The 47,704-nt window shown below is 56.5% G+C and carries 39 protein-coding genes, 1 tRNA gene and 2 pseudogenes; 20 read left to right on the top strand and 22 right to left on the bottom strand.

Going from position 1 to position 47,704, the window contains the following annotated elements; all coding sequences use genetic code 11:
- Positions 1-91: 91 nt before the first annotated feature.
- From WFM46_RS09445 to WFM46_RS09435, 3 genes are all read right to left on the bottom strand, one after another.
- Positions 92-517, bottom strand: a complete 426-nt coding sequence (locus tag WFM46_RS09445) for a FosA8 family fosfomycin resistance glutathione transferase (protein ID WP_263951521.1) — start codon at positions 515-517, stop codon at positions 92-94.
- A 185-nt stretch (positions 518-702) separates the two neighbouring features.
- Positions 703-2,127 (bottom strand): aminobutyraldehyde dehydrogenase, encoded by a 1,425-nt coding sequence (gene patD / locus WFM46_RS09440; protein ID WP_336997508.1) that lies wholly within the window; start codon positions 2,125-2,127, stop codon positions 703-705.
- 33 nt (positions 2,128-2,160) lie between these two features.
- Positions 2,161-3,642 (bottom strand): APC family permease, encoded by a 1,482-nt coding sequence (locus WFM46_RS09435; protein WP_336997507.1) that lies wholly within the window; start codon positions 3,640-3,642, stop codon positions 2,161-2,163.
- 347 nt (positions 3,643-3,989) lie between these two features.
- Here WFM46_RS09435 and glaH point away from each other — a divergent pair, with 347 nt between their 5' ends.
- Genes glaH through csiR form a run of 5 tightly spaced genes read left to right on the top strand, consistent with a single transcriptional unit; the run spans position 3,990 to position 9,734 of the window.
- A complete protein-coding gene (glaH, locus tag WFM46_RS09430) occupies positions 3,990-4,967 on the top strand; it encodes a glutarate dioxygenase GlaH (RefSeq protein ID WP_336997506.1) in 978 nt (325 codons plus the stop codon).
- Positions 4,968-4,978: 11 nt separating this feature from the next.
- Positions 4,979-6,247, top strand: coding sequence for an L-2-hydroxyglutarate oxidase (gene lhgO / locus WFM46_RS09425; protein WP_336997505.1), 1,269 nt, complete (start codon positions 4,979-4,981; stop codon positions 6,245-6,247).
- Between the two features lie 23 nt (positions 6,248-6,270).
- Entirely contained in the window at positions 6,271-7,719 is a 1,449-nt protein-coding gene (gene gabD, locus WFM46_RS09420; protein WP_336997504.1) for an NADP-dependent succinate-semialdehyde dehydrogenase, read from the top strand.
- Between the two features lie 17 nt (positions 7,720-7,736).
- A complete protein-coding gene (gene gabT / locus WFM46_RS09415; RefSeq protein WP_336997503.1) occupies positions 7,737-9,020 on the top strand; it encodes a 4-aminobutyrate--2-oxoglutarate transaminase in 1,284 nt (427 codons plus the stop codon).
- Positions 9,021-9,065: 45 nt separating this feature from the next.
- Positions 9,066-9,734 carry a DNA-binding transcriptional regulator CsiR gene (csiR, locus tag WFM46_RS09410; RefSeq protein WP_301564745.1) on the top strand — a complete coding sequence of 223 codons (669 nt, stop codon included), beginning with the start codon at positions 9,066-9,068 and terminating at the stop codon, positions 9,732-9,734.
- A gap of 92 nt (positions 9,735-9,826) precedes the next feature.
- Here csiR and WFM46_RS09405 read toward each other — a convergent pair whose 3' ends face one another.
- Complete coding sequence (locus WFM46_RS09405; RefSeq protein ID WP_336997502.1) at positions 9,827-10,165, bottom strand: helix-turn-helix domain-containing protein; 339 nt, start codon at positions 10,163-10,165, stop codon at positions 9,827-9,829.
- Positions 10,166-10,265: 100 nt separating this feature from the next.
- Positions 10,266-10,598 carry a DUF1493 family protein gene (locus tag WFM46_RS09400; RefSeq protein ID WP_336997501.1) on the bottom strand — a complete coding sequence of 111 codons (333 nt, stop codon included), beginning with the start codon at positions 10,596-10,598 and terminating at the stop codon, positions 10,266-10,268.
- 219 nt (positions 10,599-10,817) lie between these two features.
- Between WFM46_RS09400 and symE the strand changes: the two genes are divergently transcribed.
- Entirely contained in the window at positions 10,818-11,150 is a 333-nt protein-coding gene (symE, locus tag WFM46_RS09395; RefSeq protein ID WP_103178065.1) for an endoribonuclease SymE, read from the top strand.
- A 110-nt stretch (positions 11,151-11,260) separates the two neighbouring features.
- On the opposite strand, the gene WFM46_RS09390 is transcribed toward symE, so the two are convergent.
- Positions 11,261-12,931, bottom strand: coding sequence for a DnaJ-like cysteine-rich domain-containing protein (locus WFM46_RS09390; RefSeq protein WP_336997500.1), 1,671 nt, complete (start codon positions 12,929-12,931; stop codon positions 11,261-11,263).
- A 528-nt stretch (positions 12,932-13,459) separates the two neighbouring features.
- Between WFM46_RS09390 and WFM46_RS09385 the strand changes: the two genes are divergently transcribed.
- Positions 13,460-14,332, top strand: a complete 873-nt coding sequence (locus WFM46_RS09385) for a phosphorothioated DNA-binding restriction endonuclease (protein WP_336997511.1) — start codon at positions 13,460-13,462, stop codon at positions 14,330-14,332.
- Positions 14,333-14,479: 147 nt separating this feature from the next.
- Here WFM46_RS09385 and WFM46_RS09380 read toward each other — a convergent pair.
- Positions 14,480-14,800: pseudogene (locus WFM46_RS09380) on the bottom strand (VOC family protein); the annotation flags it as partial.
- A 351-nt stretch (positions 14,801-15,151) separates the two neighbouring features.
- Between WFM46_RS09380 and WFM46_RS09375 the strand changes: the two are divergent.
- Positions 15,152-16,351 (top strand): type II restriction endonuclease, encoded by a 1,200-nt coding sequence (locus WFM46_RS09375; protein ID WP_336997510.1) that lies wholly within the window; start codon positions 15,152-15,154, stop codon positions 16,349-16,351.
- Positions 16,352-16,401: 50 nt separating this feature from the next.
- On the opposite strand, the gene WFM46_RS09370 is transcribed toward WFM46_RS09375, so the two are convergent.
- From WFM46_RS09370 to rraB, 7 genes are all read right to left on the bottom strand, one after another.
- Positions 16,402-17,826, bottom strand: coding sequence for a DNA cytosine methyltransferase (locus WFM46_RS09370; protein ID WP_336997499.1), 1,425 nt, complete (start codon positions 17,824-17,826; stop codon positions 16,402-16,404).
- A 309-nt stretch (positions 17,827-18,135) separates the two neighbouring features.
- A complete protein-coding gene (locus WFM46_RS09365; RefSeq protein WP_336997498.1) occupies positions 18,136-18,513 on the bottom strand; it encodes a hypothetical protein in 378 nt (125 codons plus the stop codon).
- 68 nt (positions 18,514-18,581) lie between these two features.
- Positions 18,582-19,361, bottom strand: coding sequence for an HNH endonuclease (locus WFM46_RS09360; RefSeq protein ID WP_336997497.1), 780 nt, complete (start codon positions 19,359-19,361; stop codon positions 18,582-18,584).
- Positions 19,362-19,724: 363 nt separating this feature from the next.
- Positions 19,725-19,809 (bottom strand) — tRNA-Leu (locus tag WFM46_RS09355).
- 104 nt (positions 19,810-19,913) lie between these two features.
- On the bottom strand, positions 19,914-20,645 hold the full coding sequence (locus WFM46_RS09350) for a topoisomerase II (RefSeq protein WP_336997496.1): 732 nt from the start codon (positions 20,643-20,645) through the stop codon (positions 19,914-19,916).
- 34 nt (positions 20,646-20,679) lie between these two features.
- Positions 20,680-21,438, bottom strand: a complete 759-nt coding sequence (gene miaE, locus WFM46_RS09345) for a tRNA isopentenyl-2-thiomethyl-A-37 hydroxylase MiaE (RefSeq protein WP_336997495.1) — start codon at positions 21,436-21,438, stop codon at positions 20,680-20,682.
- Positions 21,439-21,483: 45 nt separating this feature from the next.
- Positions 21,484-21,906: a ribonuclease E inhibitor RraB gene (gene rraB / locus WFM46_RS09340; RefSeq protein ID WP_103178050.1), complete on the bottom strand. Its 423-nt coding sequence runs from the start codon at positions 21,904-21,906 to the stop codon at positions 21,484-21,486.
- On the opposite strand from rraB, the gene argL reads away from it, so the two are divergent.
- Both argL and argF read left to right on the top strand, forming a co-directional pair.
- Positions 21,796-22,101 carry a putative translational regulatory protein ArgL gene (argL, locus tag WFM46_RS23825; protein WP_442913452.1) on the top strand — a complete coding sequence of 102 codons (306 nt, stop codon included), beginning with the start codon at positions 21,796-21,798 and terminating at the stop codon, positions 22,099-22,101. The two genes, rraB and argL, sit on opposite strands and share 111 nt — an antisense overlap.
- Positions 22,071-23,075, top strand: coding sequence for an ornithine carbamoyltransferase (gene argF / locus WFM46_RS09335; RefSeq protein ID WP_336997494.1), 1,005 nt, complete (start codon positions 22,071-22,073; stop codon positions 23,073-23,075). Before argL ends, argF begins: the two co-directional genes overlap by 31 nt.
- A gap of 64 nt (positions 23,076-23,139) precedes the next feature.
- On the opposite strand, the gene WFM46_RS09330 is transcribed toward argF, so the two are convergent.
- Positions 23,140-23,499 (bottom strand): hypothetical protein, encoded by a 360-nt coding sequence (locus tag WFM46_RS09330; RefSeq protein ID WP_336997493.1) that lies wholly within the window; start codon positions 23,497-23,499, stop codon positions 23,140-23,142.
- A 253-nt stretch (positions 23,500-23,752) separates the two neighbouring features.
- Here WFM46_RS09330 and WFM46_RS09325 point away from each other — a divergent pair, with 253 nt between their 5' ends.
- On the top strand, positions 23,753-24,511 hold the full coding sequence (locus WFM46_RS09325) for an IclR family transcriptional regulator (protein ID WP_263951542.1): 759 nt from the start codon (positions 23,753-23,755) through the stop codon (positions 24,509-24,511).
- Between the two features lie 4 nt (positions 24,512-24,515).
- On the opposite strand, the gene WFM46_RS09320 is transcribed toward WFM46_RS09325, so the two are convergent.
- The 5 genes from WFM46_RS09320 to WFM46_RS09300 form a co-directional block, all read right to left on the bottom strand.
- Positions 24,516-26,129, bottom strand: a complete 1,614-nt coding sequence (locus tag WFM46_RS09320; protein WP_336997492.1) for a glycoside hydrolase family 43 protein — start codon at positions 26,127-26,129, stop codon at positions 24,516-24,518.
- A 12-nt stretch (positions 26,130-26,141) separates the two neighbouring features.
- Positions 26,142-27,524, bottom strand: coding sequence for a glycoside-pentoside-hexuronide (GPH):cation symporter (locus tag WFM46_RS09315; RefSeq protein WP_336997491.1), 1,383 nt, complete (start codon positions 27,522-27,524; stop codon positions 26,142-26,144).
- A 239-nt stretch (positions 27,525-27,763) separates the two neighbouring features.
- Positions 27,764-29,731, bottom strand: a complete 1,968-nt coding sequence (locus WFM46_RS09310) for a YjhG/YagF family D-xylonate dehydratase (RefSeq protein WP_336997490.1) — start codon at positions 29,729-29,731, stop codon at positions 27,764-27,766.
- A 14-nt stretch (positions 29,732-29,745) separates the two neighbouring features.
- Positions 29,746-30,654: a dihydrodipicolinate synthase family protein gene (locus WFM46_RS09305; protein ID WP_336997489.1), complete on the bottom strand. Its 909-nt coding sequence runs from the start codon at positions 30,652-30,654 to the stop codon at positions 29,746-29,748.
- 188 nt (positions 30,655-30,842) lie between these two features.
- Positions 30,843-31,295: a YhcH/YjgK/YiaL family protein gene (locus tag WFM46_RS09300; RefSeq protein WP_103178042.1), complete on the bottom strand. Its 453-nt coding sequence runs from the start codon at positions 31,293-31,295 to the stop codon at positions 30,843-30,845.
- Positions 31,296-31,471: 176 nt separating this feature from the next.
- On the opposite strand from WFM46_RS09300, the gene WFM46_RS09295 reads away from it, so the two are divergent.
- From WFM46_RS09295 to gbpA, 5 genes are all read left to right on the top strand, one after another.
- Positions 31,472-31,603: a pyrBI operon leader peptide gene (locus WFM46_RS09295; RefSeq protein WP_370463881.1), complete on the top strand. Its 132-nt coding sequence runs from the start codon at positions 31,472-31,474 to the stop codon at positions 31,601-31,603.
- A gap of 34 nt (positions 31,604-31,637) precedes the next feature.
- The gene (gene pyrB, locus WFM46_RS09290; RefSeq protein WP_159340176.1) at positions 31,638-32,570 is read left to right on the top strand and encodes an aspartate carbamoyltransferase; all 933 of its coding nucleotides are present in this window, start codon (positions 31,638-31,640) and stop codon (positions 32,568-32,570) included.
- A 12-nt stretch (positions 32,571-32,582) separates the two neighbouring features.
- Positions 32,583-33,044 (top strand): aspartate carbamoyltransferase regulatory subunit, encoded by a 462-nt coding sequence (pyrI, locus tag WFM46_RS09285; protein WP_039030593.1) that lies wholly within the window; start codon positions 32,583-32,585, stop codon positions 33,042-33,044.
- 68 nt (positions 33,045-33,112) lie between these two features.
- Positions 33,113-33,499, top strand: a complete 387-nt coding sequence (gene ridA, locus WFM46_RS09280; protein ID WP_336997488.1) for a 2-iminobutanoate/2-iminopropanoate deaminase — start codon at positions 33,113-33,115, stop codon at positions 33,497-33,499.
- A 184-nt stretch (positions 33,500-33,683) separates the two neighbouring features.
- On the top strand, positions 33,684-35,132 hold the full coding sequence (gene gbpA / locus WFM46_RS09275; protein ID WP_159340177.1) for an N-acetylglucosamine-binding protein GbpA: 1,449 nt from the start codon (positions 33,684-33,686) through the stop codon (positions 35,130-35,132).
- Positions 35,133-35,274: 142 nt separating this feature from the next.
- On the opposite strand, the gene WFM46_RS09270 is transcribed toward gbpA, so the two are convergent.
- Both WFM46_RS09270 and mgtA read right to left on the bottom strand, forming a co-directional pair.
- Positions 35,275-37,659: a beta-N-acetylhexosaminidase gene (locus WFM46_RS09270; RefSeq protein ID WP_336997487.1), complete on the bottom strand. Its 2,385-nt coding sequence runs from the start codon at positions 37,657-37,659 to the stop codon at positions 35,275-35,277.
- Between the two features lie 155 nt (positions 37,660-37,814).
- A pseudogene (gene mgtA, locus WFM46_RS09265) lies at positions 37,815-40,517 on the bottom strand (magnesium-translocating P-type ATPase).
- A 388-nt stretch (positions 40,518-40,905) separates the two neighbouring features.
- On the opposite strand from mgtA, the gene treR reads away from it, so the two are divergent.
- The 4 genes from treR (at position 40,906) to nrdD (ending at position 47,614) form a co-directional block, all read left to right on the top strand.
- Entirely contained in the window at positions 40,906-41,853 is a 948-nt protein-coding gene (gene treR / locus WFM46_RS09260; protein WP_156653794.1) for a trehalose operon repressor TreR, read from the top strand.
- A gap of 129 nt (positions 41,854-41,982) precedes the next feature.
- Positions 41,983-43,401: a PTS trehalose transporter subunit IIBC gene (gene treB, locus WFM46_RS09255; RefSeq protein WP_336997509.1), complete on the top strand. Its 1,419-nt coding sequence runs from the start codon at positions 41,983-41,985 to the stop codon at positions 43,399-43,401.
- 48 nt (positions 43,402-43,449) lie between these two features.
- Positions 43,450-45,105 carry an alpha,alpha-phosphotrehalase gene (gene treC / locus WFM46_RS09250; RefSeq protein WP_336997486.1) on the top strand — a complete coding sequence of 552 codons (1,656 nt, stop codon included), beginning with the start codon at positions 43,450-43,452 and terminating at the stop codon, positions 45,103-45,105.
- A gap of 370 nt (positions 45,106-45,475) precedes the next feature.
- Positions 45,476-47,614 carry an anaerobic ribonucleoside-triphosphate reductase gene (gene nrdD / locus WFM46_RS09245; RefSeq protein WP_336997485.1) on the top strand — a complete coding sequence of 713 codons (2,139 nt, stop codon included), beginning with the start codon at positions 45,476-45,478 and terminating at the stop codon, positions 47,612-47,614.
- Positions 47,615-47,704: the final 90 nt, after the last annotated feature.

Raw genomic sequence — 47,704 nt, 5'->3', positions numbered from 1 at the left:
GTCGCTGTAAGTGTTTAAATGCCGGGTGGCGCTTCGCTTACCCGGCCTACATGGTTTGTAGGCCCGTGCAAGCGCAGCGCCGCCGGGCAGATTACGTTTCGTCTGAGGTAAAAACCATCCCCGCGTAAGGCTTCTCCCGACATGCCGCCAGCCGCGCAGCTAAATCCCCCACGTGCAGTTCCAGCTTGTGCCCGTCCGGGTCGAGAAAATAGAACGATGCCCCTTCGCTTTTGTTCTCTTTCCAGACGGTGACGCCTGCGTCTTTAAGCTTTTGCGTGAAGGTGCCGAATTGTTCTGGTGCGACAGAGAACGCGTAGTGGGTGTAGTCGCTCTCCTGCGGCGGAATAAATTTGCGCGAGTCGTCATAGGACAGACAGAGCCAGAGATCGCCGCAGGTGAGATAGGCCCCGGTGTGCCATTCGGCATGCAGGCGCAGGCCAAGGAGATCGCGCCAGAAGGTGATGCTGGCAGGCAGATTGCTGACGGCGAGGGTCAGGTGGTTGAGGGCGTTGAGCATGGGGTTCACTCCTTGATAGAGGTTAACCTCACTTCTTTAGCATGTTTATCGACGTATAAATAGAAGCGATCCTTGCACGCTTTTTTGGGCTGGCACCACACCGTATTTACGCCGGGTGGCGCTGCGCTTACCCGGCCTACGGTGTTGTAGGCCCGTGCAAGCGGAGCGCCGCCGGGCAATGCCGGTTAGTGCTTCACCATTACGTGCCGCACCACGGTGTAGTCCTCCAGCCCGTACATCGACATATCCTTGCCGTAGCCGGAGAGCTTCTGCCCGCCGTGCGGCATCTCGCTGACCAGCATAAAGTGGGTGTTCACCCAGGTGCAGCCATATTGCAGGCGGGCGCTCATGCGGTGCGCGCGACCCACGTCCTGGGTCCAGACCGATGAGGCCAGGCCATACCGGGAGTCATTGGCCCACTCCAGCACCTGCTCTTCGTCGTCAAACATGCTCACGCTCACCACCGGGCCGAAGACCTCGCGCTGGACGATCTCATCCTCCTGTTTCGCCCCGGCCAGCAGGGTGGGCTGATAGTAATACCCGCTGCCGCCTGCCACATTGCCGCCGGTGACCACGTGAATGTGCGGCAGGGCTTTGGCGCGTTCCACCGCTTCGCTGACGCGGGCCAGATGGGCGGCGGAGCTGACCGGACCCAGCTCGGTGGTCTCATCGTCCGGGGCGCCCATTTTCAGGCTGGCGACGGCGACGCCCAGTTTTTCCACCAGCGTGTTATAGACCTCTTTTTGCGCATAGATACGGCAGGCGGCGGTGCAGTCCTGCCCGGCGTTGTAGAACCCGAAGGTGCGTACCCCCTCCACCACCGCATCGATATCGGCGTCGTTAAAGACGATCACTGGCGCTTTGCCGCCCAGCTCCATATGGGTGCGCTTAATGGACGGCGCGGTATGGGAAATAATGTGCTCCCCGGTGGCGATGGAGCCGGTCAGGGAGACCATGCGCACCTTGTCGTGGCCGGTCAGCGGGTCGCCCACGGTTTTCCCCCGGCCAAACAGGACGTTAATCACCCCGGCCGGGAAGATATCTTTCGCCAGCTCGGCCAGCTTCAGGGCCGTCAGCGGAGTGATCTCCGACGGCTTAAGCACCACGCAGTTGCCCGCCGCCAGCGCCGGGCCCAGCTTCCACGCCGCCATCATCAGGGGGTAGTTCCAGGGGGCAATGGAGGCGACAACGCCCACCGGGTCACGGCGGATCATCGAGGTGTGCCCCTCCATATACTCCCCGGCGGCCAGGCCGTTCAGGCAGCGGGTGGCACCTGCAAAGAAGCGGAACACGTCGACAATGGCCGGGATCTCGTCATTCAGCACGCAGTGCAGCGGCTTGCCGCAGTTCTGCGACTCCAGACGAGCAAAGGTGTCGGCATTCTGCTCAATCACATCCGCCAGCTTCAGCAAACATTCAGCGCGCGCTTTTGGCGTGGTCTGGCCCCAGGTACGGAAGGCGCGATCGGCCGCCTGCACGGCGGCATCTACCTGCTCCGGGCTGGCCTCGGCCATCTCCAGCAGCACCTCGCCGGTGGCCGGGTTGTACACGGGTTGCATCTCACCTGAACCCGCAACCAGTTCGCCATTAATCAGTAAGTTGTGTTGCATAGCCGACTCCATTGTTTTTATGGTCTGAGTGAATTACAGAGATTGTCCCGCGTTAAGGCGTTTTGCATGCTCGATCGCGTCGTTTTCCGGCGCGTTTGAGCGGCCAAACGGTCGGGCCAGCGCCATGTACACCAGCCCCGAAATCACCACCACCGACAGCCCCACCAGCACCGTCCAGCGGTCGATAAAACTTGCACTCTCGGCAGGCTGGGCCAGCAACCAGATACCGCACAGGCCGTAGGCCAGCGCCAGGATATTGACCAGCATTCCCCAGCCGCCGACGCTCCACTCCCCGGCGGGTTTCCAGCCTTTCAGCCGCTGGCGCAGCGCCGCCAGCACCACCATCTGGAACGAAATGTAGATACCGATAACCGCAAAGGCGGTGATGCGCGCCAGGTTATCCGGCTGGAAGTAAACCCACACGCAGATGAGCACCGGCAGCAGGCAGCTGACGATCATGGCGTTGTCCGGGACGCTGTTTTTCGACAGCTTTGCCATCCAGGCGCTACCCGGTAGCATCTGGTCGCGGGAGAAGGAGAAGATCAGGCGGCTCAACGCGGCCTGTAGCGACAGGATGCACGACGGCATGGCGATCACCGCGATGATGATAAATACCGTGGCGCCGGTTTCCCCCAGGGCTTCGTTGAGGATCGCCGGGATCGGATCGGCGATCTGGCCGTTGACGATGTTCATCAGATTCGGCGAGGCGAGCAGGTAGCCGAGGATCGAGATCAGCGCCGAGATGGCACCAAAGACGATGCTCAGGATCATCGCCACCGGGATCTTCTTGCTCGGGTTTTTCACCTCTTCCGCCACGTTGCCGCAGGCTTCAAAGCCGAAGAACATAAACAGGCCGATCAGCGCCGCCGCCATAAACGCCGGCTGGTAGCTGCCATCTTTGGCGATCACGCCCATCGAGTCGAAGACCACCGAGAAGGGCTGCGCGCGATGGAATATCAGCAGGTAGATCCCGAGCGCAATCACGCTGACGATCTCGCACCAGAAGCCGATTCGGGCCACCCGGGCGAGGTTTTTGGTGCCCGACATGTTCACCGCCATCATCATCAGGAGCAGCACCACCGAGGTGATCAGCATGTTGCCGGCGGAGATCGCAAAGCCGAACAGTGACCCGACGAAGGTGGCGGTATATTCCGCTACCGAGGTGATGGTCACCACCAGTGCCCAGAGGTAGATCCAGGCGGCGATCCAGGCATATTTTTTGCCCCACAGGCGTCTGGCCCACGGGTACAGCCCGCCGGTAATGGGATACTGCGATGCCACCTCGCCAAATACCAGCGCCACCAGCAGCTGTCCGCAGGCGACAATCGGGATCCACCAGATGGCCGGTGGCCCCGCCAGCGTCACCGCCAGGGCAAAGAGGGAGTAGACCGCCGTCAGCGGCGAGAGGTAGGTGAATCCGAGCGAAAAGTTAGAGATAAGGCCGATGGAGCGGTGAAATTGCTGTGTATTATCGCTTTGAATTGCTTCACTTTTCTTGCCAGAAGTCTGTTCCATACGTTTTTCTCTGTGTAGTGATTAGGCCGCAGGTAACACGAATCAAGGTATAGAAGAGCGCCTGAAAGCCGTACAGCACCACTCTCGCGATTTGTTAAGATTTGTATGGATATGTCACATTTTTGTTATGGTTAACCCGCATTTTCCGTGAGGCGCATCACGCCTGCGCGGAGAGATCGCGACCTGAGCGCGCTTTTTTCCGACTATTTCGCCTGTTTTCCCTGTCTGCATCACAGAATTCAAACAATCCCCCCTGAATAAATCCATTTTGCCAAAACGTAGATATTTTTAATTTATGGCTACGAAACATCCCGTTCCCTGAATACTTTCTGAGAGGATTGATTCTGATGAATGCACTGACCGCCGTACAACAGCCCGACGAGGCGTTAGCCCGGACCATCACCGGTTTTCGCATTGCGCCCTCTGCGCAGTCTCCGCGCCTGCTGGAGCTGATGTTCTCCGCGGAGGTCACGCAGCAGTTCCTGCGGGAGGTGGAGCAGTGGCCCATCCAGGCGCTGGAGTACAAATCCTTCCTGCGCTTTCGGGTGGCGAAGATCCTCGATGACCTGTGCGGCAACCAGCTTCAGCCCCTGCTGCTGAACACTATCCTCAGCCGCAGCGAAGGCGCCCTGCTGATTGACGCCGTCGGGGTGGATAACGTCGCCCAGGCGGACGAGATGGTGAAGATCGCCACCGCCGTGGCGCACCTGATCGGCCGCTCCAATTACGACGCCATGAGCGGCCAGTACTACGCCCGCTTTACGGTGAAAAACGTCGATAACTCAGACAGCTACCTGCGTCAGCCCCACCGCGTGCTGGAGCTGCACAACGACGGCACCTTCGTGGATGAAGTGACCGACTACGTGCTGATGATGAAGATCGACGAGCAGAACATGCAGGGCGGCAACTCCCTGCTGCTGCACCTCGACGACTGGGAAGCGCTGGATAAATTCTTCAGCCATCCGCTGGCCCGTCGCCCGCTGCGCTGGACGGCGCCGCCGAGCAAAAACGTCTCTCAGGATGTCTTCCACCCGGTGTTCGATGTTGACCAGCAGGGCCGTCCGGTGATGCGCTATATCGACCAGTTCGTACAGCCGAAGGACTTTGAAGAGGGTGTCTGGCTGAGTGAACTTTCAGACGCGCTGGAGAGCAGCAGGCACATCATCTCCATTCCGGTCCCGGTGGGTAAGTTCCTGCTGATTAACAATATGTTCTGGCTACATGGCCGGGATCGCTTCACCCCACATCCGGATCTGCGTCGGGAGCTGATGCGTCAGCGCGGGTATATCAGCTATGCCACCACTCACTATCAGACTCATCAGTAGGGATGGCGCGGATGTATGATTTTGTCATTACCGGCGGCGGCATTATCGGCATGTCGACCGCCATGCAGCTGATTGCGCTCTATCCGGATGCCCGCATCGCCCTGCTGGAGAAGGAGGCCGGCCCGGCCTGCCACCAGACCGGGCGCAACAGCGGGGTGATCCACGCCGGGGTCTATTACACCCCCGGCAGCCTGAAGGCGCAGTTCTGCCTGGCGGGGAACCGGGCCACCAAAGCCTTCTGCGATGAGAACGCTATTCGCTATGACACCTGCGGCAAGATGCTGGTCGCCACCTCCCCGCTGGAGATGGAACGGATGCAGGCCCTGTGGGATCGCACCGCCGCCAACGGGATCGAGCGCGAGTGGCTGAGCGGTGCCGAACTGCGCGAGCGCGAACCCAATATCACCGGGCTGGGCGGGATTTTTGTCCCCTCCAGCGGGATCGTCAGCTATCGCGAGGTGGCAGCGGCGATGGCAAAACGCTTCCAGCAACAAGGCGGGGAGGTGATTTTCAACGCCGAGGTCAGCGCCCTGAAGGAGCACGCCAGCGGCGTTGTCATTCATACCCGCGACGGGCGCGAGTTTGAAGCCCTTAACCTGATTGCCTGCGCCGGGCTGATGGCCGATCGGCTGGTGAAAATGCTCGGCATCGACCCCGGCTTTATTATCTGTCCGTTCCGCGGGGAGTATTTCCGCCTGGCGCCGGAGCACAATCAGATCGTGAACCACCTAATCTACCCGATCCCCGATCCGGCCATGCCGTTCCTGGGCGTGCATCTCACCCGGATGATCGACGGCAGCGTCACGGTGGGGCCCAACGCGGTGCTCGCCTTTAAGCGCGAGGGCTATCGCAAGAGCGATCTCTCCCTCACCGATATGCTGGAAATTTTGGGTTCAACGGGCATCCGCCGGGTGCTGCAAAACAACCTTCTCTCGGGTTTAAGCGAGATGAAAAACTCCCTGTGCAGAAGCGGCTACCTGCGCCAGGTGCAAAAATATTGCCCGAGCCTGACCCTGAAGGATCTGCATCCCTGGCCTGCGGGTGTGAGGGCGCAGGCAGTTTCGCCAGAAGGGAAGCTGATCGACGACTTTTTATTTGTCACCACGCCGCGCACCATCCATACCTGTAATGCGCCCTCACCGGCGGCGACCTCGGCGATCCCTATTGGCGCGCATATTGTCAGCAAGGTCCAGACCCTGCTCGCCAGCCAGCACAACCCCGGCCGCGCGCTGCGGGCAGCCTGCAGCGTGGAACCACTACACGCCGCGTATACCCGTTAATCATTCTGAGACAGGAAGCCATCATGCAACTCAACGATCCCAGCTTATTCCGTCAGCAGGCATATATAGAAGGAGAGTGGTGCGACGCCCACAGCGCTGAGACCCTCGCCGTGACCAACCCGGCGAACGGCCAGACTCTGGGCAGCGTGCCGAAAATGGGTGCCGGTGAGACTCGCGAGGCGATTGAGGCGGCGAACCGCGCCCTACCCGCCTGGCGCGCGCTCACCGCCAAAGAGCGCGCCAACATTCTGCGCCGCTGGTTCGATTTGATGATGGCGAACCAGGACGATCTGGCCCAGCTGATGACGCTCGAACAGGGCAAACCGCTGGCGGAAGCCAAAGGCGAGATTAGCTATGCCGCCTCCTTTATAGAGTGGTTCGCCGAAGAGGGTAAACGCGTCTACGGCGACACCATTCCGGGCCATCAGGCGGACAAGCGGTTGATTGTGATTAAGCAGCCGATTGGCGTCACCGCTGCCATCACCCCGTGGAACTTCCCGGCGGCGATGATCACCCGCAAGGCGGGCCCGGCGCTGGCGGCAGGCTGCACCATGGTCCTCAAACCCGCCAGCCAGACCCCCTACTCCGCCCTGGCGCTGGCCGAACTGGCGAGCCGCGCGGGCATTCCGGCGGGTGTGTTTAACGTCGTCACCGGTTCGGCATCCGACATCGGCAACGAGCTGACCGGCAACCCGCTGGTGCGCAAGCTCTCCTTTACCGGCTCGACCGAGATTGGCCGCCAGTTGATGGCCCAGTGCGCGAAGGACATCAAAAAGGTCTCGCTGGAGCTGGGCGGCAACGCCCCCTTTATTGTCTTTGACGATGCCGACCTGGATAAGGCCGTGGAAGGGGCGCTGGCCTCCAAGTTCCGCAACGCCGGGCAGACCTGCGTCTGCGCCAACCGCCTGTACGTGCAGGAGGGCGTGTACGATCGCTTTGCCGAAAAACTCCAGCAGGCGGTGGAAAAAATGCAGATTGGCGACGGCCTGACCCAGGGCGTCACCATCGGGCCGCTGATTGACGGCAAGGCGGTGGAGAAGGTCGAAGAACACATTGCCGACGCGGTGGAGAAAGGCGCGCGGATTATCACCGGCGGATCGCAGCATAAACTCGGCGGCAACTTCTTCCAGCCGACTATTCTTGTAGATGTGTCCGGTGATGCGAAAGTCGCCAGAGAGGAGACCTTCGGCCCGCTGGCCCCGCTGTTCCGCTTTAAGGATGAGGCGGACGTGATCCATATGGCTAACGACACCGAGTTCGGCCTCGCCGCCTACTTCTATGCCCGCGATTTAAGCCGCGTGTTCCGCGTCGGCGAGGCGCTGGAGTATGGCATCGTCGGGATCAACACCGGCATTATCTCTAACGAAGTGGCCCCGTTCGGCGGCATTAAAGCCTCTGGCCTGGGTCGGGAAGGTTCCAAATACGGCATCGAAGATTACTTAGAAATCAAATATATGTGCATCGGCCTTTAATCTTTCAGGAGATTTCAATGAGCAGCAATAAAGCGTTAATGCAGCGTCGTAGCAATGCCATCCCCCGCGGCGTGGGCCAGATCCACCCGATCTTTGCCGCCCGCGCCGAGAACTGCCGGGTGTGGGACGTCGAAGGCCGTGAGTATCTTGATTTTGCCGGGGGGATTGCGGTGCTGAACACCGGGCATCTGCACCCGGAGGTGGTGAGCGCCGTGGAAGAACAGCTGAAAAAGCTGTCGCACACCTGCTTCCAGGTGCTGGCCTATGAACCCTATCTGGAGCTTTGCGAAACCCTGAACCAGAAAGTGCCGGGGGATTTCCCGAAAAAAACCCTGCTGGTGACCACCGGCTCCGAAGCGGTGGAGAACGCGGTGAAAATTGCCCGCGCGGCCACGAAGCGCAACGGCACCATCGCCTTTACCGGGGCCTACCATGGCCGCACCCACTACACCCTGTCGCTGACCGGGAAAGTGAACCCTTACTCGGCGGGCATGGGGCTGATGCCGGGCCACGTCTATCGCGCCCTCTATCCCTGCGCCCTGCACGGCGTGAGCGATGATGACGCCATCGCCAGCATCCATCGCATCTTCAAGAACGATGCCGCGCCGGAAGATATCGCCGCCATCGTGATCGAACCCGTCCAGGGTGAAGGCGGCTTCTATGCCGCCTCCCCTGCCTTTATGCAGCGCCTGCGCACCTTGTGCGACGAGCACGGCATCATGCTGATTGCCGATGAAGTGCAGAGCGGTGCAGGCCGCACCGGCACCTTCTTCGCCATGGAGCAGATGGGCGTGGCGGCGGATATCACCACCTTCGCCAAATCCATTGCCGGCGGCTTCCCGCTGGCGGGCGTTACCGGCCGCGCCGAGGTGATGGACGCCATCGCCCCGGGCGGGCTGGGCGGCACCTACGCCGGAAGCCCCATCGCCTGCGCCGCCGCGCTGGCGGTGATGAAGGTGTTCGAGCAGGAAGGTCTGCTGGGCAAAGCCAATAAGCTGGGCAACACCCTGCGTGAAGGGCTGCTGGCTATCGCTGAAAAACACCGGGAGATCGGCGACGTTCGCGGCCTGGGGGCGATGATCGCCATCGAGCTGTTTGAAGAGGGCGACCACCATAAACCGGACGCTGCCCTGACGGCGCAGATTGTGGCCCGGGCGCGGGACAAGGGGTTGATCCTGCTCTCCTGCGGCCCGTACCATAACGTGCTGCGCATCCTGGTGCCGCTGACCGTGGAAGAGGCGCAGCTTCAGCAGGGGCTGGCGATTATCGCTGAGTGTTTTGACGAGGCGAAGCAGGGTTAATTTTTATGCCCGGTGCGAGCCGGGCAGTCTTCAAGGAGCAGGACCATGACCATCATTTCCCAGGCGACGGCTATCGACGGCTACCGCTGGCTGAAGAACGACATTATCCGCGGCGTCTATCAGCCAGATGAGAAGCTGCGCATGAGCCTGCTGACCTCCCGGTATGAGCTGGGCGTCGGCCCGCTGCGCGAAGCGCTGTCGCAGCTGGTTGCCGAGGGGCTGGTGACGGTCATTAACCAGAAGGGCTACCGGGTGGCACCCATGTCCGAACAGGAGCTGCTCGATATCTTTGATGCCCGCGCCAATATGGAGGCGATGCTGGTCCGCCTCGCCATTGCGCGCGGCGGCGAAGAGTGGGAAGCGGAATTGCTCGCCCGGGCACACCTGCTGAACAAGCTGGAATCTCGCGACGCCAGCGAGACGATGCTGGATGAGTGGGATCAGCGCCATCAGGCGTTTCATACTGCGATTGTGGCGGGGTGTGGATCGCGGTATTTGATGCAGATGCGGGAGCGGCTGTTTGATTTGGCGGCGCGGTACCGGTATGTGTGGCTGCGCAAGACGGTTTTGTCTGTTGCGATGTTAGAAGAGAAGCATGTGGAGCATCAGAAGTTAATGGATGCGGTGCTGGCGCGGGATGCGGATAAGGCGGGGGAACTGATGTATCAGCATTTGTTGACGCCGATTCCGATTATTAGGGGGGCGATGGGCTGAAGATTTTGCTGTCGACTCTAAATCCAGATTTTCCCTTTTTGCCCACCAATCACCAGGCAACCACATCCACACGTTTGCCTGATCATGTTTGTTTAGAAGTCATCATTTATCACCTTTCTGGAACGATGCACTAAACGTGGCATCAGCGATAAGGTTTTCTCTGCGTTTGCCGTATGTAATGCCATCGATGCCGGGTCAGGGGTAAAAAGGGGAACGCCTAAAATGGTCGCCAGTTCGAATACCGCACCAATTGCACATCCCATATCCCCTTCTTCAGCGCGATAAACCAGTCCCCGTGATACCCCGGCACGTTCGGCCAGCTCTTCAACGGTGAGCTGACGTTCAATACGCGCCGTACGAAGCATTAACCCCAGCAGTCGTGCAGCGTCGCGGCTATGGCGGGAATAAGTTCGGGTAGAGGGTTTTGCCATCACAGGCCTCTTTGTTCCATTAACAGGTCATTTAAGGTCATTATAATCCGTTTATGGAACAATAAAACTCCTTCGCTTTAGCGATACCTATGGGTTGTGATTAGTCGAACAACCATTTCCCAGCCCTGGCTGATTCGATCAACATGCTAATCGTAAAATCGGGAACAGGAACAGGGGCAGTTTTCTTAAATGGATTCCAGGAAAAAAACTCGTCGGGATAATAGATCTTTATATTAAAGCTCCCTCTATCAACGTTAAATTCTCTAAAAAATTCCTCCATGAGTTCTTCTGCTTCGTCGACATCCAGCAACATATCCGTATCGAGGTCTGTACTGGCATTGAGTAATTCCTGGTTTTTCTCGTTATTGATGAGGTACACGCCGTTATAACGTCTGGCAAGCGCATAGATACGTTGTTCGATATTCCCGGTCATAACTTATCATTTCCTTATGCGTAAAATTATAAATCACAGCGAATTTATATATTTAATGGATACTCGAAAGCAGCCGAATAACGCCTATTACGTTTTATATTAATCTGGACTTATTTTTATTTACTGGTTAGATTTACAGGTGTTATTTAACGCAATACGGGCATGCGCCAACATGCCCGTATCGCTCATCACAATCACTATTGAAAGAGAATAGTAACCATGACTGATATCGATTGTATTGCAGAATCACTGCAACCAGAAGTCTTTGCCGCTGACGACCGGGTATTTACCGTAAGTTATGCGACGCGGTATGGAGATTATACCCGCATCCCGGCGTTTATCATGAAAGGCCTGTGGCTCAATGAAGCCGGGTTCAGCACCGGAACGAAGGTGGACGTGAAGGTGATGAAGGGCTGCATGATCCTGACCTCCCGGCAGGGAGAGCCGGAGATAGAGACGCTGATGCGTGAGGTGAGCCAACTGTCGGATCAGAAGCAACAGCAGGTGATGGACTTTGTTGGGGTGATCTCCGGGAAGCTTCGAAAGGCTTAAGACAGCGAATGAATGAGAAAGGCGCCGGTGGGCGCCTTTTTTATTGGTTACGAAAGGCTGTCAGGTAAAACGACAGGCTCCCTGAAAACATACCGGGAGCCCTGAATGTATTATTTTAAGAACTGAGCAACCCAGCGAAGTAATTCAATTAAGGAGTACTGCCCAAAGAGTTCTCCCTCATTTGTCACCCAGATCGGGAAAAACAGCAGCAGGCAAACAGTAAGCAGGCTGGTGAGAAGAAGACTCACAAACCAACCGCTACGTAAAATCTTCTGATTAACCGCCCACTTAGCCAGATGCTGGCCCATTCGCCAGCGGACCCAGCCCCTACGCCATAAATACCCCAGGAAAGAGATAACAATGGCAGCGATGGCAATAAACAGGCCACAGTAACGCGCCAGTACCTCCAGGGATGCGAGTAAATTAAGCTGATTATCCCAGCGCAGGAACGGCGTAAGATAGACCCGTCCTGTCGCAATGTCGCTGAACCAGATATCGCCATAAGCGGTATAAAGCGGCATAAACAGATAGATAATGACAGCGCTGAAGATTGCCCATTTCACCACCGACCAGTTTTGCACAGCCTTCGTAATGGCTTGCAGGCTGGTCAGGGCTTCATCAATATAGGTCGTAGTAACCCCACGATTCATCGCTTCGCGGAGCATATCCCCGGATTTACCCTTGCGGTTCGCATCCAGCATCTCCTGATGGGCTTCCGATTCCATAAAGGTGGCCACCGTTTTACGGCTACACGCCGCAACAAGCGGATTCAGCAATTTCCCTCTGATGGTTCGATAGACAAGCTCGTTAAGATCGTTTTTCAGCATCAACTCAACGACATGTCCCGCATCCAGTATCTGCGGACGACGACCGTAAACGATCCAGTTAACAGGCTGCGCAGCAAGCTGAGCCTGGCGTAGCTGGCTCGTAAACCGGGCAAAGGGTACGCTGGCGTTGTAGATAAAATTAACGTTACGCAACCCCTCATCAACACTGGAATTTGCCAGCTCAACGGCACCATAACTCGCCAGTTCCGGGATGCCCGCTTTGTAGAGGCCATCTTTAATGAACCTCGGCACATCCTCACGATGGTAGATCAGCTGGTATTGGGGCACGGCGACGCTGGAAAGCCGGGTAATGCGGGTTGTTTCGCCTGTTCCTTCACAGGGTGAACAGCGCTGGTTTCCCGAGCCGCTACAGTGGTTGCAGTTCACCCTGCCGCCTGTACAGGTCGAGCACATCCGGTAATGGCTCTCCGTGCGGTACTGATTGGTATAGTGATCGAAATGGCTGCGCTGTTCCAGTACCTGCCCGCTTCCGCCACAGGTTGTGCAGCTCACGCGTCCAGTACCATAGCACCAGGAGCAGTTGACCTGTCCGCGTCCATTACAGTTAGTGCAGTTCTCAGTTAAACAGAGGCGCGTGGGATGGGAATAGATTTCTTGCTCTTTTTCAAGTGCCCCGTAAGGCTGGGAAAGCACCAGCGCCTGAGCTTCACGCAGTGTTTCTGCACGGGACAAGACCGCGCTGGTTTCAGCCTGAAGCGCCTCGGCGTACTGGAAAGTACTGGTAAAAACGCGGGTGCCGCTCCCGGCGCTGACTCTTCCTACCTGCATGTGATCTGTCGTCTCAATGCGAAAATGGAGACTTAAGTTAATCTGGTAGTCGAAATCAATTTTTTCGACCAGTTCCAGGTCAAGATTATCTGGCTGTAGCCTCGTCGAGCGTTCCACGAAGTTTTGAATGGTGGTAGAGCACGTATCCAGCCACGCGTCTTTCATCTTTATTACCTGAATTGAGAGTTGTTATCGGCAGAATGATATGGCTTTGCCTACGTCAGGCAACTACTAATAAACGGAGTTGGGGGATTAAATGTGGGGTGTTTTGCTTATATAGAGTGCGTAGTAATGAGCCTGAGGTAATGACTTGATTAGCGTTAATAGTTAATTTTTTATTTAGTGTGGTGTTTGGGTAGGATAAAAAAGCCTCCTGCTTTTAAAAGGATTAATTGAATCCTGATACCTTCGGCTATCTCATGATGCGGTTAAAAAGTTTGCTAATTTTGTATAAGGCCTACTGATCATCCTGCATTTACCGAGAGCTAAGTGACGCGTTATGGGGATTTCACCTCCATCCTGACGTTCCTCATGAAAGATCAGTGGTTGAATGGAACCGGCTTCAGTACCGGACTAAAGATTTATGTGAGGGCGTCGATGGACATATTTTTTGTTACTTGTGAGAAGCTGGTAGGTTGATCGGGTGGGGTTTTGCGAGCATCATCGCAATTATTTACCTTCTTCCGTAACGCGATGGCTTCCAGCAAAACTCTCGAACAGGCAATTGCCGATATCACTATCTGGCGCAAAGGCGATCAGCGTGCGCCGCATAAACCGTTATTACTGCTTTATGTGCTGGCGAACTATCAGCAGGGGCATGTTCGTCTGTTTGATTACGGTACAGAAATCCGCGATCAGCTGCATAGCCTGCTGGAACGTTTTGGTCCGCAACGCGCGCAGTACCGCCCCGATATGCCGTTCTGGCGGCTTAAAGGCGATGGATTCTGGGAGCTACAGAATGACGAGTTTTGTTCGACGACGGGCAGCAGCAGGCAGCCACCCGCTGGAGAACTGGTGAAGCATAACGTCGCAGGTGGGTTTGATGAACAACACTATGCGCTTCTGAGCAAAAACAAAAACCTTATTGGCTCACTGGCGCAGCAGATTCTTGAAGCCCATTTTCCGGAAAGCATCCAGGAAGAGATCGCTGACGAGATGGGTTTTGATGTCACGCGGATCCGCAAGGTTCGCGATCCTAAGTTCCGTCAGCAAGTGCTCCGTGCTTATAACTACCAATGCGCTATATGTGGATTCAATATGCGGCACGATCATTCTTCCGTTGCGCTTGAAGCTGCGCATATCAAATGGAAGCAGCATGGTGGGCCGTGTGAAATCTCGAACGGGCTGGCGCTGTGTGCGATTCACCATAAGGCGTTTGATAAGGGGTCGATTGGGTTGGATGAGGAAATGCGGGTGTTGGTGTCGAAAAGCGTAAATGGGAATGGAATCGTTGGGAAACTGTTCTGGGATTTTGCTGGGAAGCAGATTGCACTGCCGATAATGAAGGGGGATTTTCCACGGGAGGGGTTTGTGGAATGGCATAGGCGAGAAGTGTATAGGGGATGAATGCGAAGGCCAGACTCGCCTTTTCGTTTAATGTATTGAAAATTAATGGGTTATGAGGTTTTGCTTTGGGGGTTAGCCTCCAGAATGGGACGTGAAATTGAATAATGCTTTGAAGATCATAAATTTGCGTGATTGTTTTCCAGATCCGAAACGCATTCCAGAGTAAGGCTTCTCACGGCATTGCGCCAGTCGAGATGATAAATCTCCCACATGTAGCTCCAGCTTGTGCTCATCCGGATCAAGAAACTATAAAGATTGCCCTTCACTTTTATTGTCTTTCCAGACCGTCACTCCCGCCTGTTTCAGCTTATACGAGAACGGTTCAAAATCTTCTGGCGCGATGCTGAATGCATAGTGGGTATAGTCACTTTCCTGCGGAGCCACGTAGTTACGGAATACCTCGTAAGAAAGACAGATCCAAAGGTCACCACAGGTAAGATAAGCACCAGTATCCCACTCAGCATGAAGCAATCAGGGAGCTTATCACGGCTGAGCGGACGGCAAGTCATACTGCACAATATCATTCTGGCTGGGCCTCGTAGGAAATATTCCGCTGCAGTCGTAGCGGAGGCACCCGGCGTAACGGATAACACTGCGCGTAATGACCTGCGTACCCTGGCATGTGAGAATCTATTAACCGAGATATCAGAAAACGACCAGAAAACGGTTTATAAGGTTTTTCAGAAACTGAGCTGAACCTGGGAGAACAAGGAAAATAACGACATCACTTAAAACGGCATCGTGAGTATTCACAAAGGCAGAGCTGTGGCAGGATAACTCCCTATAAATCAGCGATATTTTTACAGTGAGGAAGTGATGATGTCGGGGCTACATTCATGGTTGTTAGATAAGTCAACCAGTGACACCTATATGTTCATCAAGCGCTTGTCAGCCAACGATACCGGCGCGACGGGCGGACATCAGGTTGGCATTTACATACCTTCTGGCATTGTTGAACGTCTTTTCCCTTCAATTAATCATACAAGGAATCTTAACCCGTCTGTGATGCTGAAGGCGCATACCTCCTCGCACAGCTGCCCGGACAGCGAGGCCAGGGCCATTTATTACAATGGTCGTTTCTTTGGTAAAACCCGAAATGAAAAGCGTATCACCCGATGGGGGGGAGGAAAGAATCCTCTGCAAGACCCGGAGAATACGGGAGCTCTGGCGTTATTGGCGTTTGATCACCATCAGGGATTTGATAGCCAATTTGTTGATATTTGGGTGTGTCATGACGCAGAAGAAGAAGATATCGTTGAGTCATCGCTCGGAGAAATTGTTCCTGGATCGTTGGTCTATGGCCCCGCAAATGAGATTCTGGGCGGTCTGGCTTTAAAAGAACCAGTTTCCAATGGGTATCGTCTTCCGGAGGAATGGAGAAAAGATTTCCCTTCAGGTAAGGAAATTATCCAGTATGCAGCAGCTCACTATTCCCCAAATATCTTAGGTCCGGATAAGCAACTGATTGAACGTCGTCGTGTTGAGTACGAAATTTTCCTACTGGTGGAGGAAATGCATGTGCTGGGCATAGTTCAGTCTGGGTTTAGTTCCGTTAATGAATTTATTGCACTGGCGAATTCCGTGAGCAACAGACGAAAATCAAGAGCCGGTAAATCGCTTGAGCTGCATCTAGAACAAATTTTTAATGAACATGGACTGAAAACTTTTGAGACTCAGGCCGTTACAGAAGGTAATAAGAAGCCAGATTTTTTATTCCCTTCTGCGCAGGCTTATCACGATGAGACGTTCCCTGAGCAGAAGCTTCGCATGTTGGCCGTAAAAACGACCTGTAAAGATCGCTGGCGGCAGATATTAAATGAAGCTGATAGAATTCACGACATTTACCTCTTTACCCTTCAGGAAGGTGTTTCCGTTGCTCAATTTCAGGAGATGCAGCAGGAAAGGGTCAGGTTGGTTGTACCCAGCAGCCTTCATGATAAGTACCCGAAAGCTATCCGGGAATATCTTATTTCGTTAGACACTTTTATCGTTGAAACTAAATCATTATATGTCGATTAAATAATTTAATAATGTTATCCCCCGGATAAATTCCAGGGGATATTTTTATATTATTTTTTGGTCGACTTGTTTGCTGCGACTTCCATAATATAAGGTTGAAGCAGTTTCGCCACGGCTTCAAAAACGGGAACGACCACTGAGTTACCAAATTGGCGATAGGCTTGGGTATCGGAAACAGGGATCCGGAATGGCTTGCCACCGGGTTGCTCAAAACCCATTAGTCTGGCGCATTCATGAGGAGTCAGTCTTCTTGGTCTTTGTTCCTGATTATCTGGATTAGAGAAATCGATTTCGCCGAGTTCTTTATCCCATCCTCTGTCGATGAGAATTTCAGATCCATCTTTATGGTAACGAGCGGATAATGTTCTCGCGACGCTATTTTCATTATTCGGATCAACCAGACCAAAACCGAACCCATTACCTTTGGCAGCATGCTTTTTAGCATAGTTATAGAGATATTCCCATAACTTAGGGCTTAGGATATACTTACTGTCAACCGCAGGGTCCAGAAGCTGACCAAATGTAGGTCTTTTCTCAGGGTAGAATTTATGAATATTCTTTAAAGTGAATCCCTGATGGATATTAAGGTCACGGCGGAATCCGACCAGAACAATACGCTCACGATGTTGTGGCAGGAAATTTTTACCATCAATAATTTTAGGATCATCTTTCCCTGTGATATTGGCGTCAGCGACTTCATAGCCTAATTCATCAAGAGTATCCATGATGACTTTAAACGTTTTGCCTTTGTCATGGCTCTTAAGGTTTTTCACGTTTTCCAGCACAAAAATCGCTGGTTGCTTAGCCTTAATTATACGGGCAACATCGAAAAACAGAGTGCCCTGCGCTTCACATTCAAATCCATGTGCGCGTCCGAGAGAGTTTTTCTTACTAACACCCGCCAGACTGAATGGCTGGCAGGGAAAACCGGCCAGCAAGACGTCATGATCCGGGATGTGTTGATCGATATGGGCGTAGGCTTTCTCTTCTGATATGCCTTCTTCTCCGCTTAGCGTGACTTCGCGGATATCCAGATTGAATGTGTGTGCGTCTTCATCGTTGTACCAGTTTGCTTTGTAGGTACGTACCGCTTCTTTATTCCATTCGCTTGTAAAAACGCATTGCCCGCCGATGGCCTCGAATCCTTTACGGATTCCACCAATACCGGCAAACAGGTCAATAAAGCGGAATTCATAGTTAGGATGATGAGCAGGTTGCTCCGGCAGCATTTTCCGTAACAGCGCTTCTTCAGCCATGGTGAGCGATTTTGGCTCACACTTGCCATTTACCCAGCGGTTAAGCGTTTCGCGGCTCCAATCATTTTTACCTATTTTTCTTAGCAGCTCTGCAACATACTTCTGGTCGTAAATTTCAAGTACTCGATCAATCAACTTCCTGTCGCGCTCTTGTTGTTGTTTTTCTTCAGCTTCTGCTTTTTCGAGCAGTTCCTGTGCAAATAAATCGAATTCAGACATAACGCCTCCTTGGGGTTTATGGGTGAAAATATATCACTCATTTGACCCAGATGAAACGATATATTCTGGATATTTGATCAGTATGTGGATTCAACGGGGCGTACTAGTTATGAAAGCTAGCCAATAGTGTTGCCAACTGTTGTGGGGGCCGTACATACAAGCTTTATAACCGAAGCAGCAGAGGATTACCGGTTGAACAGCACGCTCCAGAAGCCCGTAAGCCCTAATGGCAGCGTTCAATGCAATATTGGAAGCTGTAAGTTCAGAAAATAGCGCTGTCGAAGATGGTTCTGTATGTAGGCTCTCCAGCTATTGTTTTGACCGATGCCTGCGAATAAAAGCATTCAAAATGTCGCCTTCACCATGCATGACAGAAAAAGAATATTCACATTCTTTCTTTATCAAGATTCCACATAATTCCTTGTGCAAATCTACATTAACTCCCTTTCCTTTCTGCGCTTTCTTCACACCGAGCTCACATGAACTGATTAATTCAACGTTACAGGGTTTCTTCAAACAATTCACACCATCAATTAAGCCCTGGAGAATGCATCTATTTGCGGTCGTATCACTGTAGGAGAAAGTTAGATATTTTATTTTCCCTTCACATTCCAGCACAACTTCCGCCGAACCTTCACGTGTTACAGCATCACAACTTCCTGTTGAATATATTTTTACCATCTTCATTTTGTACTTTTCCCCTTACCAAACGGTTCACGATATCCTATATCAAAGGTATTCTCGTCAAAACTTAATTATCTCAGTAAATTCTCCCGATGCCACTCCAGATAACAATACGATTCAACTGAAAACGCCTTTATTTTCTCCGGCAACAAAAGCTGCTCTTTAACACTAACATCCAGTTCATCACTAATTAATAAACGCCCATCGTTCTCAAACGAAATCCATCCCTGATCGAATAGAATATCAATGTGCGCAGCCAGTATAATTCCATTATAAGGATCAAGACGTTCATTCCCGTTCTCGCAGGCAGCCCATGGTTTTATATGGCTGGCGCGGAGTAACGGCGCAAAAATCGTTCCTGTAACAGGGCATGACGGATACAACATGAGACAATTTTTCCGAAAGGTACCCTGCCCTAGCCGTGCCGCAATCAACAGCTCGCGTACAGTATCTTCAATACTTTTATCCTGCTGAATAGCCAGACAATCACGTTGTGCCTGCTCATCTCCATCAGAAGATATTAACGAAAGAACGCGCTGCTCAATCGCACTGTCTGAAAGCACACTCAATACCTGATGCACACGCTGCGCTGAATGAGAAAGCGCAGCAGGAGCTCCCTGCTCGTCACGCCAGCCGACACGTACTTCACTAAGCCAGGAATCATAACGATCACGACTATTTTTCAGACTATTGTGAAACTCGCTGGCGGTTTTGCCCACTCCAAAACGAGGATAAAACAAGGCAAAAGCCTCTTTCCATTTCTGAACACCCAATCCCACGGGTGGTTGAGATTTACCGTACTTCGACAAATACCACGCCACTTCAAGCAAATCGTATTCAGAGCTATTCAATGTTACGTCCTGTTATTCCAGCGTAAATCATCACCAGATTATGTCTGAAAAGAGCGTTAACTAAACTGATCCGGTTAGTTGTTTTAGAAAAAATTTTTACATAGAACGAAGCCTTTATTATTTTTTAGGCTTCTGCCTCAACCTATGCCGAACTAAGTTTCACAACACTCAGAGCCATGCTAAGCATCCTTTCAAAGGTTCTATGCAAGTAAGAACATAATCGAACTGGGATATACCCTTAAATGTATCCACATCAATAAGTCGGTTGAATTAAGTTGAGTGAAAAAGCGAGGAAGGCCTTGCGGATACTGGATTTCAGACACAAAAAAAGCCGCCCTTAAGCGACTTCATTTTTGCATCTTATGGTGCCGAAGGCCGGACTCGAACCGGCACGTATTTCTACGGTTGATTTTGAATCAACTGCGTCTACCGATTTCGCCACTTCGGCACTGAAGGGGATGCGGAAACGTTGTGGATTATACCTGTCGCGCGCCGCCATGCAAGCGGCGACGCGCTAAACCGCGTTAAGTGCCCAAAAAACCAGCGCCTCCGTCAATCCAGTTCCGTCACCGCCATCCGAATCACCCTTGCCGCCTTCTGCTCCGGCAGCTTCAGCACCTTGCCCCACATCGCCTGCACCATCTCGCAGGTGAGCTTCTCTTTACCCACCGCGTTCTCCGGCATCACCAGCAGCTGGATATCCTTGCCGTACTGAACAGTAAGTTCCTGCATAATCGGGCGCACATCCTCCACCGCGGCGGCGTGTTCTTCCGGAGTAACGGTGTGGCGATCGTTACTCCAGCCCGCGCGCATCATCTCGGCGTCAGCCTGCATGCGGCGCTGCATCAGGTCTCTATCCAGCACCCTCATCGGGTTAACGCCTCCCTTCACGCCCGGGAAGAGGAAACGAAAACAGGCGTCGTCACTCACCTTCTGAATGGCGGCCGTCTGCTCCATGTTGATCTTCATATACGCCACCGCATTCGCGTCGGGGGCGTATTGCAGGCGCGACATCTGCAGGCTAAGGATCTGCGGCTGGACCACGTCGATAATGTCCTGCTCAGAATCGCCCGCCTTTTGCATAGTGAGGATCTGCTCGCGAATACGTGTCACAAATCGGGGGTCCTGCTCTTTCAGCACCTGCCAGGCGGGCATGGCGTTAAGGGTGGTATCAAGCCGGTGATCGGGGGTGTTTTGCAGGCGTTGCTTGTCGTAATAAACCCAGAAGGCTACTGCTGCGGAGATAACTGCCACTACGACTATAGGTGTCCACGCTCTTCTCATCGTTACGCATCCTTAATCCTTTAGCTATGCCGGTTTACACCGGCACGCCGCTATGGAAGCGAAACTCGTTATCCGGTGTTGAGATAAGTGTGGCTTCAATTTCACCAAAAAGCTGTATCCGGGAAGAGATATCCTCGTCGCTGACCTGTTGGGCAAGGGTCAGATAGTCCTGATAATGCCGCGCCTCAGAGCGCAGCAGCGACAGGTAAAACTTCTGCAACTCCTCGTCGAGGAAGGGTGCCAGCGCGGCGAAGCGTTCGCAGGAGCGGGCTTCGATATAGGCGCCGCAGATGAGCTTGTCGATGAGCGTCAGCGGCTCGTGGGTACGCACGGCTTTCAGCATCCCTTTGGCGTAGCGGCTTGCGGTAATTTTGACGTAGGGAATATTGCGGGTCAGCATCGCCTCGCGCACCTGCCAGAAGTGGTGCAGCTCCTCTTTAATCAGCAGCACCATGCTGTCGATGAGCGCCTGGCCCCAGGGGTCGTCGGTTTTGGGCATCACGCTTTTGCCAATCTGCTTGTGCAGGGCGACAAAGTCCGGTTCCGGGCCTTCGCGGAAGGTAAAGGCTTCATAGGGCTTGAGCCAGTCGAGCAGCGCGTCGGCCCCGCTCTCGTCGGCGACGTATTTACGCACTAATAACAGCGCGGTCTGGGCGGCCTTGAGCTCGCACACCATATGGTCGGTGAGCAGCAGCGGCAGGTTCGCCGGGTCGCGGGCTTTATCAATCCATGCTTGCGGGGTCGGGCACTGGAGGAAGTGTAAAACAGGGGCGAGTATCTGCGGGTAATCCATGTTCTGCCTTAGGATAGCGGCAGCCGAAGCTGCCGCAAATAACACTTAGTGGCGCACACCGTCGTCATCTTCGTCGATGAAATCTTCGTCGTCTTCGTCACCCTCTTCGCCGTTCGGATCTTCGAAGTAGGTGCCCCAGCCGTCATATTCCACTTCAAACTTCTCGGCCAGGTTCATCAGCTGTTCTACCTGGGCGTCGATCAGCTCTGCCTTCAGCGCGCCTTCGCTCAGGATATCGCAGCAGATGACGGTGTCGCCCTCTTCCACTTCCAGCTCTTCCGGCTCGGTCACTTCATAACCCAGACGGAACGCTTCCACCGCCAGTTTCTCCAGCGCTTCGAAATCATCCGCAGAGAAATGGTGCTCGATGGTGTAGAGCGCATCCGGATCGCTGCCATCTTCCAGCAGTTCTTCAATAATCAGTCGCGTCTCTTCGCGCTGTTCTTCCAGCAGTTCTGGGTTTGCCATGGCTCGTTCCTCTTTAAAGTGCGGCAGATACTTCTATTTTCACACACGGATGTGTTTGCCTCCACCTTTGTAAGAAAGATTTGTGCAACGGGGTTGCATGTGCATATTGATACAGATAAAGTGAATTTTAATTCAATAAGTGGCCTTTGCCATGTGAGGATAAAATGTCTGAACTGTATAAAAAACATTTTCTGAAATTGCTCGATTTTACCCCTGCACAGCTCACCTCCCTGCTTGCCCTGTCAGCACAGCTGAAGTCCGATAAGAAAAAAGGGACTGAAGTACAGAAACTTACTGGCAAAAACATCGCGCTCATCTTCGAAAAAGACTCAACCCGTACCCGATGCTCTTTCGAAGTTGCCGCATTTGACCAGGGCGCACGCGTCACTTATCTCGGGCCGAGCGGCAGCCAGATTGGGCATAAAGAGTCAATTAAAGATACCGCGCGGGTGCTGGGCCGGATGTACGACGGCATTCAGTATCGCGGCCACGGCCAGGAAGTTGTCGAAACCCTCGCGGAATTTGCCGGGGTGCCGGTGTGGAACGGGCTGACCAACGAGTTCCATCCCACCCAGCTGCTGGCGGACCTGCTCACCATGCAGGAGCATCTGCCGGGCAAGGCGTTCAACGAGATGGTGCTGGTCTATACCGGCGATGCGCGTAACAACATGGGTAACTCGATGCTGGAAGCGGCCGCGCTCACCGGGCTGGATCTGCGTCTGGTGGCCCCCAAAGCCTGCTGGCCGGAAGAGAGCCTGGTGGCGGAGTGCAGCGCGCTGGCAGAAAAGCACGGCGGCAAGATTACCCTCACCGAAGATCTCGCGGCGGGCGTGAAGGGCGCGGACTTTATCTACACCGACGTGTGGGTGTCGATGGGCGAAGCCAAAGAGAAGTGGGCCGAGCGTATCGCCCTGCTGCGTGGCTATCAGGTGAATGCGCAGATGATGGCGCTGACGGGTAACCCGAATGTGAAGTTCCTGCACTGTCTGCCGGCGTTCCACGACGACCAGACCACGCTGGGTCAGCAGATGGCAAAAGAGTTCGATCTGCACGGCGGGATGGAAGTGACGGACGAGGTATTTGAATCGGCGGCAAGTATTGTATTTGACCAGGCAGAGAACCGGATGCACACCATTAAAGCGGTGATGGTCGCGACCCTGGGTGAATAACGGTTGCTTTTAAATAACGGGAGGGTTTTGGCCCTCCTGCTTTTCAAATTATCCGTTCAGGAAATTAATTTGCTGTTATCCGCACCTTACCGTAAGGGCACTTTTTAAAAATACATTTTACCGGGGCATCGCACTGTTTACTCTCCGGATCGCGATGGCCGGGGCATCTGGACATATTGTGCATCACGCGCCACAGGGTGTGGCTGTATTTATCAATTTGCAGAATATGAATATCGCATAGCTCGTCATTCACGAATAGACGGTTATATAATACTTTTATTTGATCGCCAGGTTTAAAAAGCCGCTCTCCGTTATACCAGAGAATATATTTATGATTATGCTGCGTAAGAATTTTCGAAAATAATGTTCCTGTGGCCGGACTGGCAATCGTACCCAAAGTGATCCATGTTTTAGATGCGGTCATCAAAATACCTTTAACGAACTATGCGAAAAGCGGAAAGCCATACGATCAATAAGTGTAAAAGAACAATTAAAATGCGATAATAGGTACAGCCTATTCTTTCAAAGATGGTCAATAAGCCTCAATATTCCCTTCAGTCAAATTTAACCGCCACGAATAGTGAAAGGAATAGCGCTCCCGCCTCCCCGGTCGATTGATTTTTCAGCGTAAACAGGGTACTTTTTTGCCTTAATTCCAGCACGGACATGCCGATCTTATGCCTATTATTCAATCTGTTGAACGTGCCTTACAGATCCTCGATCTGTTTAACGAACAGGCGACGGAACTTAAAATCACCGACATCAGTAAACAGATGGGCCTGAGCAAGAGCACGCTCCACTCGCTTCTCAAAACCCTGCAACTGCACGGCTATATCGATCAGAACCCGGAGAACGGTAAATATCGCCCCGGCATGAAGCTGGTTGAGCGCGGTCACTTCGTGGTGAGCACCATGGATATCCGCCAGAAAGCGAAGCACTTCCTGACGGCGCTGTCGGAGCGTACCGGGCAGACCACCCATCTGGGCATTCTGGACGGGCGCGAAGGGGTCTATATCGAGAAGATCGAAGGCAAGCTGGCGGCCATCGCCTACTCGCGCATTGGCCGTCGCCTGCCGGTGCATGCTACCGCCATCGGCAAAGTGCTGATCGCCTGGCTGAGCGAGGCCGAGCTGAATACCCTGCTGGAAGGCTATCACTACACCACCTTTACCCCGGCGACCCTGGCCTCCCGCGAGGCGCTGCTGGCCGCGCTGGCGCAGACCCGCGAGCAGGGTTATGCCCTGGACAGCGAAGAGAACGAACAGGGGGTGCGCTGCGTGTCGGTCCCGGTGCGTAACCACGAATCCCGGGTCATTGCCGCCCTGAGCCTCTCCACCTTAACCTCCCGGGTGAACGACGAGGAGCTGGCCCGCTTCCGCGAGCAGTTGCAGGAGGCCGGGCGCCAGCTCTCACGCGCGCTGGGCTACCCGGCCTGAGCCGTTATACCGGCGCGTAAGTGAAGTAGTCGAAGTCGGCGTGGCAGCCGTCACCGCTGATGTCCTCGCAGTGCAGCCCCACAAACGCGCCGGTAAAGAAGCCGCGCCCGCCGATATAGTCATCTGACAGCTTCCACGCCTCGTACGTCACCGGCACGGTGTGCCACTGCTCCCCGTCAAACGAATAGCTGTAGCGGTAGACCAGACGATCGACATCCACCCGCAGCCAGATGCCCTGCGCCTCATCCGGCACCGGGATGGGCTGCTCGTGCAGCGGCCAGGACGGCACATTGTGGTCGAGCTGGATCACCTTGAGGGTTCTGCCCTGCCCCTCCTCGTAGTCCACAAAACAGTAGCTCCAGTTTTTGCTGTTGTAGTAGCAGGTCAAGCCCGCGCTCTGCTGGAAGTGACGCGGGGCAAACTCCATCCGCGTTTCCGCGCGGAAGGTGAAGTGCTGCCAGCGGCGCGCCACGGTTGACTGGGTGAAGGTTGAGTTAAGTGAGTCGTTGCCATACAGCCGCAGGAAGCCTTTACGGGCCCGCAGGGAGCCGAGGGAGTCGTCGAACGGAATGCGCAGGGTCTGCAACTCCGGGTCGAGGCGCTCGCCGTCGAAGTCGTCACGCCACCTGGTCTGCGCCACGGCGGGGCTCTCGGTCATCTGCGGGCCTGGCACCGTCAGTTGGGCATGCTTGCCGCCCTCCACGTATGGCCAGCCGTCGCGCCATTCAATGCGCGCGATCCCCGTCTCACGCCCAAGGGAGCAGTATCCCCGCCCGCCGGAGCCCAGCAGCGGAATGCCCGGCAGGCGCTGCGGGCGGCTGGTGAGATAGGCCATGTACCACTCCCCGGTGTGGGTCTGGAGCAGCGAGCCGTGGCCGCTTTTTTGCAGCGGGTTCTCCGGCAGGTGCCAGCTGGTCATCATCGTCACCTCCGGGTGCAGCTCGTAGGGCCCGTCGATGGTTTTTGCACGCAGCACCACGACGGCGTGCTCGTAGCTTGTGCCACCTTCAGCGACCACCAGATAGTACCAGCCCTCCTTACGGTAGATATGCGCCCCTTCGGTGTAGCAGAGCGGTGTGCCGGTGAAGAGGGTTTTGCGCTCCGGCGACAGCGTGCAGGTCTGCGGATCATACTCCTGCATCACGATGGTATTATGCGGGTTGCTGTGGTGGCGCGGCCCCCACGGGCGGTAGAGGTAGTATTTTCGGCCATCGTCATCGTGGAACAGGGAGGGATCGAACCCGCCATTGCCCATCGGGATCGGCTCGCTCCACGGCCCCTCGATGGAGGGGGCGGTGACCAGGAAGTTGCGCCCGTTTTTCCACGGGGAGTCGACAATCTTCACATCGGTATAGAGCAGCCAGAACTGCCCGTCGGCGTAGCTCAGGCACGGCGCCCAGATGCCGCCGGAGTCCGGGTTGCCCTTCATGTCCAGCATCGACACGCGATCCAGCGGGGTGCTTACCAGCCGCCAGTTCTTCAGATCCCGGGAGTGGTAAATGCGCACGCCCGGGAACCACTCGAAGGTAGAGGTGGCGATGTAGTAATCCTCGCCCTGGCGACACATCGACGGGTCGGGGTTAAAGCCGGTCAGAATCGGGTTGGTAATGGTGTACATAGAGCCTCCTCCTTAATGAGATGCTGCCGTTGCCGCGGCGGGAATGGCTTCGCCCTGCGCCGCGCGATGCTTGAGTAACTGCTGGCTGATGGCCTCCACCCGCGCATCGGTGAGTTTGTAAAACGACAGCATGATGAACATGCTCACGTAGAGCGCCACCGGCACCACGCAGAACAGAATTTTGATGGTGGTGAGCACCTCTACCGGCTGTACGCTGCTGCTGGCGGAGTAGTTCACGTATGCCAGGATCCAGCCCACCACCGCGCCGCCAATCGCCAGGCCGATCTTCAGGCTGAACAGGTAGGTGGAGAACACCAGCCCGTCCAGACGGCGGCCGCTGCGGCTCTCCTCGTAATCCACCACGTCGGAGGCCATCAGCCACTGCAGCGGCGTGGTGGTGTTAAAGACAAACAGGAACACGATATTGAGGGCAAAGATCAGGGCGATATGCTCGGCCGGGGTGATGAAGATCAGCAGGCTGATGAGGGAGTAAGCGACGATGATCCACTTGAAGGCCTTCACCCGGTCGAAACGGCCCAGCAGACGGGAAGAACAGAGCGAGCCAAACATGGTGGCGAGGCTGCCGTAGAGCAGGAACTGGGTCGCCAGCTCCGGATGATCCATCACATATTTCACAAAGTAGAGGGTGGCCCCGCCACGCACCACGTTGGAGCAGGTGGCCATCATTTTGAAGACGCACATGATCCGCCACTGGCTGTTGCCCAGCAGCAGCTTGAGATCTTTCGCCACCGACGTTCCCGACTGCACCTCAAAGGTGTAGCGCTCTTTGGTGGTGAAGAAGCAGACCAACAGCAGCACCACGCCGCAAAGCCCCAGCACGCACATCGCGCCGAAGTAACCCAGCTGCTCGTTGCCTTTCCCGATGATCCCCACCAGCGGCAGGGCAATGCCGCTGATCGCCAGCGATCCCGCCGCAGCGAGGAAGAAACGCCAGGACTGCATGGCATGGCGCTCCTTCGGATCGGCGGTGATCACCCCCGGCATGGCGCAATAGGGCACGTTGACGAAGGTGTAGACCAGGGTCAACAGGATGTAGGTGACGCAGGCGTAAATCACTTTGCCGTTGGCCGAGAAATCCGGGGTGTAGAAGGTGAGCATGCAGACGAGGCCAAACGGGATCGCGCCCCACAGCAGGAACGGGCGGAACTGGCCGTAACGGGTGCGGGTGCGGTCCACCAGCAACCCCATCAGCGGGTCGGTTACCGCGTCCAGCACGCGGGAGACGAGAAACAGCGTACCCATAATCCCGGCGGATAAACCAAACACATCGGTGTAGAAATAGGCGAGCAGGAACATGGTCGCCTGCCAGACAAAGCCGCAGGCGGTGTCACCCAGCCCGTAGCCAATTTTATCTTTCATGGTTAATGGCATCATCAGAAATACACCCTTATTTAGTGTGCTGAATTCACAACAACGTGTTAATAGAGTATAATAAGCTGATTAATTTATCAGCAATGGCCATATCTTATTTCTGAATTACGTTATTTTGCTTTTGTGACACTGCTCGATATATATCAAATGACTGTTTTAAAAGCGTAAAAATAAATAAATTACAGGCATGAAAAAGCCGTCCACAGAATATTTTCCGTAGACGACAAGAGCGATAAATATAATTAAAGACCGAGCGCTTTTTTACCGGCGTTAATAACCTCGATAATTTTATCCGTATCGTAAATACACCCTTTCCAGGTGCCGCCGCTCACCGACTGTAATGCCGCCCACAGGCGCGTATCGTCGGGTAAAAATTCATGGGCATGCAGGTCCGGATGCGGCTGGCGACGTGCCAGTTCAATGGCCCCCTCTTCCGGGGTGAGCGGCGCCAGTGGCGTGCCGATAAAGTTCACGCTGCCGGTCAGGGTAAGGCGGTCCACCACAATCTCAATGATGTCGTTATCGCGCAGTTTGCCAATCGGCCCACCGGCCAGCGCTTCAGGCGCCACATGCCCAAAACAGGCCCCGGTGGAGACGCCCGAGAAGCGGGCATCGGTGATCAGCGAGACCGTTTTACCCCAGGAAACATGCTTCAGCGCCGAGGTGAGCTGGTAGGTCTCCTCCATGCCGGTGCCGGACGGCCCGCCGCCGATCACCACCATGATGTCGCCCTGGGCGATCTCGCCGTTTTTGATTGCCTTGATCGCCCGGGCTTCCGAGACAAACACCCGCGCCCGGCCGGTATGACGGTAAACGCCATCCTCACCTACCACCGACGGGTCGATGGCCGTGGCCTTGATCACCGATCCCTCCGGCGCGATGTTGCCCACCGGGAAGGCCACCGTGGAGGTCAGTCCGCGGGCTTTCGCGCGCGCCGGCGGCAGGATCACATCATCAGGATCGACGCCGTCCTGCTCGCGCAGGCACTGGCGGAAGCGTTCCCGCCGCTCAGAGCTCTGCCACCAGTCGAGGTTTTCCCCGACGGTCTGGCCGGTGACGGTCATGGCATCCAGATGCAGCAGACCGAGCTCGCGCAGATGGAGCATCACTTCCGGCACGCCGCCCGCGAGGAACGCCCGCACCGTTGGGTGGTAATCCGGCCCGTTCGGCAATACGCTCACCAGCCGCGGCACCTTGCGGTTGATGCGCGTCCAGTGCTCCACGTCCGGAATAGTGCAGCCCGCCGCGTGGGCAATGGCGGGGATATGCAGCAGCAGGTTGGTGGAGCCGCCGAACGCGGCATGGATCACCATCGCGTTTTCAATCGCTTTATCGGTGAGGATATCGCGGGTGGTGATGCCGCGATTATCCAGTTCGATCACCGCCCGCGCGGACTGGCGGGAGATCTCCAGCCACACGTCCTGCCCTGACGGGGCCAGCGCCGAATGAGGCAGCGCCAGGCCTAAGGCTTCGGCCACCACCTGGGAGGTGCCCGCCGTGCCGAGAAACTGACAGCCGCCGCCCGGTGTGGCGCAGGCGCGGCAGCCCAGCTCGGCAGCCTCCTGCAACGAGAGTTCATGGTTGGCGTAACGCGCCCCGATGGTCTGCACCTTGCCGGCATCCTCGCCGAAGGTTGGCGGCAGCGTGGCCCCGCCCGGCACCAGAATCGTCGGCAGAGTATGCATCGCGGCCAGGGCGATCATGGTGGCAGGCAGCCCTTTGTCGCAGGTGGCGACGCCAATCACCGCCCGGCGCGTGGGCAGGGAGCGGATCAGACGGCGAAACACGATGGCTGCATCGTTGCGGTACGGCAGGGAGTCAAACATCCCGTGCGTGCCCTGGGAGCGGCCATCGCAGGGATCGCTGACAAAGGCGGCAAAGGGTATCCCGCCGTTGCGGGTGATCTCTTTTGCCGCCGCCTGCATCTGCAGGCCAATCTCCCAGTGACCGGTGTGGTAACCCAGCGCCACCGGGCGGCCATCGCCCGCGCGGATCCCGCCCTGGGTGCCGATAATCAGCACCTCTTTGCCGGTGAGTTTATTGGCATCCCAGCCCATCCCGGCGTTCTGCGTCATGCCAAACAGATTGCCGCTGGGGGATTCCATCAGCATCTGCGGGGTCAGGGGCAGCGCCCCCTGCGGCCCCGCCGCGTGGGTGATCACCGAATAGAAGGCGTCATCCTGCGGGGTAAAAATGGTTTCTATCGACATCGTGACCTTCCGGTTCAGCAGAGCTTGAGCTGTTGCAGCAGCGTTTTCAGCTGCGCCTTGCGCGCCTCATCCAGCGGCCCGGCAGGCGGCAGCACGTGGGTGGAGACCGGGCGCACGCACAGGGAGATCGCCTCTTTGATCACGTTCACAAACGGCGTATCCAGCTGATACATCTGCGGGATTTGCAGCAGAGTCTGATGATACTGCGCCGCCCGGGCCAGGTCCCCGTCGCGGAAGGCCTGCAACAGGTTGACTGACACCTGCGGGGCAAAGTTACCGCTGGCGGAGATCGCCCCGTCGCCCCCCAGCAGCAGGGTGTTGAAGAGGTGATCGTCGTAACCGCACAGCACCACAAAGTGCGGGTGCGCCGCTTTGACGGTGAGGACCATGCTGCGCAGATGGGCCACCGAGTCGATGGTGTCTTTAATGCCCACGATATTTGCCCGGGAGTCCACCAGGGTTTTGACCAACTGCGGGGTCAGATCCTGCCCGGTCAGGGCCGGGAAGTTATAGAGGATCACCGGCAGGGTAACGCTGTCGGCCACCTGCTCAAAGTAGCGGATCAGGTTCGCTTCCGACACTTTCCAGTAATAGGGATTGATCACCACGATGCCGTCGGCCCCGGCCTGCTGGGCATGCTGGCTCAGCTCGATGGTTTCCCGGGCGTTGGTGCCCCCGGTACCGATCAGCACCGGCACACGACCGTTCACGTGGGCGATGGCGAATTCGGCGATCGCTTTGCGCTCTGCGGTGTTGAGCTGGGAAAACTCCCCGCCGCTGCCTAAAAAGAACAGGCCATCGACCCCGGCATCGATCATGTGGTCGATAAGCGCGGCGCTGCCCTGCTCATCCAGCCTGCCGTCGGCGGTGAAGATAGTGGAGACAGGGGGAATAATGCCTGAGAACTGCACGGTCTGCTGCATGAAAACTCCTTTCTGACTCATTTTGTTCTACATTATAGAACAGCGTTCGTTTATTTAACTTTTATACTAGAACGCGAAGAAAGCGAAGGACAATCAGGTAACACGAGGGTATGTCTGTTTTTTAAGCTTGATCACAGAACGGAATGAAAGGATGAAACTCCCTCTCCCGACGGGAGAGGGGAAAGGCGTCAGGCCACCAGCATCTTCACAACCACTTTGCGCACCTGCGCCGGGTTGCCCACCGCGCACAGCGGCTTGTGGACTTCGCCGGGATAGAAGACCACGAAATCGCCTTCGCTCAGCACTACGGTTTTCTCCTGCTCGCCTTCCGGCAGGAAAGCGATATCTTTATCCGCCAGCCAGTCGGTCTCAGGCGTGCCGTTTGGCAGGGTGCTGAAGGTCATCCCTTCCTGGCCTTTCAGAACGATCTGGATGTCCAGATAACGGGCGTGGTACTCGGCGCGACGCTCGGCGAAGGGCTGGGTCATATCTTCGGAAACCAGATAGAACAGGTTGTTACCGTCGATATCATGTTTACCGGTCGGGGTGGCATCGGACACATGGGTTTTAACGTGTTCGATTGCCTGGCGCAGCTCTTGCGGCAGCCAGGTCTGGAGGTTATGGATGTTGCCAACGATCATGATGTAATCCTCAATATAAAACAACGTTTCATTTTAAACTTTTATACGAGAATTTTAGCTGCCATACCACCACTTTTTGCCCGGGATTTGCACTTGCGCATAACCATGCACGCCCAACCGTTTTCGCTGCGTAAAGTGTGCATTATTCGCTTGATCCGCGGGTCAGGCTGCGTATAATGCCCCACAATTTGCCAGGAGGAAGCATGCTCAAACATGTTCGACAGAGTGCCCCAGCGCGTCTTAAAGCAGACGCTGGCCTGCTGTTTTTCTTCCCGTTGCGATCCCTATTCCAGAAGCCCCTCATTTGAGGGGCTTTTTTTTGCCCGGCGTCAGGAGATAAAAATGAATCCGCTTTATCAAAAACACATCATTTCCATCAACGACCTCAGCCGTGAAGAGCTGGAGCTGGTTCTGGCAACCGCGGCAAAACTGAAAGCCAATCCACAACCGGAGCTGCTGAAGCACAAGGTGATCGCCAGCTGCTTCTTCGAAGCCTCCACCCGTACCCGCCTGTCGTTTGAGACCTCTATCCACCGCCTGGGCGCCAGCGTGGTGGGCTTCTCCGACAGCAGCAACACCTCGCTCGGCAAAAAAGGCGAAACCCTGGCGGACACTATCTCGGTCATCAGCACCTACGTTGACGCCATCGTCATGCGCCATCCTCAGGAGGGTGCGGCCCGCCTGGCGACCGAGTTTTCCGGCGGTGTTCCGGTGCTAAACGCCGGTGACGGCGCCAACCAGCATCCAACCCAGACCCTGCTGGATCTGTTCACCATTCAGGAGACCCAGGGTCGCCTGGAGAAGCTGAACATCGCCATGGTCGGCGACCTGAAATATGGCCGTACCGTCCACTCCCTGACCCAGGCGCTGGCGAAGTTCAACGGCAACCGCTTCTACTTTATCGCTCCGGACGCGCTGGCGATGCCGCAGTACATCCTCGATATGCTCGATGAGAAAAAGATTCAGTGGAGCCTGCACGCCAGCATCGAAGAGGTGATGGGCGACGTGGATATTCTCTATATGACCCGCGTGCAGAAAGAGCGTCTGGATCCGTCGGAGTACGCCAACGTGAAGGCGCAGTTTGTGCTGCGCGCCAGCGACCTCGAAGGCGCTCGCAGCAACATGAAGGTGCTGCACCCGCTGCCGCGCATCGATGAGATCACCACCGATGTGGATAAGACGCCGCACGCCTGGTACTTCCAGCAGGCCGGAAACGGCATCTTCGCCCGTCAGGCGTTACTGGCACTGGTTCTGAATCGCGATTTAGCTCTGTAAGGGGAAATGACAATGACACACGATAACAAACTCCAGGTCGAAGCCATCAAGCGCGGCACCGTAATTGACCACATCCCTGCGCAGGTGGGCTTTAAGCTGCTGACCCTGTTCAAACTGACCGAAACCGACCAGCGCATCACCATCGGCCTGAACCTGCCCTCCGGCGAGATGGGCCGCAAAGACCTGATTAAAATCGAGAACACCTTCCTGACCGACGAGCAGGTAAACCAGCTCTCCCTCTATGCCCCGGAAGCGACCGTTAACCGCATTGACGACTACGAAGTGGTGGGCAAATCCCGCCCCAGCCTGCCGGAGCGCATTGAAAGCGTGCTGGTCTGCCCGAACAGCAACTGCATCAGCCATGCTGAGCCGGTAAACTCCAGTTTTGCAGTGAAAAAACGCGCGGATGATATCGCACTTAAATGCAAATATTGTGAAAAAGAGTTTTCGCATAATGTGGTGCTGGCCAACTAATTGAGGTGGCAATGCATGTCTGGCTTTCTATAATGGCCGGGACTATTTGTATTTATTCAGGAGAAATCATGACCAAAGAACTCGCGACGGAAAATGCACCTGCAGCTATTGGCCCTTACGTTCAGGGCGTTGATCTTGGCAGCATGATCATTACCTCCGGCCAGATCCCGGTGAACCCAAAAACCGGTGATGTGCCAGAAGATGTCTCCGTTCAGGCGCGCCAGTCGCTGGAAAACGTCAAAGCGATCGTTGAATCCGCTGGCCTGAAAGTGGGCGATATCGTTAAGACAACGGTATTCGTAAAAGATCTCAACGACTTCGCCACCGTCAACGCCACCTACGAAGCTTTCTTCACCGAGCATAACGCCAGCTTCCCGGCGCGCTCATGCGTGGAAGTGGCACGTCTGCCAAAAGATGTGAAAATCGAAATCGAAGCGATTGCCGTGCGCCGCTAATAGTTGATTTTGATATGCAAAAGGCAGCCTGGGCTGCCTTTTTTATTTTCTTAATACACAGCCGGAAATAGACTTCAAGTATTTTCACCATTATTTTTCATCGCCGATTGAAATGATTAATTTTTTATTCCTGGGGAAACTAACCCTGCCCCGAAATTATTGATCCCTTTTAATGGAATAAAAAATGAAACTGTCTAAAATTGCGTTGGCACTTGCCACACTCACGGTTGCTTCATCGGCTTTAGCGCATGGATATGTTGAATCTCCGGCCAGCCGCGCTTATATGTGTAAGCTTGGTAAAAATATTGATTGTGGTTCCGTACAATGGGAACCACAGAGTGTTGAACGCACCTCCGGCTTCCCGACTGGCGCTCTGCCACCGGATGGACAGCTGGCCAGCGCCGGTATTGCTCAATATTCTCAGCTCGATCGCCAGAGCCTGAACGCCTGGACTAAGACCCCAATTACCGCCGGTAAAAATACCTTCACCTGGTATCATACTGCTCCGCATAAAACCACCAACTGGCGTTGGTATATTACCAAACAAGACTGGAATCCAAATAAACCGCTGACCCGCGATCAATTTGAATCCACCCCATTCTGTACCGTAAATGGTAATGGCCAGGCTCCGGCTCAGCGTCAGGAAATGACCTGTAATGTGCCACAGCGTACCGGCTACCAGGTTATTTACGCGGTATGGGAAATTGCCGATACCACTAACAGCTTCTACCAGGCTATCGACGTTGATTTCGGTAACGGCGGCAATGTGACCCCTGACGAAACCCCGGCTCAGGTCTCCGAGTGGACGAAAACCCTGAGCGGCCAGATCGCCGGTAATAACGTCAATGCAGGCGATAAAGTGATTGCCCGCTTCTTCGATGCCAATGGCGAAGTGGTCTCCATGCGCACCCAGCTGACCATCTCTTCTGCTTCCCAGGGTCAGGCAAGCCAGTGGTCTTATGACCTGGCGCAGGCAATCAACGCCGCGCACAGCGATGTTCGCGTCGGTGTTAAAGATGAGAGCGGCGTGGTGAACCCGGTTCACGGCGCGAACAACGTCTATGTGAAAGATGGCAGCACCCTGAAATCTGTCGCGATCTCCTATGAAGAGCAGCAGGCTCAGGTGAGTGAAGACATCGCCGTCACCAACGTGCGGTTCTCCAAAATCAAGAACGGCGCAGCAACCGTGACCTTCCACGTGAATACCCAGGGCGATGTGAGCCTGGAAGCGCGTGCGATGAACCACGCAGGGGCGGAAAAAGGTTACCTGAAGCAGGATATGAATAACGCCAACCAGGACGTGACCATGAACCTGACTGACGTGACGCCTGGCCACCACATGCTGAAATACTTCGCCACCAACAAAGATGGCGTACTGTTCGCGCAGGACGTGATCGACATGATGCTGGAGAACGAGGAGTCATCCGGTACGACGGGTAAATATGACTACACCTTCCCGCAGAACATCGCCTCCTACAAAGCGGGCACCGTAGTACTGCAGCCGAAAGATGGCAAAACGTACCAGTGTAAGAAAGCGCCTTACAGCGGCTACTGCGTGCAGTACGCTCCGACGGCTAACCAGTTCGAACCGGGTGTAGGTTCCCACTGGCAGATGGCGTGGACCCTGAAGTAATAGGCTCTCCTGATGCCCGGTGAACAGGTCTGTGCGATCTGTTTGCCGGGTGGCGGCTTCGCCTTACCCGGCCTGCGTGACCGCAGAATGGTGCGGGTTCTGTAGGCCCGGTAAGCGTAGCGCCACCGGGCATTTTCACCGACTACTGATTGCGCGTCGCGCGCAGCAGTTTCTCCAGCGGATAGACCGCTGCAATCACCACTTCATCCTCTATCTGCGCCGCCTTATCCAGCTCGCCCTGAATCGACGCAATCTCCGTATCATCCAGCGTCCCCTGGCGCGCCACCAGATCCGTTAAGCGCAGCCCAATCGCCGCCAGCTTGTCCACCGACTGGATCACCGGCTTCAGCGCCTTCAGCTGATAGCTGTTCTCGGCCAGCGCCAGCGCATCCGGGGTGTTGGTCTGCCAGCGGGTAAAGAGATGGCGCAGCGACTCCGCGCTTTCGCTATCCTCAGCATCGCTCACCAGCCGCTCAACCCAGCGGTTCATCTGCCGCACCTGGTTGCTCTCCGGCGCCAGCGCGTCGGCCAGGCGGTTTAACGGTTCAAACAGATCGTAGTTCCCGGCCTGGAACTTAAGATGGTTACGGGTGTAATAGTGCGCAGGCTCCAGCGCCTGGGCGAGGATCGTCAGCGGCAGGGTGTCGGTGGTGTTCCCCAGACGCGTGAACTGCACCTGCTGGCGGGCATGCTGCTGCAACCCTACCGACACCGTCGACCAGCTATCCATCGCCTGCAGGCGGGTATACATGTTGTCGATATCGTTCACCTCCTGCGCCGACCACAGGCGCTCCGCCACCGCGAAGGCCCGCGGCCACAGCTTGATATCTAGCACTGGCGCCGCCACGTTTTCTGCCCACAACGCCGCCTCGCCGCCCAGCAGATTCGCCTGCTGGCTGGCATCCGGCACCGCCGGAGCGATCCCCTCCGGCACCGCATCCAGCCGCTGGCCTGTCACCGGATAACGGCTGTTGCCCAGCAGGAAATAGCCGTCAATCTTGTCGTCAGAGACGTTCACTACCGGGCGGGTCTCCCCCATCCAGGTATCGACGGTGAAGGTTACCTGATTGTCGCTGCGCCAGACGATATCCTGCACCGCACGCCGGGATTTGCCACTGAAATCGATAAACCCGCGCCAGCCCGCCTCGCCTTTTATCAGGGTAAAGCTGCCCTCCAGCGGCTTGCCCTTCAGGCGCGGGAGGGTGAAGGACCAGCTCTGGGCGCTGTCGCTGTCGGTGATGACATCCACCTTGTTCAGCCCCTGGGGTACGATCTCATTGCGGTAGTGATAGGCGGTGTACTGGGGCTGATCGAGATAGAAGCCGGTGGAGAGAATTCCCCTGTAGCCCTGCTTCGCCACCTCCCCCAGTGCGTCCTGCCCCTGCCAGGACTGGATCAGAATGCTTTTGGGCAGATCCGGGTGGAAGATCTCATCCCAGCCCACCATCTGGCGCTGGTTTTTCTCGAGGATCGTCTCCAGCTTGCGGTTGAAATAGGCCTGCAATGCGTGGCTGTCGGCCAGCTTGTTGTCGCGCATAAACTGCTGGATGGCAGGGTTGTTTTTCCACTGGGTGTCATCCACCTCATCGCCGCCGATATGCAGATAGGGATCCGGGAAGATCGCCGCCAGTTCAGCGATCATCGCGCCGGCGAAGGCGTAAGTGGCCTCTTTGGTCGGATCCATCACCGGCTTGAGCACACCCCACTGGCGCTCCATCTCATAGGGCCCCGGGGCGCTCATCAGCTCCGGATAGGCCACCGCAATGGCCGACGCGTGGCCGGGCATGTCAATCTCCGGCACCACGCGAACACCACGCGCGGCGGCGTAGCGCACCACGTCACGCATTTGATCCTGGGTGTAGAAGAGTCCGTCACTGGCGAGTTCGGTCAGTTTCGGGTAGCGCTTCGAGGCAAACCGCCAGCCCTGATCGTCGGTTAAGTGCCAGTGCAGCACGTTGAGTTTTGCTGCCGCCATGCCGTCGATCTGGCGTTTGATATCCTCCAGCGGAATAAAGTGGCGGGCCGAATCGAGCAGCAGGCCGCGCCACGGGAAACGCGGGGCATCTTCAATGATGACCCACGGTACAGAGGTGTTTTCCGGGCCGTTCTGCACCAGCTGAAGCAGGGTCTCCATGGCACGCAGCGCGCCGAAGCGGGTGTTGGCGGTAATGTTCACTCCGCTGGCGTCGACGGTGAGTTTGTAGCTTTCGTCGCTGTCCGGTTTCGGCAGTGGCGCCACCTTGCGGGCGATGGCGATGGTCACCGTAGGCTTCTCTGGTTTTTCTGCCTGCGGCTGAAGCGTCCAGCCGGTTTGCAGCGCCACCCGCTGGCGCAGACGTGCCACCGCGTCGCCGAGATCGTCCCCGGAGACGCTCACCTGGAAGTTATTGTTAATGACCAGCGTGCCCTGGGTGGCGGGGCGTTCGACCTTTGCAGGCCAGGGCATCAGGGGGAGATCGCCTGCGGGGGCCGCAAACGCAGAAAAGCCGAGCATAAGCCCGGCGGTTAAGAGGCTGTACCGTAACATGAATGTTCCTTATTTGACGGGCCGAAAAAGGCAAAACATTCTGTTAACATGCGCTCAATTTGTCGTCAAGCGCGGCGGATGACGACGATCACAGGTTGTTGAATTTGGGAAGAAAGCCATTTGCCGGGCGGCGGCTTCGCCTTACCCGGCAAAAATCACTGCCACCCGTACCGGCGGCTATAGAACCCTTTCACCAGCTGCGTCAGGGTCATATACCCGGCGAGGATCGCCACCAGCCATGGGAAGTAGCTGAGCGGCAGCGCCTGCAGTTGCAGATAGCCCGCAAGCCCCGAGAACGGCAGCGCGATACCGAGCACCATCACCAGCCCCGTCATCACGATCAGCGGCCAGGCGGCGCGGCTCTGGAGGAACGGGATACGCCGGGTGCGGATCATATGCACAATCAGCGTTTGCGACAGCAGCCCCACCACGAACCAGCCGGACTGGAACAGGGTCTGCTGTTCCGGGGTGTTAGCGTGGAACACAAACCACATCAGGCAGAAGGTCAGAATGTCGAAGATGGAGCTGATCGGGCCGAAAAAGAGCATAAAACGGCCCAGTTCTGCCGGCTCCCAGCGCTGCGGCTTCTGGATCTGATCCTCGTCAACATTATCAAACGGGATCGCCACCTGGGAGATGTCGTACATCAGGTTCTGGATCAGCAGATGCAGCGGCAGCATCGGCAGGAACGGCAGAAACGCGCTCGCCACCAGCACGCTGAAGACGTTGCCAAAGTTGGAGCTGGCGGTCATTTTGATGTACTTGAGCATGTTGGCGAAGGTGCGGCGGCCTTCGATCACTCCCTCCTCCAGCACCATCAGGCTCTTCTCCAGCAGGATGATATCGGCCGCCTCCCGGGCGATGTCCACCGCCCCGTCGACCGAGATGCCGATATCCGCGGCACGCAGCGCGGGCGCATCGTTAATGCCGTCGCCCATAAAGCCCACCACATGCCCCTCGCGCTTCAGCAGGGTGACAATGCGCTCTTTGTGCATTGGGGTCAGGCGGGCAAAGAGCGTAGTGCGTTGGGCCAGCAGAGCCAGCGCGTCGTCACTAAGGTGTTCGATATCGCCGCCCGTCACCACCTCACCCGCATCCAGCCCGACGTCGCGGCACACTTTCGCCGCCACCAGCTCGCTGTCGCCGGTGAGAATTTTCACCGTGATGCCGCTCTCTTTCAGCGCCTTTAACGCCGGTGCGGTGGTCTCTTTCGGCGGATCGAGGAAGGCGATGTACCCTTCGAGGATCAAATCAGATTCATCGATACGCTGATAGTCCCCCTCCCGCGCGGGCAGTAGCTTGCTGGCGACCGCCACCACGCGCAGCCCCTGGCGGTTCAGGTTGTCGGTGACGCGTTTGATGCGTCGCAGCATGGTCTCATCCAGCGGGACAATCTCGCCGTGATACCGCACCTGGGTAGTCACATTGAGGATCTCCTGCAATGCCCCTTTGCAGATCAGCTGATGCACGCCCTGCTCTTCACTCACCACCACCGACATCCGGCGGCGCTCGAAATCAAAGGGGATCTCATCCACCTTCTGCCAGCGGGATGAAAGGGCGCGGGCGGCGGCTTCATCCACCCCTTCCAGCACCGCGACGTCGAGCAGGTTTTTCAGCCCGGTCTGGTAGTGGCTGTTCAGCCAGGCGGTTTCCAGCACCCGCTCGCAGATCTTGCCTGCGATGTCGGTGTGGTGCTCCAGCACGATCTTGTCCTGGGTCAGGGTGCCGGTTTTGTCGGTGCAGAGGATATCCATGGCGCCAAAGTTCTGGATGGCGTCGAGGTGTTTGACGATTACCTTCTGCTTCGAGAGTTTTACCGCCCCGCGCGCCAGGGTCGAGGTGACGATCATCGGCAGCATCTCCGGGGTGAGGCCTACCGCCACCGAGAGGGCAAACAGCGCCGCCTCCCACCAGTCGCCTTTGGTGTAGCCGTTAATCAGCAGCACGATGGGGGTCATCGCCAGCATAAAGCGGATCAGCAGCATGCTGACGCGGCCAATCCCCTGCTGGAAGGCGTTGGGTTCGCTCTCCTGCTCGCTGACGCGCCCGGCCAGCTGCCCAAACCAGGTGTTGCCCCCGGTGGCAATCACCATCGCCTGCGCCGTGCCGCTCACCACCGTGGTGCCCATAAAACAGAGGGTGTCGCACTCCAGCGGGTTGCTCTGCTGCGGGTCGCGGCTGTGGGCCACCTTCTCCACGGGCAGGGATTCGCCGGTCAACGATGCCTAGGCCACGAACAGGTCGCGGGCCTGGATAATGCGTAAATCTGCCGGGATCATATCCCCGGCCGCCAGCTTCACCAGATCCCCCGGCACCAGCTGGTCAATGGGGATCTCCTGCCAGCCGCTTTCCCCTTTGTCGTTCAGGGTGCGCAGGACGGTGGCGGTATTGCTGACCATCGCCTTCAGGGCATCCGCCGCGCGGGTGGAGCGGGCCTCCTGAATAAAGTTCAGCAGCGTGGAGATGCCCACCATCAGGGCGATCACCCCGGCGGCAAACAGGTCTTCGGTGGCATAGGAGATCGCTCCCAGCACCGTCAGCAGCAGGTTAAAAGGGTTGCGGTAGCAGGCCCACAGGTGTATCCACCAGCGGGCCGGCTGTTGCGCCGGGAGGGTATTTTCGCCGTGAAGGGCGCGGGTAGCCTGAACCTCGGCGGCAGTGAGCCCTTCCGGGTGGCTGCCAAAGGTCCGCCACAGGGCGGGCTCATCCATGGCGGCAACCTGCAGGCAGTGGGCGGCAAGGGTGGCGGGAATCGCGGCATCGCTTTTGCCGGTTGCCATAGGGGGGCGCTGCACCAGACGGCGCGGCAGGTGACGACTCAGCCGGGTAAACAGCTGCTGTGCGAAATTTTTGAACATAACAAGTCCCCCGCACCCGCAAAAAACGGGCGCAGTTTTGCCTTCAGACGTGACAGAGCCACGCCTGAGCGGCGATATCAGTTATGCAGGGACGCGGGAATACGCCACTGCCCTACGCATCCGGTAAGGCAGTGAAGAGGCTTACCGGAGAGAGAGGGTTCTCCCTGTCGGGAGAGGGGTGGGATCGGGATCCATACAGCCTCCGGTAAGAAAAAAAGGTAAGTCGGTGCGCACTATAGCGTTTTAGCCATACCGCGTACGGCAATTCGGGCGGTATGATAACGCACGGGTATTAAACCAAACGTAAACCAGACATTGCCCATTGCACAACCCGGGACCCGGCTTAGGATTAGTGATTATTTCATTGATGCATAACAGGATATAAAGCATGCAGAACCGCCTCACCATTAAAGATATTGCGCGTCTGAGCGGCGTGGGTAAATCCACCGTCTCACGGGTGCTGAACAACGAAAGTGGTGTCAGCCAGCGCACGCGCGAACGGGTCGAGGCGGTTATGAACCAGCACGGTTTTTCCCCTTCCCGCTCGGCGCGCGCCATGCGTGGGCAGAGCGATAAAGTGGTGGCGATCATCCTCACCCGTCTCGATTCGCTTTCAGAGAACCTGGCCGTACAGACCATGCTGCCTGCCTTCTATGAGCAGGGCTACGATCCGATCATGATGGAGAGCAAGTTCTCGCCGCAAATGGTGGAAGAGCACCTCGGCATGCTGAAACGCCGCAACATTGACGGGGTGGTGCTGTTTGGCTTTACCGGCATCAGCGAAGAGATGCTTATCCCCTGGAAGCCGTCGCTGGTGCTGATGGCGCGGGATGCCCGCGGGTTTGCCTCCGTATGCTATGACGACGAAGGGGCGATCCTTACCCTGATGCAGCGCCTGTATGAGAGCGGCCATCGCCATATCAGCTATCTTGGCGTGCCGCACAGCGACGTTACCACCGGTCAGCGCCGTCATGCTGCCTACCTCGCGTTTTGTAAACAGCACGCGCTCCCCGCCGTGGCCGCACTCCCCGGCCTTGGCATGAAGCAGGGTTATGAAAAGGTGGCCGACGTGCTGACCCCACAGACTACCGCCCTGCTCTGTGCCACGGATACTCTGGCTCTTGGCGCAAGTAAGTACTTACAAGAACAGCGAATCGATAGCCTGCAACTGGCGAGCGTGGGCAATACGCCGCTGATGAAGTTCCTCCACCCGGAGATCATCACTGTCGATCCCGGCTACGCCGACTCTGGTCGCCAGGCTGCCATGCAGCTGATTGAGCAGATCAACGGCCGCAGCAAACCGCGTCAGATCGTTATTCCCGCCACCCTCTCCTGAGCCTCAAAAAAGGCTTTATTGTGATCCTTGCCCGGTTTCGGGAACGTTCCCATTTTCGTTGTGAATACGAAAGAGTAGGCTTGCCGCCAGTTATCTCCTTCCCCTGAACCCGTATCATGAGGATTCATGATGAGCAAAGTAAAACAAACGGATATCGACCAGCTGATCGTGCTGGTTGGCGGACGTGACAATATCGCCATAGTCAGCCACTGCATTACCCGCCTGCGTTTTGTGTTAAACGATCCGGCCAAAGCCAACCCGAAAGCGATCGAAGAGCTGTCGATGGTGAAAGGCTGCTTCACCAACGCCGGGCAGTTCCAGGTGGTGATCGGCACCGAGGTGGGCGACTACTACAAGGCGCTGCTGGCGACCACCGGTCATTCATCGGCGGATAAAGAGCAGGCCAAGAAAGCGGCACGCCAGAATATGAAGTGGCATGAACAGCTCATTTCACATTTTGCGGAGATTTTCTTCCCGCTGCTGCCAGCGCTGATCAGCGGCGGCTTGATCCTCGGCTTCCGTAACGTGATTGGCGATGTGCCGATGAGCGGCGGCAAAACCCTGGCGCAGATCTACCCGGCGTTGCAGAGCATCTATGACTTCCTGTGGCTGATTGGCGAGGCGATCTTCTTCTACCTGCCGGTGGGGATCTGCTGGTCGGCGGTGCGCAAAATGGGCGGTACGCCAATCCTCGGCATCGTACTGGGCGTAACGCTGGTCTCTCCGCAGTTAATGAACGCTTACTTACTTGGGCAGCAGGTCCCGGAGGTGTGGAACTTCGGCCTGTTCACCATCGCCAAAGTGGGCTACCAGGCGCAGGTGATCCCGGCCCTGCTCGCCGGCCTGGCGCTGGGGATGATTGAAACCCGTCTTAAGCGCATGGTGCCGGACTACCTCTACCTGGTGGTGGTGCCGGTCTGCTCCCTGATCCTCGCGGTGTTCCTCGCCCACGCCTTTATCGGTCCGTTTGGCCGCATGATTGGCGACGGCGTAGCCTTCGCGGTGCGTCACCTGATGACCGGCAGCTTCGCCCCGATTGGCGCCGCGCTGTTCGGCTTCCTCTATGCCCCGCTGGTGATCACCGGCGTGCATCAGACCACCCTGGCGATTGATATGCAGATGATCCAGAGCCTCGGCGGCACCCCGGTGTGGCCGCTGATTGCCCTGTCGAACATTGCTCAGGCCTCGGCAGTCACCGGCATCATCATCGTCAGCCGTAAGCATAACGAACGTGAGATCTCGGTGCCGGCAGCCATCTCCGCCTATCTCGGCGTCACCGAACCGGCGATGTACGGCATCAACCTGAAATACCGCTTCCCGATGCTCTGCGCGATGATCGGCTCCGGGCTGGCGGGCCTGCTGTGCGGCCTGAACGGCGTGATGGCCAACGGCATCGGCGTCGGTGGTCTGCCAGGCATCCTCTCCATCCAGACCGCCTTCTGGCAGGTCTTCGCGCTGGCGATGGCCGTGGCGATCGTCGTGCCGATGGCGCTCACGACCGTTGTCTATCAGCGCAAGTATCGTCAGGGCACGTTGCAGGCGGTTTAATCTTCTTCGGGGCGCAGTTGCGCCCCTTCGCATTTGCAGGAACGCATTATGAATACCCTTCCTCACTGGTGGCAAAACGGCGTCATCTATCAGATCTACCCGAAGAGCTTCCAGGACACCACCGGGCGCGGCACCGGCGATCTGCGCGGCGTGACGTCGCGTCTCGACTACCTCAAAACCCTCGGCGTTGACGCCCTCTGGCTGACGCCGTTCTACATCTCCCCCCAGGTAGATAACGGCTACGACGTGGCAAACTACCTCAGCATCGATCCGGCCTACGGCACGCTGGATGATTTCGACGCGCTGGTGGCCCAGGCTCATGCGCGTGGGATACGCATCGTGCTGGATATGGTGTTTAACCATACCTCTACCCAGCATGCGTGGTTCCGCGAGTCGCTCAATAAAGCCAGCCCGTACCGGGAGTTCTATATCTGGCGCGACGGCACCCCGGAGCAGACGCCCAACAACTGGCGCTCCAAGTTTGGCGGCAACGCCTGGCGCTGGCACGCCGAAAGCGAGCAGTACTATCTGCACCTCTTTGCCCCGGAGCAGGCCGATCTCAACTGGGAGAACCCGCAGGTGCGCGCCGAGTTGAAAAAGGTGTGCGAGTTCTGGGCCGATCGCGGCGTGGACGGCCTGCGTCTCGACGTGATTAACCTGGTGTCGAAAGAGCAGGACTTCCCCGACGATGCGATCGGTGATGGCCGCCGCTTCTACACCGATGGGCCGCGCATACACGCGTTTTTGCAGGAGATGAGCCGGGAGGTCTTTACCCCGCGCAACCTGATGACGGTGGGCGAGATGTCCTCCACCAGCCTGGCGCACTGCCAGCAGTACGCGGCGCTTGATGGGCGTGAGCTGTCGATGACCTTTAACTTCCACCACCTGAAGGTGGATTATCCCAACGGCGAAAAGTGGACGCTGGCGAAGCCCGATTTCGTGGCGCTGAAGGCTTTGTTCAGCCACTGGCAGCAGGGGATGCACAACCGGGCATGGAACGCGCTGTTCTGGTGTAACCACGATCAGCCGCGCATCGTCTCGCGCTTTGGCGATGAGGGAGAGTACCGCGTCCCGGCGGCGAAGATGCTGGCGATGGTGCTGCACGGCATGCAGGGTACCCCTTACATCTATCAGGGTGAAGAGATCGGCATGACCAACCCGCACTTCAGCCGCATCACCGACTACCGGGACGTGGAGAGCCACAACATGTTCGCCGGGCTGCGCGCGCAAGGGCGAGACGCCGATGAACTGCTGACGATCCTCGCGAGTAAATCCCGCGACAACAGCCGCACGCCGATGCAGTGGGACGCCTCCCCCAACGCCGGCTTCACCACCGGTGAGCCGTGGATTGCCCTGGGCGATAACGCAGAGACGATCAACGTTGCCGCGGCGCTGGCCGATCCCGACTCGGTGTTTTACACCTACCAGGCGCTGATTACGCTGCGTAAAACCCTGCCGGTGCTGACCTGGGGGGATTATCAGGATCTGCTTGCGGATCACCCGTCGCTGTGGTGCTACCGCCGTCAGTGGCAGGGCCAGACGCTGATGGTGGTGGCTAACCTGAGCCGCGCCTGCCAGCCGTGGCAACCGCAGGCGCTGGACGGCAACTGGCAGGTGGTGATGAGCAACTATGCCGAGGTCTCGCCGCAGCCAGGCGCCATGACCCTGCGACCCTTTGAAGCGGTCTGGTGGCTACAGGCATAACCTTCTGCGCCGGGCACCGCACGGTTGCCCGGCGCACGCTTTATGGCTGGAAAATCAGCCCGGTTTTGGCTTGAAAAATTTACAAATCCTCTATCGCGCGTCATCTGTACACTTCGTTTTTTACCTTGTCCTGAATCAAATAAATCGCAAACTTGTTTGATGCAAATCACTACATATAGAACTTAGAATGCTCGCCGACCCAAGATGTTGTATCCATGGTCTATTATTGCCACAAGACCACGAAAACCACACAACATAAAATTGTGGATAAAAAGGGTCGAAATCAGGAGAAATCGCGCACGCGTCGAGAGTTACGCTCCCGCGCCTTTTTCCTGCCTCTGTGGATAACCTGTTCTTAAATGGAGTGATCATGACACCGCATGTGATGAAACGAGATGGCTGTAACGTGCCTTTCAAATCAGAGCGCATTCAGGAAGCGATTCTGCGTGCAGCTAAAGCAGCGGGAGTCGATGACGCAGATTACTGCGCCACCGTCGCAGAGGTGGTCAGCAACCAGATGATGGGCCGCAGCAAGGTCGACATTAACGAGATCCAGACCGCGGTGGAAAACCAGCTGATGTCCGGCCCCTACAAGCAGCTGGCGCGCGCCTACATTGAATACCGTCACGACCGGGATATTGAACGTGAAAAACGCGGCCGCCTGAACCAGGAGATCCGCGGCCTGGTGGAACAGACCAACTCCGCGCTGCTCAACGAAAATGCCAACAAAGACAGCAAAGTGATCCCCACCCAGCGCGACCTGCTGGCCGGTATTGTGGCTAAACACTATGCCCGTCAGCACCTGCTGCCACGCGACGTGGTGCAGGCCCATGAGCGCGGGGATATTCACTATCACGATCTCGACTATTCGCCGTTCTTCCCGATGTTCAACTGCATGCTGATCGACCTGAAGGGCATGCTGACCCACGGCTTCAAGATGGGCAACGCCGAGATCGAACCGCCAAAATCGATCTCCACCGCCACCGCAGTGACGGCGCAGATTATCGCCCAGGTCGCCAGCCACATTTATGGCGGCACCACCATCAACCGGATCGACGAAGTGCTGGCCCCGTTTGTGACCGCCAGCTTCAACAAGCATCGCCAGGTGGCGGAGGAGTGGCAGATCCCGGATGCGGATGGATATGCCCGCTCCCGCACCGAGAAAGAGTGCTACGACGCCTTCCAGTCGCTGGAATATGAGGTGAACACCCTGCACACCGCCAACGGTCAGACGCCGTTTGTCACCTTTGGCTTTGGTCTGGGCACCAGCTGGGAATCGCGCCTGATCCAGCAGTCCATTCTGCGCAACCGCATTTCCGGCCTCGGCAAAAACCGCAAAACCGCGGTCTTCCCGAAGCTGGTGTTCGCCATCCGCGACGGCCTGAACCACAAGTTCGGCGATCCGAACTACGACATCAAACAGCTGGCGCTGGAGTGCGCGAGCAAGCGCATGTATCCGGACATTCTGAACTATGACCAGGTGGTGAAGGTCACCGGCTCGTTCAAAACCCCCATGGGCTGCCGCAGCTTCCTCGGCGTGTACGAAGATGAGAACGGCGAGCAGATCCACGACGGGCGTAACAATCTGGGCGTGATCAGCCTGAACCTGCCGCGCATCGCGCTGGAAGCCAAAGGCAACGAAGCAACATTCTGGAAACTGCTGGACGAGCGCCTGGTGCTGGCGCGTAAGGCGCTGATGACCCGTATCGCCCGTCTGGAAGGGGTCAAAGCCCGCGTCGCCCCGATCCTCTATATGGAAGGGGCCTGCGGGGTACGCCTGAAGGCCGACGATGATGTGTCGGAGATCTTCAAGAATGGCCGGGCTTCCATTTCGCTGGGCTATATCGGCATCCACGAAACCATTAATGCGCTGTTTGGCGACCAGCACATCTACGACAGCGAAGCCCTGCGTGAGAAAGGTATCGCTATCGTCCAGCGCCTGCGCGACGCGGTGGATCGGTGGAAAGAGGAGACCGGCTACGGCTTCAGCCTCTACAGCACCCCGAGCGAAAACCTGTGCGACCGCTTCTGCCGCCTGGATACCGCCGAGTTTGGCGTGGTGGAAGGTGTCACCGATAAGGGCTACTACACCAACAGCTTCCACCTCGACGTGGAGAAGAAGGTGAACCCGTACGACAAAATCGATTTTGAAGCGGCCTACCCACCGATCGCCAGCGGCGGCTTCATCTGCTACGGCGAGTACCCGAACATTCAGCACAACCTGAAGGCGCTGGAAGACGTGTGGGATTACAGCTATCAGCACGTGCCCTATTACGGCACCAATACGCCAATAGATGAGTGCTACGAGTGCGGCTTTACCGGTGAGTTCGAGTGCACCAGCAAAGGCTTCACCTGCCCAAAATGCGGTAACCACGACGCCGCCCGCGTCTCCGTGACCCGCCGCGTGTGCGGCTACCTCGGCAGCCCGGACGCCCGTCCGTTCAACGCCGGCAAGCAGGAAGAGGTGAAGCGCCGGGTGAAGCATTTAGGGAATGGGCAGATCGGGTAACCCTCTGCCACATTTATGCCCGGTGGCGCGCAGCGATCCGGGCCTACAATTCGCATTCACACTGCAGGCCGGGATCGCTACGCGACACCC

Source organism: Leclercia sp. M50, assembly GCF_037150775.1.
Classification (GTDB): domain Bacteria; phylum Pseudomonadota; class Gammaproteobacteria; order Enterobacterales; family Enterobacteriaceae; genus Enterobacter.
The sequence above is the reverse complement of the archived record's forward strand: the minus strand, read 5'-3'. Positions and strand labels throughout refer to the sequence as shown.

Excerpts from the sequence above, each read along its gene's own strand:
- WFM46_RS09435 (WP_336997507.1), bottom strand. The coding sequence starts at position 3,642 with ATGGAACAGACTTCTGGCAAGAAAAGTGAAGCAATTCAAAGCGATAAT.
- treR (WP_156653794.1), top strand. The coding sequence starts at position 40,906 with ATGCAGAACCGCCTCACCATTAAAGATATTGCGCGTCTGAGCGGCGTG.
- WFM46_RS09325 (WP_263951542.1), top strand. The coding sequence starts at position 23,753 with ATGCCTATTATTCAATCTGTTGAACGTGCCTTACAGATCCTCGATCTG.
- rraB (WP_103178050.1), bottom strand. The coding sequence starts at position 21,906 with ATGGCAAACCCAGAACTGCTGGAAGAACAGCGCGAAGAGACGCGACTG.
- argL (WP_442913452.1), top strand. The coding sequence starts at position 21,796 with ATGGTGCTCGATGGTGTAGAGCGCATCCGGATCGCTGCCATCTTCCAG.
- argF (WP_336997494.1), top strand. The coding sequence starts at position 22,071 with ATGTCTGAACTGTATAAAAAACATTTTCTGAAATTGCTCGATTTTACC.
- symE (WP_103178065.1), top strand. The coding sequence starts at position 10,818 with ATGACTGATATCGATTGTATTGCAGAATCACTGCAACCAGAAGTCTTT.
- WFM46_RS09400 (WP_336997501.1), bottom strand. The coding sequence starts at position 10,598 with ATGACCGGGAATATCGAACAACGTATCTATGCGCTTGCCAGACGTTAT.
- lhgO (WP_336997505.1), top strand. The coding sequence starts at position 4,979 with ATGTATGATTTTGTCATTACCGGCGGCGGCATTATCGGCATGTCGACC.
- WFM46_RS09365 (WP_336997498.1), bottom strand. The coding sequence starts at position 18,513 with ATGAAGATGGTAAAAATATATTCAACAGGAAGTTGTGATGCTGTAACA.
- WFM46_RS09350 (WP_336997496.1), bottom strand. The coding sequence starts at position 20,645 with ATGAGAAGAGCGTGGACACCTATAGTCGTAGTGGCAGTTATCTCCGCA.
- WFM46_RS09445 (WP_263951521.1), bottom strand. The coding sequence starts at position 517 with ATGCTCAACGCCCTCAACCACCTGACCCTCGCCGTCAGCAATCTGCCT.
- pyrI (WP_039030593.1), top strand. The coding sequence starts at position 32,583 with ATGACACACGATAACAAACTCCAGGTCGAAGCCATCAAGCGCGGCACC.
- gbpA (WP_159340177.1), top strand. The coding sequence starts at position 33,684 with ATGAAACTGTCTAAAATTGCGTTGGCACTTGCCACACTCACGGTTGCT.
- gabT (WP_336997503.1), top strand. The coding sequence starts at position 7,737 with ATGAGCAGCAATAAAGCGTTAATGCAGCGTCGTAGCAATGCCATCCCC.
- WFM46_RS09330 (WP_336997493.1), bottom strand. The coding sequence starts at position 23,499 with ATGACCGCATCTAAAACATGGATCACTTTGGGTACGATTGCCAGTCCG.
- glaH (WP_336997506.1), top strand. The coding sequence starts at position 3,990 with ATGAATGCACTGACCGCCGTACAACAGCCCGACGAGGCGTTAGCCCGG.
- WFM46_RS09370 (WP_336997499.1), bottom strand. The coding sequence starts at position 17,826 with ATGTCTGAATTCGATTTATTTGCACAGGAACTGCTCGAAAAAGCAGAA.
- WFM46_RS09295 (WP_370463881.1), top strand. The coding sequence starts at position 31,472 with ATGCCCCACAATTTGCCAGGAGGAAGCATGCTCAAACATGTTCGACAG.
- gabD (WP_336997504.1), top strand. The coding sequence starts at position 6,271 with ATGCAACTCAACGATCCCAGCTTATTCCGTCAGCAGGCATATATAGAA.
- pyrB (WP_159340176.1), top strand. The coding sequence starts at position 31,638 with ATGAATCCGCTTTATCAAAAACACATCATTTCCATCAACGACCTCAGC.
- WFM46_RS09375 (WP_336997510.1), top strand. The coding sequence starts at position 15,152 with ATGTCGGGGCTACATTCATGGTTGTTAGATAAGTCAACCAGTGACACC.
- WFM46_RS09315 (WP_336997491.1), bottom strand. The coding sequence starts at position 27,524 with ATGATGCCATTAACCATGAAAGATAAAATTGGCTACGGGCTGGGTGAC.
- WFM46_RS09390 (WP_336997500.1), bottom strand. The coding sequence starts at position 12,931 with ATGAAAGACGCGTGGCTGGATACGTGCTCTACCACCATTCAAAACTTC.
- WFM46_RS09270 (WP_336997487.1), bottom strand. The coding sequence starts at position 37,659 with ATGTTACGGTACAGCCTCTTAACCGCCGGGCTTATGCTCGGCTTTTCT.
- treC (WP_336997486.1), top strand. The coding sequence starts at position 43,450 with ATGAATACCCTTCCTCACTGGTGGCAAAACGGCGTCATCTATCAGATC.
- WFM46_RS09320 (WP_336997492.1), bottom strand. The coding sequence starts at position 26,129 with ATGTACACCATTACCAACCCGATTCTGACCGGCTTTAACCCCGACCCG.
- miaE (WP_336997495.1), bottom strand. The coding sequence starts at position 21,438 with ATGGATTACCCGCAGATACTCGCCCCTGTTTTACACTTCCTCCAGTGC.
- WFM46_RS09405 (WP_336997502.1), bottom strand. The coding sequence starts at position 10,165 with ATGGCAAAACCCTCTACCCGAACTTATTCCCGCCATAGCCGCGACGCT.
- WFM46_RS09385 (WP_336997511.1), top strand. The coding sequence starts at position 13,460 with ATGGCTTCCAGCAAAACTCTCGAACAGGCAATTGCCGATATCACTATC.
- WFM46_RS09310 (WP_336997490.1), bottom strand. The coding sequence starts at position 29,731 with ATGTCGATAGAAACCATTTTTACCCCGCAGGATGACGCCTTCTATTCG.
- treB (WP_336997509.1), top strand. The coding sequence starts at position 41,983 with ATGAGCAAAGTAAAACAAACGGATATCGACCAGCTGATCGTGCTGGTT.
- WFM46_RS09305 (WP_336997489.1), bottom strand. The coding sequence starts at position 30,654 with ATGCAGCAGACCGTGCAGTTCTCAGGCATTATTCCCCCTGTCTCCACT.
- csiR (WP_301564745.1), top strand. The coding sequence starts at position 9,066 with ATGACCATCATTTCCCAGGCGACGGCTATCGACGGCTACCGCTGGCTG.
- ridA (WP_336997488.1), top strand. The coding sequence starts at position 33,113 with ATGACCAAAGAACTCGCGACGGAAAATGCACCTGCAGCTATTGGCCCT.
- nrdD (WP_336997485.1), top strand. The coding sequence starts at position 45,476 with ATGACACCGCATGTGATGAAACGAGATGGCTGTAACGTGCCTTTCAAA.
- WFM46_RS09300 (WP_103178042.1), bottom strand. The coding sequence starts at position 31,295 with ATGATCGTTGGCAACATCCATAACCTCCAGACCTGGCTGCCGCAAGAG.
- patD (WP_336997508.1), bottom strand. The coding sequence starts at position 2,127 with ATGCAACACAACTTACTGATTAATGGCGAACTGGTTGCGGGTTCAGGT.